At 53.5% G+C, this 57,671-nt stretch carries 50 protein-coding genes, 1 tRNA gene, 1 other RNA gene and 1 pseudogene (1 of these 53 only partly in view); 27 read left to right on the top strand and 26 right to left on the bottom strand.

Features of this window, described 5'->3' with window-relative positions:
* The first annotated feature begins 16 nt into the window (after positions 1-16).
* From potF to ACLJRS_RS00610, 9 genes are all read left to right on the top strand, one after another.
* Positions 17-1,129, top strand: coding sequence for a spermidine/putrescine ABC transporter substrate-binding protein PotF (potF, locus tag ACLJRS_RS00570; RefSeq protein WP_000125764.1), 1,113 nt, complete (start codon positions 17-19; stop codon positions 1,127-1,129).
* Between the two features lie 87 nt (positions 1,130-1,216).
* Positions 1,217-2,350, top strand: a complete 1,134-nt coding sequence (gene potG, locus ACLJRS_RS00575; protein WP_001000699.1) for a putrescine ABC transporter ATP-binding subunit PotG — start codon at positions 1,217-1,219, stop codon at positions 2,348-2,350.
* 9 nt (positions 2,351-2,359) lie between these two features.
* On the top strand, positions 2,360-3,313 hold the full coding sequence (potH, locus tag ACLJRS_RS00580) for a putrescine ABC transporter permease PotH (RefSeq protein ID WP_000105453.1): 954 nt from the start codon (positions 2,360-2,362) through the stop codon (positions 3,311-3,313).
* On the top strand, positions 3,310-4,155 hold the full coding sequence (potI, locus tag ACLJRS_RS00585; RefSeq protein ID WP_001061629.1) for a putrescine ABC transporter permease PotI: 846 nt from the start codon (positions 3,310-3,312) through the stop codon (positions 4,153-4,155). The genes potH and potI overlap by 4 nt, the downstream gene beginning before the upstream one ends.
* 73 nt (positions 4,156-4,228) lie before the next feature.
* The gene (locus ACLJRS_RS00590) at positions 4,229-4,702 is read left to right on the top strand and encodes a YbjO family protein (RefSeq protein WP_000505788.1); all 474 of its coding nucleotides are present in this window, start codon (positions 4,229-4,231) and stop codon (positions 4,700-4,702) included.
* Between the two features lie 42 nt (positions 4,703-4,744).
* Entirely contained in the window at positions 4,745-5,875 is a 1,131-nt protein-coding gene (rlmC, locus tag ACLJRS_RS00595; protein ID WP_001149788.1) for a 23S rRNA (uracil(747)-C(5))-methyltransferase RlmC, read from the top strand.
* Positions 5,876-6,157: 282 nt separating this feature from the next.
* Positions 6,158-7,501 carry a PTS sugar transporter subunit IIC gene (locus ACLJRS_RS00600; RefSeq protein WP_000399323.1) on the top strand — a complete coding sequence of 448 codons (1,344 nt, stop codon included), beginning with the start codon at positions 6,158-6,160 and terminating at the stop codon, positions 7,499-7,501.
* A 29-nt stretch (positions 7,502-7,530) separates the two neighbouring features.
* A complete protein-coding gene (locus ACLJRS_RS00605; protein WP_000655399.1) occupies positions 7,531-7,851 on the top strand; it encodes a PTS sugar transporter subunit IIB in 321 nt (106 codons plus the stop codon).
* A gap of 9 nt (positions 7,852-7,860) precedes the next feature.
* Positions 7,861-9,348, top strand: a complete 1,488-nt coding sequence (locus ACLJRS_RS00610) for a sulfatase (protein ID WP_000644030.1) — start codon at positions 7,861-7,863, stop codon at positions 9,346-9,348.
* Between the two features lie 217 nt (positions 9,349-9,565).
* Here ACLJRS_RS00610 and artJ read toward each other — a convergent pair whose 3' ends face one another.
* The 6 genes from artJ to ACLJRS_RS00640 all read right to left on the bottom strand — a co-directional run bounded on the left by artJ (position 9,566) and on the right by ACLJRS_RS00640 (position 14,147).
* Positions 9,566-10,297, bottom strand: coding sequence for an arginine ABC transporter substrate-binding protein ArtJ (artJ, locus tag ACLJRS_RS00615; RefSeq protein ID WP_000737538.1), 732 nt, complete (start codon positions 10,295-10,297; stop codon positions 9,566-9,568).
* A gap of 236 nt (positions 10,298-10,533) precedes the next feature.
* Entirely contained in the window at positions 10,534-11,202 is a 669-nt protein-coding gene (gene artM / locus ACLJRS_RS00620) for an arginine ABC transporter permease ArtM (RefSeq protein WP_000895396.1), read from the bottom strand.
* Positions 11,202-11,918 carry an arginine ABC transporter permease ArtQ gene (gene artQ / locus ACLJRS_RS00625; RefSeq protein WP_001001677.1) on the bottom strand — a complete coding sequence of 239 codons (717 nt, stop codon included), beginning with the start codon at positions 11,916-11,918 and terminating at the stop codon, positions 11,202-11,204. The genes artM and artQ overlap by 1 nt, the downstream gene beginning before the upstream one ends.
* Positions 11,919-11,924: 6 nt before the next feature.
* Positions 11,925-12,656: an arginine ABC transporter substrate-binding protein ArtI gene (artI, locus tag ACLJRS_RS00630; protein WP_000756586.1), complete on the bottom strand. Its 732-nt coding sequence runs from the start codon at positions 12,654-12,656 to the stop codon at positions 11,925-11,927.
* A 17-nt stretch (positions 12,657-12,673) separates the two neighbouring features.
* The gene (artP, locus tag ACLJRS_RS00635; protein WP_000027186.1) at positions 12,674-13,402 is read right to left on the bottom strand and encodes an arginine ABC transporter ATP-binding protein ArtP; all 729 of its coding nucleotides are present in this window, start codon (positions 13,400-13,402) and stop codon (positions 12,674-12,676) included.
* Positions 13,403-13,631: 229 nt separating this feature from the next.
* Positions 13,632-14,147: a lipoprotein gene (locus ACLJRS_RS00640; RefSeq protein ID WP_001270724.1), complete on the bottom strand. Its 516-nt coding sequence runs from the start codon at positions 14,145-14,147 to the stop codon at positions 13,632-13,634.
* Between the two features lie 127 nt (positions 14,148-14,274).
* Between ACLJRS_RS00640 and ACLJRS_RS00645 the strand changes: the two genes are divergently transcribed.
* Both ACLJRS_RS00645 and ACLJRS_RS00650 read left to right on the top strand, forming a co-directional pair.
* Complete coding sequence (locus tag ACLJRS_RS00645) at positions 14,275-14,598, top strand: heavy metal-binding domain-containing protein (RefSeq protein WP_001160725.1); 324 nt, start codon at positions 14,275-14,277, stop codon at positions 14,596-14,598.
* The gene (locus tag ACLJRS_RS00650; protein ID WP_000645850.1) at positions 14,595-15,425 is read left to right on the top strand and encodes an N-acetylmuramoyl-L-alanine amidase; all 831 of its coding nucleotides are present in this window, start codon (positions 14,595-14,597) and stop codon (positions 15,423-15,425) included. Before ACLJRS_RS00645 ends, ACLJRS_RS00650 begins: the two co-directional genes overlap by 4 nt.
* On the opposite strand, the gene ACLJRS_RS00655 is transcribed toward ACLJRS_RS00650, so the two are convergent.
* The 7 genes from ACLJRS_RS00655 to ACLJRS_RS00685 all read right to left on the bottom strand — a co-directional run bounded on the left by ACLJRS_RS00655 (position 15,422) and on the right by ACLJRS_RS00685 (position 24,566).
* The gene (locus ACLJRS_RS00655) at positions 15,422-16,435 is read right to left on the bottom strand and encodes an NAD-dependent epimerase/dehydratase family protein (RefSeq protein WP_000866904.1); all 1,014 of its coding nucleotides are present in this window, start codon (positions 16,433-16,435) and stop codon (positions 15,422-15,424) included. The two genes, ACLJRS_RS00650 and ACLJRS_RS00655, sit on opposite strands and share 4 nt — an antisense overlap.
* A gap of 95 nt (positions 16,436-16,530) precedes the next feature.
* Positions 16,531-17,964, bottom strand: coding sequence for an SDR family oxidoreductase (locus ACLJRS_RS00660; protein ID WP_000079015.1), 1,434 nt, complete (start codon positions 17,962-17,964; stop codon positions 16,531-16,533).
* A gap of 10 nt (positions 17,965-17,974) precedes the next feature.
* On the bottom strand, positions 17,975-18,976 hold the full coding sequence (gene ltaE / locus ACLJRS_RS00665; RefSeq protein ID WP_000566421.1) for a low-specificity L-threonine aldolase: 1,002 nt from the start codon (positions 18,974-18,976) through the stop codon (positions 17,975-17,977).
* Between the two features lie 38 nt (positions 18,977-19,014).
* The gene (gene poxB / locus ACLJRS_RS00670; RefSeq protein WP_000815313.1) at positions 19,015-20,733 is read right to left on the bottom strand and encodes a ubiquinone-dependent pyruvate dehydrogenase; all 1,719 of its coding nucleotides are present in this window, start codon (positions 20,731-20,733) and stop codon (positions 19,015-19,017) included.
* 157 nt (positions 20,734-20,890) lie between these two features.
* A complete protein-coding gene (gene hcr / locus ACLJRS_RS00675) occupies positions 20,891-21,859 on the bottom strand; it encodes an NADH oxidoreductase (RefSeq protein WP_001670445.1) in 969 nt (322 codons plus the stop codon).
* Positions 21,860-21,870: 11 nt separating this feature from the next.
* Entirely contained in the window at positions 21,871-23,523 is a 1,653-nt protein-coding gene (hcp, locus tag ACLJRS_RS00680; RefSeq protein ID WP_000458785.1) for a hydroxylamine reductase, read from the bottom strand.
* A 143-nt stretch (positions 23,524-23,666) separates the two neighbouring features.
* Positions 23,667-24,566 carry a lysine exporter LysO family protein gene (locus tag ACLJRS_RS00685; protein ID WP_000491119.1) on the bottom strand — a complete coding sequence of 300 codons (900 nt, stop codon included), beginning with the start codon at positions 24,564-24,566 and terminating at the stop codon, positions 23,667-23,669.
* Positions 24,567-24,767: 201 nt separating this feature from the next.
* On the opposite strand from ACLJRS_RS00685, the gene ACLJRS_RS00690 reads away from it, so the two are divergent.
* A complete protein-coding gene (locus tag ACLJRS_RS00690) occupies positions 24,768-26,426 on the top strand; it encodes an ATP-dependent endonuclease (RefSeq protein WP_000599770.1) in 1,659 nt (552 codons plus the stop codon).
* Here the strand turns inward: ACLJRS_RS00690 and ACLJRS_RS00695 are convergent.
* On the bottom strand, positions 26,423-27,373 hold the full coding sequence (locus tag ACLJRS_RS00695) for a VirK/YbjX family protein (protein WP_000192846.1): 951 nt from the start codon (positions 27,371-27,373) through the stop codon (positions 26,423-26,425). The two genes, ACLJRS_RS00690 and ACLJRS_RS00695, sit on opposite strands and share 4 nt — an antisense overlap.
* 145 nt (positions 27,374-27,518) lie before the next feature.
* On the opposite strand from ACLJRS_RS00695, the gene macA reads away from it, so the two are divergent.
* The gene (gene macA / locus ACLJRS_RS00700) at positions 27,519-28,637 is read left to right on the top strand and encodes a macrolide transporter subunit MacA (RefSeq protein ID WP_001201751.1); all 1,119 of its coding nucleotides are present in this window, start codon (positions 27,519-27,521) and stop codon (positions 28,635-28,637) included.
* Positions 28,634-30,580, top strand: a complete 1,947-nt coding sequence (macB, locus tag ACLJRS_RS00705) for a macrolide ABC transporter ATP-binding protein/permease MacB (RefSeq protein ID WP_000125893.1) — start codon at positions 28,634-28,636, stop codon at positions 30,578-30,580. Before macA ends, macB begins: the two co-directional genes overlap by 4 nt.
* Before the next feature lie 129 nt (positions 30,581-30,709).
* On the opposite strand, the gene cspD is transcribed toward macB, so the two are convergent.
* Complete coding sequence (cspD, locus tag ACLJRS_RS00710; RefSeq protein ID WP_000447499.1) at positions 30,710-30,931, bottom strand: cold shock-like protein CspD; 222 nt, start codon at positions 30,929-30,931, stop codon at positions 30,710-30,712.
* A gap of 150 nt (positions 30,932-31,081) precedes the next feature.
* On the opposite strand from cspD, the gene ACLJRS_RS00715 reads away from it, so the two are divergent.
* The 3 genes from ACLJRS_RS00715 to clpA all read left to right on the top strand — a co-directional run bounded on the left by ACLJRS_RS00715 (position 31,082) and on the right by clpA (position 33,882).
* Positions 31,082-31,159 (top strand): hypothetical protein, encoded by a 78-nt coding sequence (locus tag ACLJRS_RS00715; protein WP_212742690.1) that lies wholly within the window; start codon positions 31,082-31,084, stop codon positions 31,157-31,159.
* Positions 31,160-31,254: 95 nt separating this feature from the next.
* Positions 31,255-31,575: an ATP-dependent Clp protease adapter ClpS gene (clpS, locus tag ACLJRS_RS00720; protein ID WP_000520789.1), complete on the top strand. Its 321-nt coding sequence runs from the start codon at positions 31,255-31,257 to the stop codon at positions 31,573-31,575.
* Positions 31,576-31,605: 30 nt separating this feature from the next.
* Positions 31,606-33,882, top strand: coding sequence for an ATP-dependent Clp protease ATP-binding subunit ClpA (clpA, locus tag ACLJRS_RS00725; RefSeq protein ID WP_000934064.1), 2,277 nt, complete (start codon positions 31,606-31,608; stop codon positions 33,880-33,882).
* A 213-nt stretch (positions 33,883-34,095) separates the two neighbouring features.
* On the opposite strand, the gene ACLJRS_RS00730 is transcribed toward clpA, so the two are convergent.
* From ACLJRS_RS00730 to ACLJRS_RS00755, 6 genes and pseudogenes are all read right to left on the bottom strand, one after another.
* Entirely contained in the window at positions 34,096-34,293 is a 198-nt protein-coding gene (locus ACLJRS_RS00730; RefSeq protein WP_001117984.1) for a hypothetical protein, read from the bottom strand.
* A 161-nt stretch (positions 34,294-34,454) separates the two neighbouring features.
* A pseudogene (locus ACLJRS_RS00735) lies at positions 34,455-34,808 on the bottom strand (tyrosine-type recombinase/integrase); the annotation flags it as partial.
* Between the two features lie 195 nt (positions 34,809-35,003).
* Positions 35,004-35,138: non-coding RNA, RtT sRNA (locus ACLJRS_RS00740), on the bottom strand.
* A gap of 46 nt (positions 35,139-35,184) precedes the next feature.
* A tRNA-Ser gene (locus tag ACLJRS_RS00745) sits at positions 35,185-35,272 on the bottom strand.
* Positions 35,273-35,420: 148 nt separating this feature from the next.
* The gene (locus ACLJRS_RS00750) at positions 35,421-36,098 is read right to left on the bottom strand and encodes a hydrolase (protein ID WP_000097893.1); all 678 of its coding nucleotides are present in this window, start codon (positions 36,096-36,098) and stop codon (positions 35,421-35,423) included.
* Between the two features lie 19 nt (positions 36,099-36,117).
* Complete coding sequence (locus ACLJRS_RS00755; protein ID WP_000809969.1) at positions 36,118-36,978, bottom strand: pirin family protein; 861 nt, start codon at positions 36,976-36,978, stop codon at positions 36,118-36,120.
* Positions 36,979-37,086: 108 nt separating this feature from the next.
* Here ACLJRS_RS00755 and ACLJRS_RS00760 point away from each other — a divergent pair, with 108 nt between their 5' ends.
* Positions 37,087-37,998 carry a LysR family transcriptional regulator gene (locus ACLJRS_RS00760; protein ID WP_000597928.1) on the top strand — a complete coding sequence of 304 codons (912 nt, stop codon included), beginning with the start codon at positions 37,087-37,089 and terminating at the stop codon, positions 37,996-37,998.
* 90 nt (positions 37,999-38,088) lie between these two features.
* Here ACLJRS_RS00760 and infA read toward each other — a convergent pair whose 3' ends face one another.
* The 5 genes from infA to trxB form a co-directional block, all read right to left on the bottom strand.
* Positions 38,089-38,307: a translation initiation factor IF-1 gene (gene infA, locus ACLJRS_RS00765; protein WP_001040187.1), complete on the bottom strand. Its 219-nt coding sequence runs from the start codon at positions 38,305-38,307 to the stop codon at positions 38,089-38,091.
* 311 nt (positions 38,308-38,618) lie between these two features.
* Positions 38,619-39,323, bottom strand: coding sequence for a leucyl/phenylalanyl-tRNA--protein transferase (aat, locus tag ACLJRS_RS00770; protein ID WP_001241649.1), 705 nt, complete (start codon positions 39,321-39,323; stop codon positions 38,619-38,621).
* Positions 39,324-39,367: 44 nt separating this feature from the next.
* Positions 39,368-41,089 (bottom strand): heme ABC transporter ATP-binding protein/permease CydC, encoded by a 1,722-nt coding sequence (cydC, locus tag ACLJRS_RS00775; protein WP_001202255.1) that lies wholly within the window; start codon positions 41,087-41,089, stop codon positions 39,368-39,370.
* Entirely contained in the window at positions 41,090-42,856 is a 1,767-nt protein-coding gene (gene cydD, locus ACLJRS_RS00780) for a heme ABC transporter permease/ATP-binding protein CydD (RefSeq protein WP_001044545.1), read from the bottom strand.
* A gap of 113 nt (positions 42,857-42,969) precedes the next feature.
* Positions 42,970-43,938 carry a thioredoxin-disulfide reductase gene (gene trxB, locus ACLJRS_RS00785; protein ID WP_000537406.1) on the bottom strand — a complete coding sequence of 323 codons (969 nt, stop codon included), beginning with the start codon at positions 43,936-43,938 and terminating at the stop codon, positions 42,970-42,972.
* A 546-nt stretch (positions 43,939-44,484) separates the two neighbouring features.
* On the opposite strand from trxB, the gene lrp reads away from it, so the two are divergent.
* The 9 genes from lrp to ACLJRS_RS00830 form a co-directional block, all read left to right on the top strand.
* On the top strand, positions 44,485-44,979 hold the full coding sequence (gene lrp, locus ACLJRS_RS00790) for a leucine-responsive transcriptional regulator Lrp (RefSeq protein WP_000228469.1): 495 nt from the start codon (positions 44,485-44,487) through the stop codon (positions 44,977-44,979).
* A gap of 134 nt (positions 44,980-45,113) precedes the next feature.
* Entirely contained in the window at positions 45,114-49,157 is a 4,044-nt protein-coding gene (ftsK, locus tag ACLJRS_RS00795) for a DNA translocase FtsK (RefSeq protein ID WP_058663567.1), read from the top strand.
* Between the two features lie 142 nt (positions 49,158-49,299).
* Entirely contained in the window at positions 49,300-49,911 is a 612-nt protein-coding gene (lolA, locus tag ACLJRS_RS00800) for an outer membrane lipoprotein chaperone LolA (protein ID WP_001519746.1), read from the top strand.
* A 9-nt stretch (positions 49,912-49,920) separates the two neighbouring features.
* Positions 49,921-51,264, top strand: coding sequence for a replication-associated recombination protein RarA (gene rarA / locus ACLJRS_RS00805; RefSeq protein ID WP_000067785.1), 1,344 nt, complete (start codon positions 49,921-49,923; stop codon positions 51,262-51,264).
* 258 nt (positions 51,265-51,522) lie between these two features.
* Complete coding sequence (gene serS / locus ACLJRS_RS00810; protein WP_000886697.1) at positions 51,523-52,815, top strand: serine--tRNA ligase; 1,293 nt, start codon at positions 51,523-51,525, stop codon at positions 52,813-52,815.
* 237 nt (positions 52,816-53,052) lie between these two features.
* Entirely contained in the window at positions 53,053-55,497 is a 2,445-nt protein-coding gene (gene dmsA / locus ACLJRS_RS00815) for a dimethylsulfoxide reductase subunit A (RefSeq protein ID WP_000850265.1), read from the top strand.
* Between the two features lie 10 nt (positions 55,498-55,507).
* Positions 55,508-56,125: a dimethylsulfoxide reductase iron-sulfur subunit DmsB gene (gene dmsB, locus ACLJRS_RS00820; RefSeq protein ID WP_000213069.1), complete on the top strand. Its 618-nt coding sequence runs from the start codon at positions 55,508-55,510 to the stop codon at positions 56,123-56,125.
* A gap of 1 nt (position 56,126) precedes the next feature.
* Positions 56,127-56,990, top strand: coding sequence for a dimethyl sulfoxide reductase anchor subunit family protein (locus tag ACLJRS_RS00825; RefSeq protein WP_000534681.1), 864 nt, complete (start codon positions 56,127-56,129; stop codon positions 56,988-56,990).
* A 349-nt stretch (positions 56,991-57,339) separates the two neighbouring features.
* Positions 57,340-57,671, top strand: partial view of an MFS transporter gene (locus ACLJRS_RS00830; RefSeq protein WP_000109271.1) — the beginning only. The gene runs 817 nt beyond the window's last position; 332 of the gene's 1,149 nt are visible here — the first part of the coding sequence; its start codon is at positions 57,340-57,342; its stop codon lies beyond the right edge, outside the window.

Here is a 57,671-nt window from a genome sequence, read left to right on the forward strand (position 1 = left end):
CAGAAGGAAAGCGATGATGACCGCCTTAAAGAAAAAATGGCTATCGGGTCTGGTTGCGGGTGCTCTGATGGTCGTCTCTGTCGGCACGCTCGCTGCCGAACAAAAAACGCTGCACATTTATAACTGGTCAGATTATATCGCGCCGGACACGGTGGCGAACTTTGAAAAAGAGACCGGGATTAACGTTATCTATGATGTCTTTGACTCTAACGAAGTGCTGGAAGGCAAGTTAATGGCAGGCAGCACCGGGTTCGATCTGGTGGTGCCATCGGCCAGTTTTCTTGAGCGCCAGCTCACCGCGGGCGTTTTTCAGCCGCTGGATAAAAGCAAACTTCCCGGCTGGAAAAACCTCGATCCTGAACTGCTGAAACTGGTAGCGAAGCACGATCCTGACAACAAATACGCCATGCCCTATATGTGGGCCACGACGGGCATTGGCTATAACGTTGATAAAGTGAAAGCGGTGCTGGGGGATGATGCGCCAGTGAATAGCTGGGATTTAGTCCTCAAGCCGGAAAATCTGGAGAAGCTAAAAAGCTGCGGTGTCTCTTTCCTTGATGCGCCTGAAGAAATTTTTGCCACTGTGCTGAACTATCTGGATAAAGATCCGAATAGCAGCAAAGCGGATGACTACACCGGCCCGGCAACCGATCTGTTGTTGAAGCTACGGCCAAACATTCGCTATTTCCACTCCTCGCAATACATTAACGATCTGGCTAATGGCGATACTTGTGTAGCCATTGGCTGGGCGGGCGATGTCTGGCAGGCCGCTAACCGGGCGAAAGAGGCGAAAAATGGCGTCAATATCTCTTTCTCGATCCCCAAAGAGGGGGCAATGGCGTTTTTTGATGTGTTTGCCATGCCGGCTGACGCCAAAAATAAAGACGAGGCCTACCAGTTCCTTAATTATCTGCTGCGCCCTGATGTGATTGCCCATATTTCCGATCACGTTTTCTACGCCAATGCGAATAAAGAGGCGACGGCGCTGGTCAGCCAGCAGGTGCGCGATAACCCGGGAATTTATCCGCCGGCGGATGTGCGGGCCAAGTTGTTTACCCTGAAAGTGCAGGAGCCGAAGATCGATCGCGTCCGCACCCGCGCATGGACGAAGGTGAAAAGCGGTAAGTAATTTATTAACGGTATGGCCTGATAAGCGTGCGCTATCGGGCATTCCACCGTTTGTATCGTTTGATTGTGTTATGCCGGAGAGCGCCTTGTGAATGATGTCCCCCACCGCCCGCAGGTGAAAACCCGTAAAGCGCTGACGCCGCTTCTGGAAATTCGCAACCTGACGAAGTCATTCGACGGGCAACATGCTGTCGATGATGTCAGTCTGACTATCTATAAAGGCGAGATTTTTGCCCTGCTGGGCGCGTCAGGTTGTGGAAAATCGACTCTGCTACGGATGCTGGCAGGTTTTGAACCGCCGAGCAGCGGGCAAATTATGCTCGACGGCGTCGATCTGGCGCATGTTCCGCCGTATCAGCGTCCGATTAATATGATGTTTCAGTCCTATGCGTTGTTTCCGCATATGACGGTAGAGCAGAACATCGCTTTTGGTCTGAAGCAGGACAAACTGCCGAAGGCGGAGATTACCAGCCGCGTCAATGAGATGCTGGGTCTGGTGCACATGCAGGAGTTTGCAAAACGTAAGCCGCATCAGCTTTCCGGCGGTCAGCGCCAGCGCGTGGCCCTGGCGCGCAGCCTGGCGAAACGTCCTAAACTGCTCTTGTTGGATGAACCGATGGGCGCGCTGGATAAAAAATTACGCGACCGGATGCAGCTTGAAGTGGTGGATATCCTTGAGCGCGTCGGCGTGACCTGCGTCATGGTGACGCACGATCAGGAAGAAGCGATGACGATGGCGGGGCGCATTGCCATCATGAACCGTGGAAAATTTGTGCAAATTGGCGAACCGGAGGAGATTTACGAGCATCCGACGACCCGCTATAGCGCCGAATTTATCGGATCGGTAAATGTTTTTGAGGGCTTACTGAAAGCGCGTGAAGAGGACGGTCTGGTCATTGACGCGCCCGGTTTGGTTCATCCGTTAAAAGTCGATGCGGATGCCTCTGTCGTTGATAATGTGCCGGTATATGTGGCGCTACGTCCGGAAAAAATCATGCTGTGTGAGTCGCCGCCTGCCGATGGCTATAATTTCGCCGTCGGCGAAGTGGCGAATATTGCGTATCTCGGCGATCTGTCTATTTATCATGTGCGGCTAAAAAGCGGGCAGATGATCAGCGCTCAACTGCAGAATGCGCACCGTTACCGGAAAGGGTTACCGACCTGGGGCGATGAAGTGCGTTTGTGCTGGGAAGCGGATAGCTGCGTGGTCCTGACGGTATAAGGGGGAAACATGAGCACACTTGAACCTCCGGCACGCATCAGTAAACCTGGCGGCGCGGCGCTATGGTTGGCGCGAATGCAAATGAAACATGGGCGTAAGCTGGTTATTGCTTTGCCCTATATTTGGCTCATTCTGCTGTTTTTACTGCCGTTTCTTATCGTCTTTAAGATAAGCCTGGCGGAAATGGCGCGGGCGATCCCGCCGTATACCGATCTGCTGGAATGGGCTGACGGTCAGTTGTCGATTACGCTCAACCTCGGCAATTTTTTGCAACTGACCGACGATCCGCTCTATTTCGAAGCCTATCTGCAATCGTTACAAATTGCCGGTATTTCCACAATCTGCTGCCTGCTGTTGGGCTACCCGCTGGCGTGGGCGGTGGCGCACAGCAAGCCCTCCACGCGCAATATCCTGCTGCTGTTGGTGATCCTGCCCTCGTGGACGTCTTTTTTAATACGCGTCTATGCCTGGATGGGCATTTTGAAAAACAACGGTGTGCTGAACAATGTGTTGCTGTGGCTAGGGGTTATCGATCAGCCGCTGACGATCCTGCACACTAACCTGGCCGTCTATATCGGCATTGTTTATGCTTATCTGCCGTTTATGGTACTGCCCATTTATACCGCATTGACGCGCATTGATTATTCGCTGGTGGAAGCGTCGCTGGATCTCGGCGCCCGACCGCTGAAAACATTTTTTAGCATCATTGTCCCGCTCACCAAAGGCGGAATCATCGCCGGCTCGATGCTGGTTTTTATCCCGGCGGTGGGCGAGTTCGTGATCCCGGAACTGCTTGGCGGGCCGGACAGTATCATGATTGGTCGCGTCCTGTGGCAGGAGTTTTTCAATAACCGCGACTGGCCGGTTGCTTCTGCGGTCGCCATTATTATGTTGCTGCTGCTGATAGTACCGATCATGTGGTTCCATAAACATCAGCAAAAAAGTGTGGGGGAGCACGGATGAATAACTTACCGGTCGTTCGCTCGCCCTGGCGCATTCTGATTCTGGTGCTGGGGTTTACTTTTCTCTATGCGCCGATGTTAATGTTGGTGATTTACTCGTTTAACAGTTCGAAGCTGGTGACGGTGTGGGCGGGATGGTCGACGCGCTGGTATGGCGAGCTCTTTCGGGATACCGCCATGATGAGCGCAGTGGGACTAAGCCTGACAATTGCCGCCTGCGCGGCGACGATGGCGGTGGTGCTCGGTACTATTGCTGCGGTGGTGATGGTGCGATTTGGACGATTTCGCGGCGCAAACGGCTTTGCGTTTATGATCACCGCGCCGCTGGTGATGCCGGATGTGATTACCGGGCTGTCGCTGCTGCTGCTGTTTGTCGCGCTCGGTCATGCTATCGGCTGGCCCTCCGATCGCGGGATGCTGACCATCTGGTTGGCGCACGTCACTTTCTGTACCGCCTATGTGGCAGTGGTGATCGCTTCGCGATTACGCGAACTGGATCGTTCGATTGAAGAGGCGGCGATGGATCTTGGCGCGGCGCCGTTGAAGGTCTTTTTCGTCATTACGTTACCGATGATCATGCCAGCGGTGATCTCGGGCTGGCTGTTGGCCTTTACGCTTTCCCTTGACGATCTGGTGATTGCCAGCTTCGTTTCCGGTCCCGGTGCCACCACGCTACCGATGCTGGTTTTCTCCAGCGTGCGCATGGGCGTGAACCCGGAAATCAACGCGCTGGCGACGTTAATCCTCGGCGTGGTAGGAATCGTCGGATTTATTGCCTGGTACCTGATGGCGCGAGCGGAAAAACAGCGGATTCGCGATATCCAGCGTGCAAGACGCGGCTGAAGCCACTAAAATCTTCCACTATGGCAATGCGTTGCCGCGCGGGTCGCGGCATCATTTTCAGGGAAGACATTCATTGGGATTTATAAAGCAATCAACCTCATCACATGCCCGTTTAAATGTGCCTACGCTGGTGCAGGTTGCGGCTATGGCGATTATTTTGATTCGCGGTCTCGATGTGCTGATGATTATGAATACCCTCGGCATACGCGGGATGGGCGAGTTTATTCATCGCAGCGTGCAGACGTGGAGCTTAACCCTGGTCTTTCTGGCCAGCTTAGTGCTGGTCTTTGTTGAAATTTATTGTGCGTTTTCGCTGGTGAAAGGCCGTAGCTGGGCGCGCTGGGTGTACCTGGCGACACAAATTATTGTAAGTGGGTATCTGTGGGCGGCGTCGTTAGGCTACGGGTATCCGGAGTTGTTTAGCATCGCGGGAGAATCGAAGCGTGATATCCTGCATTCCCTGGTCATGCAAAAACTCCCCGATCTTTTAATTCTGTTTCTGCTGTTTATTCCCGCTCCCAGCCGTCGGTTCTTCCGGCTGCAATAATGTGTATAATCGTCGCCCCGGATAATATGAAGGTTTTTTGGTATGCAGTGCGCACTCTATGACGCGGGTCGCTGCCGTTCCTGTCAATGGATTACGCAGTCGGTTAACGAACAACTTTCCGCAAAAACAGCCGATTTACATCGTTTGCTGGCCGGGCTGCCTGTTGAACAGTGGTGCGCGCCGATTAGCGGCCCGGAACAGCATTTCCGCAACAAAGCGAAAATGGTCGTGAGCGGTAGTGTAGAAAAACCGCTCTTCGGGATGCTGCATCGCGACGGTACGCCGGTCGATCTTTGCGCTTGCCCGCTGTATCCCGCCTCCTTTGCCCCCGTATTCAGCACGCTAAAACCTTTTATTGCCCGTGCCGGACTCACGCCTTATAACGTGGCGCGAAAACGCGGCGAACTGAAATACCTGTTGCTGACGGAAAGTCAGTTCGATGGCGGCATGATGCTACGCTTCGTGTTGCGTTCAGAAACCAAACTTACGCAACTGCGCGCGGCGTTACCGTGGCTGCGCGCGCAACTGCCGCAGCTCAGGGTGATCACCGCAAATATTCAGCCGGTACATATGGCGATTATGGAAGGGGAGACGGAAATCTACCTGACGGATCAGCAGGCGCTGGCGGAACGTTTTAACGATGTGCCGCTGTGGATTCGTCCGCAAAGTTTCTTTCAGACCAACCCTACGGTCGCCAGCCGATTATATGCAACGGCGCGCGATTGGGTAGGGCAACTGCCGGTACGCCATATGTGGGATCTTTTTTGCGGAGTGGGCGGATTCGGCCTGCACTGCGCGACGCCGCAGATGCAATTAACCGGTATTGAGATCGCGCCGGAGGCGATTGCCTGCGCGAAGCAATCCGCTGCCGAGCTGGGATTGACCCGCCTTCATTTCCAGGCGCTGGATTCCACCCAATTCGCCATCGCACAAGGCGAAACGCCCGACCTGGTATTGGTGAATCCTCCCCGCCGCGGCATTGGCAAGCCGTTGTGCGATTACCTTGCACAAATGGCGCCGCGTTTTATCATTTATTCAAGCTGTAACGCGCAGACGATGGCGCAGGATATTCGCCATCTTCCGAACTACCGTATTCAACGTGTTCAGCTTTTCGATATGTTCCCGCATACCGCGCATTATGAGGTTTTAACGTTACTGCGCAGGTCAATATAATCTATTCACAATATTTATTTTTATCCCTTAACTATTTCATAAAAATAATAAATACAATCAATTGATTATTTAATTCAATTGGTTGTATTTATATATTACCCTATTTTTGCAAATCAAATCACAAATAATCACTTTAAATCTTTTAATGACTACTTTTGATTATTACAGTGCGTGTAAGGCAAAATTAGACAAGGTGGTTTATCGGGTAACTTTCAATAGCATCAGCGAAGCAATACGTAACGTCAGTAAAGGGGTCAATCATGACAACGAATAGGCACGCTTATGGAGGGCGTTCAGACGATGTTTGCCAAATTTATAGATGTTATTCAAACGTTTTTAACTGAACCGGCAATATTAATTGGGATATTAGTCGGTGTTGGCTATGCGCTGGATAAAAAGACGCCTATAAAAATTATCACCGGTATGATCAGCGCGATGGTTGGTTTGATGATGGTGTTATTTGGCGGCTTTCAATTTTCAGCCACTTTTAAACCGGTTGCAGAGGCAGTCAGCAAGGCTTATGGCGTGCATGGATACTTAATGGATTCATACGCCATGAAAGCCGCGACGCAAATAGCGCTGGGCGATAATTTCGGCTATGTAGGATACGTTTTTGTACTGGCGTTTTTTACTAACCTGTTATTAGTTTTATTTGGCCGTTATACCGGCGCAAAAGGTATATTTCTTACCGGTAATACCGGGGTCTCTCATTCACAGGCAGTACTGTGGTTAATCGTCTTCTGGCTGGGGTTCGGTTGGGTACAATCCATTGTAATTGCCGGGGTATTGACCGGGGTCTTTTGGGCGTTTTCAACTACGCTTATTGTTAAACCCATCGCCAAAGTGACCAATAACGCCGGTTTTACCATTGCGCATAACCAGATGCTGGGACTGTGGTTTTTCTCGAAATTCGCGCATAAATTCGGCGATCCGGAAAAGCATGACGCCGAAAACCTGAAACTTCCCGGTTGGTTAGCCATTTTTAACCACAACGTGACGGCAATCGCCATTGTGATGACGCTCTTCGTTGGCGGTTTTCTATTGGCGACAGGGATCGATAACGTACAGTTAATGGCGAAAGGCAAACCCTGGTATATCTATATCATCAATCTGGGCCTGCAATTCTCTATGTATATGGTCATCTTGCTGCAGGGCGTGCGGATGATGGTTGGTGAAATTAACGGTTCGTTTAAAGGATGGCAGGATCGCTTTATTCCTAACGCCATACCGGCTGTGGATGTTGCTGCTTTATTACCTTTTTCGCCTAACGCGGCCACGCTGGGATTCGTCTTTTGTACTTTCGGCACGATTTTTTCCATGGGCATCCTGCTGCTCATCCATAGCCCTATTATGGTATTGCCTGGTTTTGTTCCGCTCTTCTTTTCCGGCGGTCCCATCGGCGTATTAGCCAACCGAATGGGGGGATATCGTTCCGTTATTATTTGCACTTTCCTGTTAGGGATTATTCAGACTTTCGGTACGGTATGGGCCATTCCTTTAACCGGGCTGGCAAAAGAAGGTGTGGGCTGGACGGGAATATTTGACTGGGCGACTCTGTGGCCTGCAATTTGTGAATTACTGAAATTTATTGCTTCAACGTTCCATCTTGGTCCTTATTCCATTTAATTGATTCGGTTTATATAAAGGATTTTATTATGAAAGATTCTGTAAATATTTTATTCGTATGCGGTTATGGTGTAGGCAGTAGCGTAATGTTACAGACTGTTGTTAAGAAAGCGTTAGCAAAATATGACTTCTCTTTTGATATGGAGCATACGGCAGCGGGAGAGGTCGGTGGATTTACCGACTGGGCAGATATTTATGCGATTTCGAAAAAATTGCTTGATGTTGTTAGCCTCGATCCTAAACACGGACAATATCTCATTCCCATTGAAAATATCATGGATGGCGAATCAATAGGTAAACAGATTTACGATGTGGTAGAGAAAAATTTTCCGCACCTGCTCAACAAATGAGGGTGAGTCATGAAAGCGATTATTCTGCTGTTTGACAGTCTGAATAAAAACTATTTGCCGCCCTATGGTGATTTGCTAACGAAAGCGCCTAACTTTCAACGCCTGGCGGCACATGCCGCCACCTTTGACAATAGTTATGTCGGCAGTATGCCCTGTATGCCAGCCCGTCGGGAACTGCACACCGGGCGCTATAATTTCCTGCATCGTGAGTGGGGGCCGCTGGAACCCTTTGATGATTCCATGCCGGAATTATTGAAAAAAGCGGGGATCTACACCCATCTTATCAGCGATCATCTGCATTACTGGGAAGACGGCGGCGGTAACTACCATAACCGCTATAGCTCCTGGGACGTAGTACGCGGTCAGGAGGGCGATCACTGGAAGGCAAGCGTTGGCGAGCCGCCCATTCCGGAAGTACTGCGCGTTCCACAAAAACAAACCGGAGGCGGCGTTTCCGGGCTATGGCGTCATGACTGGGCGAACCGCGAATACATCCAGCAGGAAGCCGATTTTCCCCAGACGAAAGTTTTTGACGCCGGGTGCGATTTTATCCATAAAAATCATGCCGAAGATAACTGGTTATTGCAGGTTGAGACGTTCGATCCGCATGAGCCGTTTTATACCACCGAGGAATATTTATCGCTCTATGAAGATGAGTGGCAAGGTCCGCATTATGACTGGCCGCGCGGCAAAGTCAGTGAAAGTGAGGAGGCGATAGCGCATATTCGCTGTCGTTATCGGGCCCTGGTTTCCATGTGCGACCGCAATCTGGGACGTATCCTTGATCTGATGGATGAACACGATCTCTGGCGCGATACGATGCTGATTGTCGGTACCGATCACGGCTTCTTGCTGGGGGAGCACGGTTGGTGGGCTAAAAATCAAATGCCCTATTATAACGAGGTGGCGAATAACCCGCTGTTTATCTGGGACCCGCGCAGCGCGGTATGCGGAGCGCGACGGCAGTCGCTGGTGCAGATGATTGACTGGGCGCCAACGCTACTGGATTATTTTCAGCAACCTATTCCCGCAGATATGCAGGGCCAACCACTGGCGAAAGTCATTGCCAGTGATGAACCCGTCAGGGAAGGCGCGCTGTTTGGCGTGTTTAGCGGACATGTTAATGTTACCGACGGACGCTATGTTTATATGCGGGCCGCGCAGCCGGGGCGTGAGCATGACATTGCGAACTACACGTTAATGCCGATCAAGATGAATGCGCGTTATGATGTGGATGAACTGGGAAAATTATCTCTGGCACCTCCGTTTAACTTTACTAAAGGGCTTCAGGTATTACGTATTCCGGCCAGGGAAAAATATAAAGGTGTGAATAGCTTTGGTCATCTCTTGTTTGATCTCAGAGACGATCCGCAGCAGCAACATCCTATTCATGATGAGGCCATCGAAGCAAGGATGAGCAACTTACTTATCCGTTTGATGAAAGAAAATGATGCTCCGGCGGAGCAGTATCGCCGTCTGGGTCTGGATGTTATCTAAAACGTAACAATGTTGTAAGCCGGGTACGCGTCAGCGTCACCCGGCAAGTATTAGTCCGAATCGCCTGTTGATGCAGGCGTTTGAGACTGATGACAAACTGTAGAATGCTCAATGGCGCTGCGCTTATCAGGCCAGGATAGTTTCCGATGGCGGCCCGTGGGCTGAATAAGGTATTTATACTGCCATTTCGCAACACGGTGGGCTAATCACATACGTCTTACTGCGGGAACCACTGATCGCTGATTTTCTGATAAGTGCCGTCCGCTTTAATGGCGGCCAGCGCATTATTCAGTTTTTCCAGCAACGCCTTATTGTCCGGGCGCACCGCGATGCCAAGTCCGGTACCGAAGTATTGCGGATCGGTCACTTTCTCTGTTGCCGGACCCAGTTGCGGATTCGTTTTCAGCCACTCATTGACCACTGCGGTATCGCCAAAGACGCCGTCAATACGGCCATTTTTCAGGTCGATAATCGCATTCTGGTAGCTGTCGTAGGCCACGGTTTTGACCTCCGGATGTTTATCCTGGAGATATTTTTGATGCGTGGTGCCATTTTCCATACCGATACGCTTACCTTTTAGATCGGTAAAGGTTTTATAGGTGTCTTTTTTGGCAATCACCAGCGCGGAGTTCGCATAATAGGGATTGCTAAAGGCGACCTGCTTACTGCGCTCCGGGGTAATGTCCATTCCGGAAATGACGGCATCATATTTTCTGAATTTCAGCGCCGGGATAAGACTATCGAAAGCATGATTGGTAAAAGTACATTCTGCCTGCATTTGCTTGCATAATGCGGTTGCCAGATCGATATCGAAGCCCACAATTTTATTACTCGCATCCAGGGATTCAAACGGGGGATAGGTGGCGGAAACCCCGAAATTGATTTTTTCAGCGGCGATGCTGCCAGTGGCGAAAGAGGCGAGTAATGCAGCCAGAACTAACTTTTTCATGATGTCACTCCCGTAATCTTATGATTATGCGCCGTGTCTGCGGCATAGATTTACAATGCCATCAATTGAATTTGTATGCAATAAAAATGATTAAATATTTTAAGGTGGGTAAAAAAAGACGGACAGGTTAACCACTTGTCCGTCAGATTTATTCAAAATTATGCATCGTAGGCTTGATAAGCGCAGCGCCATCTGACCATTGTCGAACGGCGGCGAGAATGCCTTATCCTGCCTGGTTAATTGCGCCGCTCAAACGCCAGAGCTTTACGCTCAATCAAACGCATCATCAGCGTCAATAGACCGTTGACGACCAGGTAAATTACGCCTGCCGCGCCAAATACCACCACATCGTAGGTACGACCATAGAGCAACTGACTGTACCCCATGACTTCCATCAAGGTGATGGTATAGGCCAGCGAGGTACTTTTGAAGACCAGTACCACCTCATTAGAATAGGAGGAGAGGGCGCGTTTAAACGCATAGGGCAACAAAATCGCCAGCGTATCTTTCTTACTCATCCCCAGCGCGCCGCAGGACTGCCACTGACCTTCCGGAATCGCGCGAATCGCGCCATAAAATAGCTGCGTGGTGTAAGCGGCGCTGTTTAGCGACAACGCGATCAGTGCGCACAGCCACGGTTCAGACAGTAGATGCCAGAGTAGCGGATACTCTTGCAGTGTCGGGAATTGACCGGGTCCGTAGTAGATCAGGAAAATTTGCACCAACAACGGCGTACCGGTAAACAACGTGATATAGCCGCGCACCAGCCACACCACGAACGGCGTTTTTAGTGTCAGGATAATGGTAAAAACTAACGCCAGCACCAAAGCGACGGCAATAGAAGCCACGGTCAGCGTCAGGCTGGTGTGTAGCCCTTTTAGCAGTTCAGGTAAGTACTCAAGCATTAGTCCGGCCTCCGCTCAAAACGTGTTGCGCGCAGGTCTATGCGTTTGAGAATGTACTGACTGATCAGCGTAATGACCAGGTAAATAGCCGCCGCAATAATGTACCAGTTAAACGGTTCCTGGGTGCGTGTGGCAATACTTTTGGTCTGCAACATCAGATCGTTAACGCTGATAAGGCTGACCAGAGCCGTATCTTTTAGCAACACCAGCCACTGATTACCCAGCCCTGGCAGGGCGTGACGCCACATCTGCGGCATCACCAGACGGAAAAAAATCGCCGTCTTTGATAATCCCAGTGCCTGACCCGACTCCCACTGACCAGACGGAACGGCTTTCAGCGCGCCGCGTAGCGTCTGCGACGCATAGGCCGCATACAGCAGGGACAACGCAATCACGCCGCACAGGAACGGACTGACGTCAAAGTTCTCAATCTCCATTTGCACCGGGATCTGCGTAAAGCCGAGATGGAGGGTAAACCCGTCAGACAGCGTAAGCAGGAGTTGCGAGGAGCCGAAATAGATAAACAGCACCACCAGAATTTCCGGCAGGCCGCGCAAAATAGTGACCAGCGCGGAGCCTATCCAGGCAATCGGGCGCCATTTTACGGACTCCCAGACGGCAAAGAACATGGCTAACGCGAGGCCAATGATCAGCGCGCAGACGGCAAGGCCGACGGTCATCCCGGCGGCGCTTGCTAAAGGAAAAAATTCGTTCATCAAAGATTACTTCTGGAACCATTTGTTATAGATGGTCTCGTAAGTCCCATCTTTCTTCACTTTTTCCAGCGCAGTATTGAATTTCTGCTGCAGCTCGGTGTTGCCCTGACGTACCGCGATACCCAGGCCGGTGCCGAAATAATCTTTATCGGTGACTTTATCGCCGACCGGCGCCAGCTTAGGATTGGCTTTCAGCCATTCGGTCACGACCGCCGTGTCGCCGAAAACAGCGTCGATACGGCCATTTTGTAGATCCAGCTTCGCGTTCTGATAGCTGTCATACGGTACGGTGGTGATTTCCGGATGCTTATCCATGATGAATTTCTGGTGCGTCGTACCGTTCTGTACGCCGACTTTCTTACCTTTCAGTTGATCGACGCTGGTGTATTTGCCCTGCTGACCCACGAACAGCGCGGAGTTGTCGTAATATGGCGTGGTAAACAGCACCTGCTTTTCACGTTCCGGCGTGATATCCATTCCCGCCATTACAGCGTCGAAGCGGCGGAATTTCAGGCTGGGGATCAGGCTGTCGAACGCCTGATTGGTAAAGGTACAGGAGGCGTCGATCTCTTTACATAGCGCGTTGGCCAGGTCGACGTCAAAGCCGACAATCTTGTTATTAGCATCCATCGATTCGAACGGCGGATAGGACGCTTCGGTCGCAAAACGAATGGTCTGGGCTGCTGTAGCGGAAAGGCTAAAGCCTGCAATTAGCGCGGCAATCAGAACTTTTTTCATTGTCATTGTCCCGAATCTTAGTGAGAGAGATAGTTTTTGAACGCTTCGGTCTGAGGGTGGGCAAAGCAACCCGCATCACCGTGCTCGACGATGTGACCATTTTCCATATAAATCACACGACTGGCGGTCTTACGCGCCACTTCGACTTCATGCGTAACGATCACCTGAGTAATGTTCGTTTCCGCCAGCTCATGAATAATGCTGACGATTTGAGCGGTAATTTCCGGGTCCAGCGCGGCGGTCGGTTCATCAAACAGCAGCACCTGCGGCTCCATCATCAGCGCGCGGGCAATCGCGACGCGCTGCTGCTGACCGCCGGAAAGATGCAACGGATAACGATCGCTATAGGGCTTCAGACGTAAACGCTCCAGCAGCTTTTCTGCGCGCGCCAGCGCCTGATCTTTTGTCAGACCCAGTACGCGGCAGGGCGCTTCAATCAGATTCTGCACAACGGTGAGATGCGGCCAAAGATTATATTGCTGAAAGACCATTCCGACATTTTGACGTAGCTCACGAATCGCCTTATCGGACGGCGTTTTCGTAAAGTCAAAATGGTTCCCGGCGATAGTCAGAGTGCCGGAGCGCGGCATCTCAAGCAGATTGAGTACACGCAGCAGCGAACTTTTACCCGCCCCGCTTGGGCCAAGCAACACCAGCGTTTCGCCTTCGGGGCAATCCAGCGTGATATCGAACAGCGCCTGATGCGCGCCGTAAAAGCAATTAATGCCGTTTAATTGAATACTCATTGACACTCGTATACAGGCAGTCTGATAGCTATTGAAGCCGCAGATAGTACCTTTCGCAGAATAGTTATGCAATATTTATGCGTTAAAAGTTAAATATATCCCACATTCTTCCCTAAACATAGCACAAAATAGCAGGAGGAATAGTAGGTAAGAAGAATTGTCGGCATCCCGGGCAGAATGCCAGACAATTTACGGGGTTATGGGTGCAAAAGCGGGGGAATACTGTCTGTTAACGGTTTTCTATCGACTGGCGCAGCGTACCGGCAGGGGCATGGACATCTCCGCCCAGATAGCGAACGTCGTCAATCACCCAGCATGAGCCTTCGTGAATCATAAGCACTTCATCCTGCCAGCTTTGATCGCCCTGTTTTAACGCCACCCGCAGAGGAATGTTGCGCGCATCTCGGTTCGGAATGGTTGATGCGCTGGCGACGTTGGCGCTATCCGGCAGCGTAGCGCGGCTGGAGAACAGATCGCCGCTCATCAACTGGCGGTGCTCCGTATCGCGGCTGGCGTCGGTCAACAATTTCGCCAGGTTATCACTCAAGTAGGGGCGAAGCGCGGCGATATCATTGCTGTGGTGTTGAATACGGTAGTCGTAAAATTGTTGAGCCACGCTGTCCGGGCCGCCTTCCACACACGCGCCGATACGCGGGCCATTATCTTTGTAGGCGGGAGTGACGGTCGTACAGGCGCTAAGCAGAAGCGCGCACGGGATGAGCAAAGAGAGTTTAGAATAGCGCATGATGATTTCCTTATAGGCGATCGAGCAAAAACCGATCTACGATAATCAATTATATCCTTTCAATGATAGCGTATCAGCTTGATAATGCGTTTGAGATCGTGTGCTTAGCTAACCCGGGAGATTCACTATGCAGTTTTCAACAACCCCAACGCTGGAAGGACAAAGCATCGTGGAGTATTGCGGTGTGGTGACGGGCGAAGCCATTTTAGGCGCCAATATTTTCCGCGATTTTTTCGCCGGCATTCGGGATATCGTCGGCGGACGTTCCGGCGCGTATGAGAAAGAGCTGCGTAAAGCGCGTGAAATCGCTTTTCAGGAACTTGGCGAGCAGGCTAAAGCGTTGGGCGCCGATGCGGTGGTAGGCATCGATATTGATTACGAAACTGTCGGTAAGGATGGCAGTATGCTAATGGTCAGCGTCAGCGGAACGGCGGTGAAAACGCGCCGATGAAAGCGCTACTGTGGCTGGTGGGTCTCGCGTTGCTGTTAACAGGCTGCGCGAGCGAAAAAGGAATTATCGATAAAGAGGGATATCAGCTTGATACCCGACATCGGGCGCAGGCGGCCTATCCGCGCATTAAAGTCCTGGTGATTCACTATACGGCGGAAAACTTTGACGTTTCGCTGGCGACGTTAACGGGTCGCAACGTCAGTTCGCATTACCTGATTCCCGCAACCCCGCCATTATATGGCGGTAAACCGCGCATCTGGCAACTGGTGCCGGAACAGGATCAGGCCTGGCATGCGGGCGTCAGTTTCTGGCGAGGCGCCACGCGTCTCAATGATACGTCTATTGGCATTGAGCTGGAAAATCGCGGTTGGCGAATGTCCGGCGGGGTGAAATCTTTCGCGCCGTTTGAATCTGCGCAAATTCAGGCATTGATTCCGTTAGCGAAGGATATTATCGCGCGCTATGACATCAAACCGCAGAATGTGGTGGCCCATGCGGATATCGCGCCGCAGCGTAAAGACGATCCCGGCCCGCGCTTCCCGTGGCGCGAGCTGGCGGCGCAGGGGATTGGCGCCTGGCCTGACGCCCAGCGTGTGGCGTTTTATCTGGCTGGACGCGCGCCGTATACGCCAGTCGATACCGCAACGGTGCTTGCGTTACTCTCGCGCTATGGCTATGAAGTCAAAGCCGATATGACGGCGCGCGAGCAGCAGCGGGTGATTATGGCGTTCCAGATGCACTTCCGTCCGGCGCAATGGAACGGTATCGCAGATGCCGAAACGCAGGCGATTGCCGAAGCATTACTGGAGAAGTACGGCCAGGATTAACGCGGTAAATTTCCGTGATCGCGCAGCCAGGCGGCGGTGCGCTCAATGCCTTCGTCCAGCGTGACGATGGGCTGGTAGCCCAGCTCGTCCTGCGCGCGAGTCGTATCGAGCGTAAAATCAAAATTCAGTTTTGACACGCCGTAATGCGTTAGCGGGGGCTCTTTGGCGGATTTTTTGCCGAAGCGCTCCATACTGCGGGCGATCATATCCAGCATCGGGTAAGGCACAGAGCGAATGCGGCAGTCGATAGTCAGTTCATCAATTAACTTTTGTACGATGCTGCGTAAGGTGCGGTTTTCGCCGTTAGTGATGTTATAAGCGCGGCCAGAAGGCAGATGATCGCAGCCCGGCTGGCTGGCCAGCCACATGGCGTGGATCGCATTTTCATAGTAGGTCATATCGACCAGCGCGCTGCCCCCGTGCGGTAATAAGACGCTACCGTAATGGTGCATCATATGCGCCAGACGTGGGATAAATACTTTATCGTGCGGGCCAAACAGGCTTTGTGGACGCAATACCGTAAAACGTGTTTGCGGATTGGCCTGCGCCAACAGATTAATCACCTCTTCGCCGGCGGCTTTACTGCGGGCGAACTCATTGGCAAACCGATGCGGGCGGAAATCTTCTTTGATATCACGGTGATGGTGGTAATCAAAATAGAGCGAGGGAGAGGAGATATGAATAAAATTGCGCACGCCCCAGGCGACCGCCCATTCTCCCAGACGGCGGGTGGCGCGAACATTCGCCAGATCGAAAGCCTGTTGGGTTCCCCAGGGCGAGGTAAAGCTGGAGCAGTGCCACAACGTGTCGATCCCGGCGAGCATCACTTTAGCCTGCGAGGAGACCAGTTCGGTTAAATCCGCATGGACGAATTCCGCGCCCATTTTTTCAAGCAGCTTGCCCATCGCTTCATTGCGACCCGTCGCTCTGACGCTGATGCCTTTATTGCGCAAAAATTCAACCGCGTTTCGACCTAAGCCGCTGGTGGCGCCGGTAACCAGTACCTTCATATCAATCCACTGTGTTTAATAAACCGTCGTGCGCATTCTTCCGTGAATTACGTCGGTATGCAATGGGAAACACGAAAGAATACAGCAACTTTTTCTCATTTTTCTGTGATTTGTTCTGCAAGTCGGGCAATACGCCTTGCCATTCCCCGGAAAATAAACAGGTGCGCCGGGATCATCAGTAGCCAGTAAATCAGGCCCGGCATTCCGTGTGGATGCCACCAGGCGCGCACGTCAATTTCGCGGTAGCGGCCTTTATCGTGCAGCGTGAAGCTAAGCCGCCCCAGGCCCGGCGCTTTCATGCCAAACAAGAGTGTGAGCTGTTTTTCTGGTTCGACAATGATCACTTTCCAGCTATCTACCGTATCGCCAGGCTTGAGCAAGGTATGCGACGGGCGGCCTTTCGCCAGTTTATGCCCCACCAGACGGTCCATCGCGGCGCGCGTCTGCCACAAAATATTGCCGAAAAAATAGCCCTCTTTGCCACCCAGCCGATTTACGACCTGCCAGAGCGCCGATAGGCTGGCCGGGGTCTGCGCGGTAAAGCCCGCCTGCTTTGGAAAATAGCCGTATTCGGGACGCCAGCGGGCGAAGGCCAGCGCGTCGTAGCCCCAGTCGCTGGAGTTCACCAGTTTTTCTTCTTCTTTCAGCGTGCGGCGAACGGCGTCGTCAAAGGTGATAAGCGTTTGGGGGATCAACTTTTTTAACGCGGCGTCATCGGCCAGCAAATCGTGTCTTAACCCCTGGATTAATGCTTTTGCGGTAGTCGGCGGCACGGAGGTAATGACGTTTAAAAACCAGACCGAAATCCAGCGGGTCGGAAAAGGCACCGGGATCAGCGGACGCCGTTTACCGCTGACGGCCATAAAACGTTCAAACTGCTGCTGATAGCTTAATACCTGCGGCCCGGCGGCTTCCAGAATACGATGCTTGTGCGCAGGGTGGTCCAGCAAGCCGACCAGGTAGTAGAGTAAATTTTCCAGAGCGATGGGCGTGGTGCGCGAACGCACCCAGCGCGGCGGCGTGAGTATTGGCAGGTTGTAAACCATGTCACGCATGACTTCGAAGGCGGCGGAGCCTGCGCCGACGATGATCCCGGCGCGTAATTCCGTCACCGGCACGCCTGCGTCGCGCAGCGTATCAGCCGTAAGCTGGCGGGCGCGCAGGTGATCGGATTGCTCATGCGTCGGCGCCTGCAATGAACTGAGGAAAATAAGTTGTTTAACCGGCGTCTGGCGCAGCGCGTCGCGCACGTTGAGCGCCGCCTGACGCTCATGGGCGATAAAATCGCCGCCTTCGCCCATACCGTGTACCAGATAGTAAACGGTATCAATGTCGCGAAGCAGCGCGGGTAAATTTTCCGGCCAGTGCAGATCGACCTTATGACAACTGACGTTGGCGAGGCGCTGTTTTTCCAGACGTTCCACGCGCCGCGCCGCCGCCCGCACCTGATGCCCTTGCTGACTTAGCGCAAAGACCAGGTGCTGGCCGATATAGCCGCTGGCGCCGAGAACCAGAATGCGTTGCGCCACGTTGCTCTCCTTAGCGGGCTAAAAAGGCGCGCCAGTGGGCGACGACATCGGCAAGCTGTTCGCGAGAGACATCCAGATGCGTCACCAGACGCACAATCGGCGCGGCGTTAATCAGGATATTCCGTTCCCGCAAATAGTCGCCAAGCGCGGCGGCCTGTGCTTCGCCAACGCGAACAAACAGCATATTCGTTTCGTGGCGCATGACCTCCGCGCCCGCTTCCCGAAGCTGCTGCGCCAGCCAGGCGGCGTTATCATGATCCTCTTGCAGACGCGCCACGTTATGCTTCAGCGCATACAGTCCGGCCGCTGCCAGAATCCCGGCCTGACGCATTCCGCCGCCGACCATTTTACGCCAGCGCGTCGCGCGTTTAATGTAATCGCGGTTGCCGACCAGCAGTGAACCGACCGGCGTTCCGAGACCTTTTGACAGGCAGATGGTAAAAGAGTCGCAATACTGCGTAATCTCTTTTAACTCACAGCCGTAGGCAACCACCGCGTTAAAAATTCGGGCGCCGTCAACGTGCAGCGCCAGTCCACGTTCGCGGGTAAATGTCCAGGCGTCTTTCAGATACGCGCGCGGCAGCACTTTCCCGTTATGCGTATTTTCCAGACTGAGCAAGCGCGTGCGCGCGAAGTGGATGTCATCCGCTTTAATCTTCGCCGCCACGTTCTCCAGCGGCAGCGTACCGTCCGCGGCGGCGTCGATGGGCTGCGGCTGAATGCTGCCGAGCACCGCCGCGCCGCCAGCTTCATAGAGATAATTATGCGCGCCCTGACCGACGATATACTCTTCGCCGCGTTCACAATGGCTAAGCAGCGCGACCAGATTGGCCTGGGTGCCGGTGGGTAAAAAAAGCGCCGCTTCTTTACCGGAAAGGTCGGCGGCGTAGCGCTGAAGGGCGTTAACGGTAGGGTCATCGCCGTATACGTCGTCCCCGACCGGAGCGGTCATCATCGCCTCGAGCATGGCACGGCTCGGTCGGGTAACGGTATCACTGCGTAAATCAATCATGGCACATCCCTGGATTTTAAAAGGTGATGTGCACTGTTTTACCTTAGCCAGTTCGTTTTCGCCAGTTCGATCACTTCATCGCCGCGGCCGCTAATAATGGCGCGTAGCATGTACAGGCTAAAGCCTTTCGCTTGTTCCAGTTTGATCTGCGGCGGGATCGCCAGCTCTTCTTTTGCCACGACCACGTCAACCAGTACCGGGCCGTCAATGGAAAACGCGCGCTGTAGCGCACCGTCCACGTCTGCGGCTTTTTCCACGCGAATACCGGTAATGCCGCAGGCTTCGGCGATACGCGCGAAATTGGTGTCGTGCAGTTCGGTACCGTCGGTAAGGTAGCCGCCGGCTTTCATTTCCATCGCCACAAAGCCCAGCACGCTGTTATTAAAGACGACGATTTTTATCGGCAGCTTCATCTGTACCACCGAGAGAAAATCGCCCATCAGCATACTGAAGCCGCCATCACCGCACATCGCGATAACCTGACGACCCGGCGCGGTGGCCTGAGCGCCGAGCGCCTGCGGCATGGCGTTGGCCATTGACCCGTGGTTAAACGAGCCCAGCAGGCGGCGCTTGCCGTTCATTTTTAGATAGCGGGCCGCCCAGACGGTCGGCGTGCCGACATCGCAGGTAAAAATAGCGTCGTCAGCGGCGAAATGGCTAATTTGTTGCGCCAGATATTGTGGATGGATGGCTTTATCGCTGAGTTTGGCTAAGTCATCAAGTCCCTTACGGGCGTCCCGATAGTGCTCCAGAGCTTTATCGAGGAATTTACGATTGCTTTTTTCTTCCACCAGCGGCAGCAGGGCGCGAAGCGTGGCTTTAATATCGCCCACCAGCGCCATGTCGACTTTGCTGTGCGCGCCAATACTGCCCGGGTTGATGTCAATCTGAATGATTTTGGCATCGCTCGGATAGAAGGCGCGGTAGGGAAACTGGGTGCCGAGCAGGATCAGCGTATCGGCGTTCATCATGGTGTGGAAGCCAGAAGAGAAGCCAATCAGGCCGGTCATTCCCACATCATAAGGGTTATCGTACTCAACGTGCTCTTTGCCGCGCAGGGCATGAACGATTGGCGCTTTTAGTTTTGCCGCCAACGCGACCAACTCCTCATGCGCGCCCGCGCAGCCGCTACCGCACATCAATGCGATATTGCTGGAGTAGCGCAGCAGTTGCGCCAGTTTTTTCAGCTCTTCCTCCGCCGGCGTGACGACGGGGAGCGGGGCATGGTACCAATGGGTGACGGCGTTTTCAGGCGCGGGTTTCAGCGCCACGTCACCCGGAAGTACGACCACGGAGACGCCGCGATTTAACACCGCTTTGCGCATGGCGATGGCGAGTACCTGCGGGATCTGCTCCGGGCTGGAAACCAACTCGCAATAGTGGCTGCATTCACGGAACAACTCCTGCGGGTGGGTCTCCTGGAAATAACCGCTACCGATTTCACTGGACGGAATATGGGCGGCGATCGCCAGAACAGGGACGTGGTTACGGTGGCAATCAAACAGGCCATTGATCAGGTGCAGGTTGCCCGGTCCACATGAACCGGCGCACACTGCCAGCTCGCCGGTAAGCTGCGCTTGTGCGCCGGCGGCGAAAGCGGCGACCTCTTCGTGGCGGGTTGGCATCCATTCAATGGTTCCCATACGATTAAGACTATCGCTCAGGCCGTTCAGGGAGTCGCCAGTGACGCCCCAGATTTGTTTTACGCCAGCCTGTTCCAGCGTTTTGGCAATAAAAGCGGCAACGGTTTGTTTCATGGTTCTCCATCTCCTTAAATGTGATAACGGTTACAAGTTTAGTTGAAGATGACGATGACGTTTTTCTTTGGCGAAGAGAGGGGCGAAAGGATGAAGCGAGCGGCAAATCGCCCGGTAGCGCTGACGCTTACCGGGCCTATGATGGAACGTTTACCGATTATGCGAGAACAAGATCGCCCTGCGGATGGCAGGAGCAGGCCAGTACGTAACCTTCGGCAATCTCCGCCTCGCTCAGCGTCATGGTGCTGCTCACCGTATAGTCGCCGGAAACGACTTTGGTTTTACAGCAGCCGCAAACACCTGCCCGACAGGCAGCGGCAACCGGTACTTTATTACTCTCCAGCGCCTCCAGCAGCGTCGTACCGATCGGGGCATAAAATTCCTGCGCTGGCTGTAGCTTGGTGAATTTCAGGCCGCTGGTTGCCGTTTCCGCCACCGGCGTGAAGAACTTCTCTTTAAAGAAGCGCGTTACGCCAAGCGCTTTCACTCCCTGTTCGACGAAATCCATATAGGGCGCCGGGCCGCAGGTCATGATGGTGCGCGATGCCAAATCCGGTACGCTCTGTAACAATTCCGTGGTCAGACGGCCCGCGACAAAACCTTCCGTGGCATGATTTTCCGCCACTAGCGTGACCGGATACTGTCGCCACTCGTCGGCAAAAATCACATCATCCGGCGAACGGACGTTAAAGATGACCTGCACGTCGGCCTGCGGGCGGTATTTCGCCAGCCAGCGACGCATCGACATGATTGGCGTTACGCCACAACCGGCGGCGAGCAGCAGAAATTTATCTTCTGTTTTATCGTCACAGGTAAAATCGCCCATTGCATCAGACAGCCAGATGTAATCGCCGCGCTTGATGTCATGGGTCAACCACTGTGAACCCGTGCCATCGTCAATCCGACGAACGGTCAGCGTGATATATTCACTGACGCCCGGCGTAGACGAAAGGGTGTAGGCACGCAGCGTTTCCGCTGAATTACGCACGCTCACCAGCGCATACTGCCCGGCGCGGTAAGGGTAGTAATCATGGCATAATAGCGCAATTGTCCATACATCCGGCGTCTCCTGACGGATGTGATGCACCTGCATTCGCCAGGGACACTGTGAGGTTGGCATCGTCATCATTGACCTCCTTACGCGCTCAGTAATTGCTTCATGTCTTCTTCAACGGTGGTCACGGAGCGCAGACCGAACTTCTCGTTGAGGATAGCCAGCAGATCCGGCGTGAAGAAGCCCGGCGCGGTCGGCCCGGTGACAATATTTTTCACGCCTAATGACAGCAGCGTCAGCAGAATCACGATCGCTTTCTGCTCAAACCAGGAGAGCACCAGCGATAGCGGCAGATCGTTGACGCCGCAGCCCAGTTTTTCCGCCAGCGTCACCGCCAGGATAATCGCGGAGTAAGCATCGTTACACTGACCGGCATCGACCAGACGCGGCAGCCCTTCGATGTCGCCGAACTCCAGTTTGTTGAAACGGTATTTACCGCAGGCCAGGGTCAGGATCAGGCAGTCATCCGGTACGCTGGTGGCGAAATCGGTAAAGTAGTTACGCTCGCCGCGCGCGCCGTCACAGCCGCCGACCAGGAAGATGTGGCGCAGTTTTTCACGGCTGACCAGATCGATGAGCGTATCGGCAGCGCCGAGCAGGGTCTGACGGCCAAAACCGACGGTGATGAGATGCGGAATTTCGCTATACGGGAAGCCCGCCATTTGCTGCGCCTGGGCAATGACCGGCCCGAAGTCATCGCCTTCAAGATGGCTAACGCCCGGCCAGCCGACGATGCTACGGGTCCAGATACGGTCGTCATAGCTGCCCACGGTCGGGTCGATAATGCAGTTAGAGGTCATCACGATTGGGCCAGGGAAGCGGGCGAATTCGACCTGCTGATTCTGCCAGCCGCTGCCGTAGTTACCGACCAGATGCTTGAATTTACGCAGTTCCGGATAGCCATGTGCGGGCAGCATTTCACCGTGAGTGTAGACGTTAACGCCGGTGCCTTCGGTCTGCTCCAGCAGGTTGTAGAGATCTTTCAGATCGTGACCGGAGATCAGAATGCACTTGCCTTCAGTCGCTTTGACGTTGACCTGAGTCGGCGTTGGGTGACCGTATTTGGTGGTTTCACCGGCATCCAGAATGCTCATCACTTTGAAGTTCATCTGGCCGATTTCCATTGCGCACTCCAGCAGCGCGTTCATGTCAGCAGGCCAGGTGCCCAGCCAGGCCATGATTTTGTGGTACTGCGCGTAAATGTCGTTGTCGTATTGACCGAGAACGTGCGCGTGTTCCATATACGCCGCCGCGCCTTTCAGACCGTACAGGCACAGCAGACGCAGGCCGAGGATGTTCTCGCCAATGGCGGCTTTGTCTTTATTCGGGGTAAATTCCGCCGCCTGACGTTGCAGTTCGCCCAGATCGTCGCTGACCAGTTGCAGATCGGCCATCGGATTGTCGCAATGCGCATTAGCATCCACGCTCAGGCACTGCGCTTTCAACGCTTCACGCAAGGCAATCGCTTCACGGGCGTAGCCGACGATACGCGGAGAGTCGAAGTTAACGTTGGTCAGCGTGGAGAAAAACGCGCGCGGCGCAAAGTTATCAACGTCGTGATTAATGATGCCATATTCACGGGCCTTCACCGCCCAGGCAGACAAACCTTGTAAAGCCGCAATCAGCAGATCCTGCAGATCGGACGTTTCAGCTGTTTTACCGCACATTCCCTGCGCGTAGGAGCAGCCGTTTCCGGCTGGTGTACGGATGGTTTGTTCACATTGCACACAAAACATGGTCACACCTTTTAAAGTTATATTTAATATACATGTTTAAGGTTATGCCTGTGAACAAAGGGATAAAAGGGATTTCTGCCATAATGTGCAAGGAGATTGATTTAGCGCAATTTTGGCGGCAGATGCCTACCGCCAAAGAGGTATCAGGCCGAGAAGAACGCCATTAAGAGGGGGACCAGCAGGCTGAGGATAAAGCCATGTACGATAGCCGCCGGAACAATCTCTACGCCGCCGGAGCGCTGTAATACCGGCAACGTAAAGTCCATTGAGGTCGCTCCGCACAGGCCCAACGCCGTTGAACGGCTGCGGCGAACCAGACCGGGAATAAGCATAATGGCTAAGAGCTCGCGGGCCAGATCGTTAAAAAATGCCGCGCTGCCGATAACCGGTCCAAACGACTCCGTCAGCAAAATACCGGAAAGAGAGTACCAGCCGAAACCTGACGCCATCGCCATGGCGGTTTTTAGCGGTAAGTCCAGGATAAACGCATTAATCACGCCGCCCAGTAATGAGCTTGCCACGACAACGACCGCGACCATCATTCCCCGGCGGTTAAGCACAATTTGCTTTAAGGTCATGCCGCTATTTCGTAGCTGAATCCCCACCAGGAACAATAAAAAGATCAGGGTATATTCACTGGCTTCGGTGGCGTGCTGTAAAACAGAGAGTCCGCTCAGGCCGATGACAAACCCCAATACCACTACGCCGCACAGTTGCAGCGACTCCAGCGCCATGGCAATACGCGAAGGCAGTTTTTCCTGCTGATGATGGTGACGCCACGGGAGGATACGTTCCAGCCACAATAAGGCGGCGATATTACACAATAAAATAATCGTAATACTGACGGCGGAATAATGAAAAATCGCCACCAGATTACTGGCGAGGTTATCCAAAAACGCCAGACTTATTCCCATAAAAAAGAGAATAAGGTACACGATCCAGCTCAGTAGCCGGTTAATGAGTTGTAATGCGGCTTTATGTCGCAGTGGAATGAGATAGCCCACAATCAGTGGAACCAGAATGATTAAAAGTCCTGAAAACATGAACAGCCGGGCCCTTTTTTATTGTTTGAATAGCGTACATGACACTACCGAATTCCAGACTATCAGTAAAGCGACACCGTCAGCCGTACATTTATCAGACATTTGCCCCAGGCAAAGGGGGGGAATATCACGCCAGGCGGACGCATTTGCCGTTATACTGCGGTGAATTTTATGGAGTGATGACGTTTTTCTGGAGGAAGCATGATTCTCGAACGCGTTGAAATAGTAGGATTTCGCGGTATCAACCGACTGTCGTTGATGCTGGAGCAAAACAACGTGCTGATTGGGGAAAACGCCTGGGGAAAATCCAGCCTGCTGGATGCGCTGACTCTGTTATTGTCGCCGGAACTCGATCTCTACCATTTTGTCCGTGAGGATTTCTGGTTTCCGCCTGGCGACATAAAAGGACGCGAGCATCACCTGCATATTATTCTGACTTTTCGCGAAACGCAGCCAGGGCGGCATCGGGTACGTCGTTATCGAGCGCTGGAAGCATGCTGGTCGCCTTGCGAGGATGATTTTCACCGTATTTTTTATCGGCTAGAGGGCGAATGCGGCGCCGATGGCAGCGTGATGACGCTGCGCAGTTTTCTCAATAGCGATGGGCAGCCATTGCCGGTGGAAAATATTAACGATCAGGTGCGCCACCTGGTTCGTTTGATGCCAGTGCTACGTTTGCGCGATGCGCGCTTTATGCGACGTATTCGCAACGGTACGGTGCCCAATGTGCCGGATGTTGAAGTCACGGCCCGACAGCTGGATTTTCTGGCGCGTGAGCTGGCGACCCGGCCGCAAAATTTAACCGACGGGCAGATTCGTCAGGGACTGTCCGCGATGGTGCAACTGCTTGAACACTATTTCTCAGAGCAGGGCGCAGGACAGGCGCGTCACCGACTCATGCGCCGACGTTCGCAAAATGAGCAGCGTAGCTGGCGCTATCTGGATATTATTAATCGGATGATCGACAAACCGGGCAGCCGGTCGCATCGGGTGATCCTGCTGGGGCTTTTCTCCACGCTGTTACAGGCGAAAGGGACGCTGCGGTTACATAAAGACGCGCGACCATTACTGCTGGTGGAAGATCCGGAAACCCGTTTACATCCCATTATGCTTTCAGTCGCCTGGCAATTGCTCAATCTGTTACCGCTACAGCGGATAGCGACAACCAACTCAGGCGAACTGCTTTCGCTAACGCCGGTGGAACATGTCGTACGGCTGGTGCGCGAATCTTCCCGCGTCGCCGCCTGGCGTCTGGGCCCGGGCGGGTTAAGCGCGGAAGATGGACGGCGTATCGCCTTTCATATCCGCTTTAATCGCGCGTCGTCGCTGTTTGCGCGTTGCTGGCTACTGGTGGAAGGCGAGACGGAAACCTGGGTTATTAATGAGCTGGCGCGTCAGTGTGGACATCATTTTGATGCGGAGGGTATTAAAGTCATTGAGTTTGCTCAGTCTGGCCTGAAACCGCTGGTGAAGTTCGCCCGCCGTATGGGAATCGAGTGGCATGTCTTGGTGGATGGCGACGAAGCGGGGAAAAAATATGCCGCGACGGTCCGCAGTCTGCTTAATAACGATCGGGAAGAAGAACGCGAACATCTCACGGCGCTGCCTGCGCTGGATATGGAACATTTTATGTATCGTCAGGGCTTTGCCGATGTTTTTCACCGGGTTGCGCAGCTTCCGCCTAATGTGCCGATGAATACCCGGAAAATTATCACTAAAGCTATCCACCGCTCGTCAAAGCCGGATTTGGCGATTGAAGTCGCGATGGAAGCCGGGCGGCGGGGAATTGACGCCGTGCCGCCGCTGTTCAGAAAGATGTTCTCGCGCGTGGTTTGGCTGGCGCGGGGCCGGGCGGATTAATGTTTGAATGTGGCCGGAACCTGTTCGACGACGCTATCGAGTAATGCATAGCGGCGGCGATACTCGGCCCGTTTTTTACTGGCGATCTCCGCTTCGCTTTTTCGGGCGATCGCCAGCGGCAGCGTATAGTAATTCCCTTTAATTCTTTCACCGCCTAACGATTCCCAAAACGCGTCATAGTCGGCATGCATTTGCGTCTTTTTATCCATGTATCGCCAGCTACGGTAAACGTGCGCATCGTTACTCACAGCTATAATCTTTTCTGCCTGAAAGACTTGCGCAAACTGACAGAGAGCCTCCATCACGATGCGTTTGGGAAAAAGACCATGGCAGGCTTTGGTCGCCTGCTGGATAATTTCGTGAGGGACGTCGTTTGCCGCGCCCTGTAATCCGCCGATAAATAGTGTGCGTTGTTGGTTAAAGCGACACAGGGTAAATGTGATCTCTGCCAGAATACGTAACTGTGCGTCGCGAACAACAATAGTGCTTTCACCTTCTTTATCCAGTGAGACCAGACTGACTAAATCAAGTTGAAACAACTCGCCGGTTTTAGTTTCAAATTTAGCAAGATTCAGGCCATACTGACTTAAATAGCTAACTTGTTGTTCCCGCGATAAAAGTTGGCGCATCTGTTGATAATGAAAACACAGCGCATCTAAGGCGAAATCGCGTTTAATATTTACAGCCATATAAGGACGATGTAGCCGAATAGGCAAACGCGGCTGACGAGCAAGTAACGTATTTAACTCCGGCCATTGGGTGAGATTGGTCAGTAATTGGCTGGTCGCACGCGGCATGACTAATGAGCGGATTAAAAACTTGCGACGAAAGCTGGCTTTACGCCAGAATTTTCCTGGCTGTAATTGCCCGCGCGTCAGACGAATAAATAATTGTAAAGGAGAGATGTAATCTGAAGTGTACCAGGTATTATCTGTAAGCTGTGTCATGATCGTAATCCGCGACATAAGATTGTCGAGATTGAACCACAGGAAACATTAACCAATCGTCAATACAGCCGGCGCTATCTTTATTGCGTCAGGTTTGTTTAGATACGGTTTACTTTCTGGTTAAAATTTTGCCGTCAGGGTTTCTATGCGTGCTAAGGGAAAGAAATTTAAAAAGCGTTATCTGGTCATTATTTTAATTCTTTTAGTGGGGGGGATGGCTGGCTGGCGAATGATAAATGCCCCGCTGCCAACTTATCAGACATTAATCGTGCGGCCAGGCGATCTTGAACAGAGTGTACTGGCGACTGGAAAACTGGACGCGTTGCGTAAAGTGGATGTCGGCGCGCAGGTGAGCGGCCAGTTGAAAACGCTGCTGGTCTCCATTGGCGATAACGTTAAAAAAGATCAGCTACTCGGCGTGATTGACCCAGATCAGGCGGAGAACCAGATAAAAGAGGTCGAGGCCACCCTGATGGAGCTGAACGCGGAGCGTCAGCAGGCAGCCGCTGAGTTAAAGCTGGCGCGGGTTACGCTGGCGCGCCAGCAGCAGTTAGCTAAGACTCAGGCGGTATCGCAACAGGATCTGGATACCGCGGCGACGGAGATGGCGGTTAAACAGGCGCGTATTGGCACCATAGATGCCCAGATCAAACGTAATCGGGCCTCGTTGGACACCGCGAAAACCAACCTGGAATATACCCGTATTGTTGCCCCCATGGCGGGGGAAGTGACGCAAATCACTACCCTGCAAGGACAAACGGTGATTGCAGCTCAGCAGGCGCCCAATATTCTGACGCTGGCGGATATGAGCACCATGCTGGTAAAAGCGCAGGTCTCGGAAGCGGACGTGATCCATCTTCGGGCGGGGCAGAAAGCATGGTTCACCATTGCAGGCGATCCGCAAACGCGCTATGAAGGCGTTTTAAAAGATATTCTGCCGACGCCGGAAAAGATCAACGACGCTATTTTTTATTACGCCCGGTTTGAAGTGCCGAATCCCAAAAGAATCTTGCGTCTTGATATGACCGCACAGGTTTATATTCAACTCATGGATGTCAAAAATGTGCTGATTATTCCTCTCGCCGCGCTTGGCGAACCGGTGGGCGGCAATCGTTATAAAGTGGCGCTGTTGCGTAACGGTGAAAAACGTGAGCGCGAAGTGGTCATTGGCGAGCGTAACGATACAGACGTAGAAGTGGTTAAAGGTCTGGAAGCGGGCGATGAGGTGATCATCGGTGAGAGCAGGCCAGGAGCGACGCCATGACGGCATTGCTTGAACTGCGCAATGTGAGTCGCAGCTACCCCTCCGGAGAAGAGCAGGTGGCGGTGTTGAAAGATATCTCCCTGCAAATCCACGCCGGGGAGATGGTGGCGATCGTCGGCGTTTCCGGTTCTGGAAAATCAACGCTGATGAATATCCTCGGGTGCCTGGATAAACCGACCAGCGGCACTTATCGGGTGGCGGGGCGGGACGTCTCGACGCTGGACCCGGACGCGCTGGCGCAGCTGCGGCGTGAGCATTTTGGCTTTATCTTTCAGCGCTACCATCTGTTGTCGCATTTAACGGCAGCGCAAAATGTTGAAATCCCCGCCGTCTACGCCGGCATTGAACGCAAAAAACGCCAGGCGCGCGCCAGAGAGTTGCTTTTGCGGCTGGGATTAAGCGATCGCGTCGATTACCCACCTTCACAGCTTTCTGGCGGACAGCAGCAGCGTGTCAGTATTGCCCGCGCTCTGATGAACGGCGGACAGGTGATTCTGGCAGATGAGCCGACCGGCGCGCTGGATAGCCATTCCGGCGAAGAGGTGATGGCGATTTTGCGCCAACTGCGCGATCGCGGACATACGGTGATCATTGTGACGCACGATCCGCTGATTGCCGCCCAGGCGGAGCGGATTATTGAAATTCACGATGGCAAGATTGTCCATAATCCGCCCGCGCAGGAAAAGAAACGCGAACAGGGCGTTGACGCTGCCGTAGTTAATACGGCTCCCGGCTGGCGGCAATTTGCCAGCAGCTTTCGCGAAGCGCTGTCAATGGCGTGGTTAGCGATGGCCGCTAACAAAATGCGTACTTTACTGACCATGCTGGGAATTATTATCGGTATTGCGTCGGTGGTGTCGATTGTGGTGGTCGGCGACGCCGCAAAACAGATGGTACTGGCGGATATCCGCGCTATGGGCACTAATACGATTGATATTCATCCAGGCAAAGATTTCGGCGACGACAACCCGCAGTATCGACAGGCGCTGAAATATGACGATCTGGTCGCTATTCAGAAACAGCCGTGGGTTAACTCTGCGACGCCCAGCGTTTCAAAGAGCTTACGTCTTCGCTATGGCAATATTGATATTGCCGTAAATGCTAATGGCGTCAGTGGCGATTATTTTAACGTTTACGGCATGTCCTTTAGGGAGGGGAACACCTTCAATGCTGTACAGCAACAGGATCGCGCGCAGGTGGTGGTGCTGGATGCCAACACGCGACGCCAGCTATTTCCAAATAAAGCGAATGTCGTAGGGGAAGTGGTGCTGGTGGGTAATATGCCGGTTATTGTTATTGGCGTGGCGGAAGAGAAACCGTCCATGTACGGCAATAGCAATCTGTTGCAAATTTGGTTGCCCTATAGCACGATGTCAGATCGCATAATGGGTCAGTCATGGCTTAACTCGATCACCGTTCGTGTGAAAGATGGCGTTGATAGCGATCAGGCTGAACAGCAGCTTACCCGCCTGCTCACCTTACGCCACGGTAAAAAAGACTTCTTCACCTGGAATATGGACAGCGTCCTGAAAACGGCTGAAAAAACCACCTATACTCTTCAGTTATTTCTGACGCTGGTGGCCGTCATTTCGCTGGTTGTCGGCGGCATCGGTGTTATGAATATTATGCTGGTTTCCGTCACCGAGCGAACGCGTGAAATCGGCATCCGTATGGCGGTAGGCGCGCGCGCCAGCGATGTGCTACAGCAGTTTCTTATTGAAGCGGTGCTGGTTTGCCTGGTTGGTGGAGCGCTGGGGATTAGCTTGTCGATGTTCATCGCATTTATGCTACAGCTTTTCCTGCCCGGCTGGGAGATCGGTTTTTCACTGACTGCGCTGGCGAGCGCGTTTTTATGTTCGACGTTTACCGGGATACTGTTTGGCTGGCTACCGGCGAGAAACGCGGCGCGACTGGACCCGGTGGATGCGCTGGCAAGGGAGTAATCTTGCTGACGTCATTTGTCGGCCTGATAAGATGCAACAGTGTCGCCACCAGGCACTGGCGTTAAATAAAAATGCCAGCCGATCGGGCTGGCATTTTGCCTCCTGGATGTACACAATGAGACAGAGGAGCTATGCAACGGCCTCTGCTTCGATGGGCACGATGACGCTGGCGTGATTGCCTTTTGGCCCCTGGTGGACATCAAACCGGACAGACTGTCCGGCTTTAAGCGTTCTGTAACCATCCATTTGAATGGTGGAATAATGGGCGAAAATATCCTCGCCGCCGCCTTCAGGGCAGATGAAACCAAACCCTTTGGCATTGTTGAACCACTTTACAGTACCCGTTTCCATGCTTCGACATCCTTCGTAAATCTTATATAAGTAAGATGGAATGAACCGGTGACGGAGTGGGGGCTGTTCAAAACCTCACCAACTCTCGACATTACAATTTAGAGAAATCAGGCGAGGCGTCAAGCATCAGGCAGGGGGGATCGGGTAAAAATGAATCAAAAATTTGAAGCAGTTAACGCTATTGCCGGGAATGTGACAGATGTCGCGGATGGTACTGATAGATGTTAGTTATCTATCAATTGAGGTAGATTGATTGTGTGCATAGACTCTGGTCAGCGGCAGATTTTCCTGCCGACAACCGTAACCGATAATGACGACTGACAATGGGTAAGACGAACGATTGGCTGGATTTTGACCAGTTGGTGGAAGATAGCGTGCGCGACGCGCTAAAACCGCCATCTATGTATAAAGTGATATTAGTCAATGATGACTACACTCCGATGGAGTTTGTTATTGACGTGTTACAAAAATTCTTTTCTTATGATGTAGAACGTGCAACGCAATTGATGCTTGCAGTTCACTATCAAGGCAAAGCTATCTGCGGCGTGTTTACCGCCGAGGTGGCGGAAACTAAAGTGGCGATGGTGAACAAGTATGCAAGGGAGAACGAGCATCCGTTGCTGTGTACGCTGGAAAAAGCCTGAATGCAGGTATAAAAATTGGGGGAGGTGCCTATGCTCAATCAAGAACTGGAACTCAGTTTAAACATGGCTTTCGCCAGAGCGCGCGAGCACCGTCATGAGTTTATGACCGTCGAGCATCTGTTGCTGGCGCTGCTCAGCAACCCATCGGCTCGCGAAGCGCTGGAAGCATGCTCCGTGGATCTGGTGGCGCTCCGTCAGGAACTCGAAGCCTTCATTGAACAAACCACACCCGTACTGCCTGCCAGTGAAGAAGAGCGTGATACGCAGCCGACGTTAAGTTTCCAGCGTGTCCTGCAACGTGCCGTCTTCCATGTTCAGTCTTCCGGGCGTAGTGAAGTGACTGGCGCGAATGTGCTGGTGGCTATCTTTAGCGAACAGGAATCACAGGCGGCTTATCTGCTGCGCAAGCATGAAGTGAGCCGTCTGGATATCGTGAACTTTATTTCTCACGGGACGCGAAAAGACGAACCGAGCCAATCTTCCGATCTCGGCAATCAGCCAACTGGCGACGAACAAGCTGGCGGGGAGGAACGTATGGAAAACTTCACGACGAATCTTAACCAACTTGCTCGCGTGGGCGGCATCGATCCGCTGATTGGTCGTGAAAAAGAACTTGAACGCGCGATCCAGGTCTTGTGTCGTCGCCGTAAAAATAACCCGTTGCTGGTAGGGGAATCCGGCGTCGGCAAAACGGCGATTGCCGAAGGGCTGGCCTGGCGTATCGTGCAGGGCGATGTGCCGGAAGTGATGGCCGATTGCACCATTTACTCGCTGGATATCGGTTCGCTGCTGGCGGGCACCAAATACCGCGGCGATTTTGAAAAACGGTTTAAGGCGTTGCTGAAACAGCTTGAGCAGGATACCAACAGCATCCTGTTTATCGATGAAATCCATACCATTATCGGCGCTGGCGCGGCGTCGGGCGGACAGGTGGATGCGGCAAATCTGATTAAACCGCTGCTTTCCAGCGGCAAGATCCGGGTGATCGGCTCAACGACCTATCAGGAATTCAGCAATATTTTTGAGAAAGACCGCGCATTAGCGCGCCGTTTCCAGAAAATTGATATTACCGAGCCTTCGGTGGAAGAGACGGTGCAAATTATCAACGGCTTGAAACCTAAGTACGAAGCGCACCACGACGTGCGTTATACCGCGAAAGCGGTGCGTGCGGCGGTCGAGCTGGCGGTAAAATATATCAATGACCGCCATCTGCCGGATAAAGCCATTGACGTGATTGACGAAGCGGGCGCTCGGGCGCGTCTGATGCCGGTGAGCAAACGTAAGAAAACGGTCAACGTGGCGGATATTGAGTCCGTAGTGGCGCGAATTGCGCGAATTCCTGAAAAGAGCGTCTCGCAGAGCGATCGCGATACGCTGAAGAACCTGGGCGATCGTCTGAAAATGCTGGTCTTCGGCCAGGATAACGCGATTGAGGCGCTGACCGAAGCTATTAAGATGAGTCGTGCGGGTCTGGGCCATGAGCATAAACCTGTCGGCTCATTCTTGTTCGCCGGGCCAACTGGCGTAGGGAAAACTGAAGTTACGGTACAGCTTTCAAAAGCGCTGGGTATTGAGCTGTTGCGCTTCGATATGTCCGAATATATGGAACGTCATACGGTGAGCCGTTTGATCGGCGCGCCTCCGGGATACGTCGGTTTCGACCAGGGCGGGCTGCTGACGGATGCGGTGATTAAGCATCCTCATGCGGTGCTGCTGCTGGATGAGATCGAAAAAGCGCACCCGGATGTCTTTAACCTGCTGCTGCAGGTGATGGATAACGGTACGCTGACCGATAACAACGGCCGTAAGGCGGATTTCCGCAACGTGGTGCTGGTGATGACCACCAACGCCGGCGTGCGAGAAACCGAACGTAAATCTATTGGTCTTATTCATCAGGACAACAGTACCGATGCGATGGGCGAGATCAAGAAAGTGTTTACGCCGGAGTTCCGTAACCGTCTCGACAACATTATTTGGTTCGATCATCTGTCTGGCGAGGTGATTCATCAGGTTGTCGATAAGTTTATCGTCGAGTTGCAGGCTCAGTTGGATCAGAAAGGCGTCTCCCTGGAGGTCAGTCAGGAAGCGCGCGACTGGCTGGCGGAAAAGGGCTATGACCGGGCGATGGGCGCACGACCAATGGCGCGTGTGATTCAGGATAACCTGAAAAAACCGCTGGCCAATGAGTTGCTGTTTGGATCGCTGGTTGACGGCGGACAGGTCACCGTCGCGCTGGATAAAGAGAAAAATGCGTTGACGTATGGCTTCCAGAGTGCGCAAAAGCACAAGCCGGAAGCCGCGCATTAATCTTCGTTTCACTGCCGTACAAACCGGGCCTTAGCGCCCGGTTTTTTTATGCCGGCTAATAGTTATCCTGATGGTGTTGTGCTCGCGGTAGGCGGATAAGGCGCTTGTAAATTGCGTCATCATCCGGTAATCGACGGGGGGTAATGCGAAAAAAAAGCCCGACCCGCTGCGTGAAAAGGGATGCTGAAGCCGCTGTTACCAATGCCAAAAAAACTAATCCTCTTCTCTGAAAAGAGTAGTCTTACACTTAGCACAAAGAATTCTTCTGTGATTATCCCATACCTGTATCAAACCAACATCGCTGAATTTCTCGTGACCACAACTGTAGCAGGATATTTTGCTCATATTGTGTTTTTTAATATATTCATCTTTGGTGGGAAGTTGCTTCCAGTAGCCTATCAGTCCGGGCATAACCTCTCCTTGAGTGGGTTATGTAATTTGCAAATTATGATAATAATTATATAAGAAATAGTTCAGTATGAAATTATTACTTATCACATTTTCGAAAGCGAATGCTATTAGCATCACACTTTCTACGTTGTTATCAACGATAATGCTTTCGTACAGGTAGCTTAGCTGTTGGCAGTGTTATACCCCGTCCAATCATCCATCAACGCCACCCGTTTAGGCCATAACATCCCACGCTGATACGCTGCTTCAGCCTTATCTGCCAACTGGTGCGCCAACGCATGTTCAATAACCTCACGTTGATAGCCCGTTGTTTCACCAGCCCACTCACGGAAAGTAGAACGGAAGCCATGTTGCGTTAAGTTGGTATATCCCATTCGTTTCAATACAGCCAATAACGACATATCAGAAAGTGTTTCAGCGCGAGGGGCAGGGAATACATGATTGTTATCTTTTAATCGTGGTAAATCTTTTAACAAATCAACAGCAGCATCAGACAGAGGAACTCGGTGCTTTTTTACTACCGAGAGATACTTATGCAAACTTTTCTAAAGCGTTTCAGGTAGGGGAGTGGGGCTGTTTTACACAATCTATAGTAAGTTTGGTGTAGCAACCAAAGGTCCAAAAACAAACCTTTCATCAGGAAAATCACAGTAAAAACAAGAAGTTTAGATACAAAAGCCCGTACTTTCGTACGAGCTCTTTCTTGAATATGGCGGTGAGGGGGGGATTGACTCGCTGCGCTCGCCCTTCGGGCAGTCTCCTCGCAAGCTCGTCGTCTGTCCAACTGGCTGCGCCAGTTGTCGAACCCCGGTCGGGTGTTCTCACCCCCCCTGTAGGGTGGCTTTATGTGAAAAAAAAGCCCGTACTTTCGTACGAGCTCTTTCTTGAATATGGCGGTGAGGGGGGGATTCGAACCCCCGATACGTTGCCGTATACACACTTTCCAGGCGTGCTCCTTCAGCCACTCGGACACCTCACCATATTGTATTGCTGCCTGACCACTTGGGGGGCAACGGGGCGCTACTATAGGGAGTTGCGCTAAAACGGTCAAGCAGAATTTACATATTCACTGTCGTTTGCTCATGCAATAGACATAATCCCCGCCCAAACTGGCGCGGGGAGGCAAATTAACGCTGTGAATCCAACATTTCGTTGTTTTTCACCACATCCTGCGCTTTGCTGTAGCTTTCGATCAGCAGTTGATAGGCCGGGAATACCTGAGTATAAACGTCGGCCCACGCGGCGGCGTCTTCACGGTTCCAGGTGCCTTGCAGCTCAGAGGCGACTGCGGCAGTATCCATCGGTACGACGCCAGCCTGTACGATACGCGCCAGGGTGATCTCCTGCGCCATCTTACTGTAGGTGCCGGATGCGTCGATCACGGCAAATACCTTATAACCTTCCGCTACCGCGCTAATGGCCGGGAATGCCATACACACGCTGGTAATCGTCCCGGCAATGATCAGCGTCTTACGACCCGTCGCTTTTACCGCCTTAACGAAATCTTCGTTATCCCAGGCGTTAATTTCACCTTTGCGCGCAATGTACTGCGCATGTGGCGCATTAGCGTGGATCTCCGGGATCAGCGGGCCGTTCGGACCTTGCGGTACGGATGCCGTGGTAATGACCGGCATTTTCGCTAACGTCGCCATCTTCGCCAACGCCGCGGCGCGAGCGCGTAATTCCGGCATTGGCATATCGCCTACGGTCTGGAAAAGACCGCTTTGATGATCGATTAAAAGCATCACGGAATCGTTAACATCAATTACCGGGCGCAAACCATTAAAATTAGCAGGACTTGACATCGTGTTCTCCTTCATGTTTTCAGATTTGGCCAAAACGGCCGGAGTTGAAATCGCGGACTGCTTCTGCGATCTCTTGTTTCGTGTTCATAACAAATGGGCCGTAACCCACAATCGGTTCATTCAGCGGCTCGCCTGATAACAGCAATACGCTGGCGTCGCTGCTGGCCTCAAGGTGCAGCGTTTTCCCTTGCTGGCTCAATACCACCAGTTGCGCTTCGTTGACCGGCGTCGTGCCGTTCACCGTGATATTGCCTTTCAGTACCACCAGCGCGGTGCTCCATCCTTCCGGCTGTGCCAATGTAAGCTGGCGATTGCGTTGCAGGCGCATATCCCAGACATTGAGCGGCGAGAAAGTGTGCGCCGGGCCTTTTGTCTCTTCATAACGCCCTGCAATGACCCGCACGACTCCGGCGTCATCCGGTAACGTAACGGTCGGGATAACATCGTGGGTAATGCTTTGATAACCCGGGGTGGTCATTTTGTCCTTCATTGGAAGGTTAACCCACAACTGCACCATTTCCAGTTCGCCGCCCCGACGGGTAAACGCGTCGGAATGGAACTCTTCATGCAAAATGCCTGCGCCTGCGGTCATCCACTGAACGTCGCCCGGGCCGATAACGCCGCCGCGACCGGTAGAGTCCCGATGCTCGACTTCGCCACTATAAACAATCGTCACGGTCTCGAAACCGCGGTGTGGATGCTCCCCAACGCCGCGTTTTTCATTACCCGGCGTAAAGGTGTGCGGCCCGGCATAATCCAGCAGCAGGAAGGGACTCAACTGCTGCGCATGTGACTGATAAGAAAAGAGTGAACGAACCGGAAATCCATCGCCAACCCAGTGCGGGCGAGGTGCGGTATAGACGCCTGTAATCTGTTTCATGGTGTTCTCCTCAGTGGCGTTGTCTTGATGTGAATAAGCTTATATTCATGACAAAAGGTTCGGTAGTGGCTAAAATGGCTCATACCGTTCCATTAATAGGACAATGTAATGATAAAAACGGATCTCAATGATTTTGCGTGGTTTGTGCATGTGGTCGAAGAGGGTGGGTTTGCCGCGGCGGGGCGTGCGCTTGATGAACCAAAATCAAAACTGAGCCGGCGTATTGCGCAACTGGAGGAACGGCTGGGCGTGCGATTGATTCAGCGAACTACCCGGCAGTTTAACGTTACCGAAGTGGGGCAAACATTCTATGAGCACTGTAAAGCGATGCTGGTGGAAGCTCAGGCGGCGCAGGATGCCATTGCCGCATTGCAGGTAGAGCCTCGCGGTATCGTGAAGCTGACCTGCCCGGTGACGCTGCTGCATGTACACATCGGCCCAATGCTGGCGAAATTTATGGCGCGTTATCCTGATGTTTCGCTACAGCTTGAAGCGACCAATCGTCGGGTGGACGTCGTAGGGGAGGGGGTGGATGTGGCGATTCGCGTCAGGCCGCGCCCGTTTGAAGATAGCGACCTGGTGATGCGCGTCCTGGCTGACAGAGGGCATCGCCTGTTTGCCAGCCCGGATCTTATCGCACGGATGGGAATCCCTTCCGCGCCGGCGGAGTTGAGCCATTGGCCAGGGCTAAGTCTTGCATCCGGCAAGCATATTCACCGCTGGGAACTTTATGGCCCGCAGGGCGCACGTGCGGAAGTCCATTTTACCCCGCGTATGATTACCACCGACATGTTGGCGCTACGCGAGGCGGCGATGGCGGGCGTGGGGCTTGTGCAGCTACCTGTCTTAATGGTGAAAGAACAACTGGCCGCCGGTGAACTGGTCGCGGTGCTGGAAGAGTGGGAGCCCCGGCGGGAGGTTATTCATGCTGTGTTCCCATCCCGGCGAGGGCTATTACCTTCCGTACGTGCGTTGGTCGATTTTTTGACGGAAGAGTATGCGCGGATGGTGGAAGAGTAACCTGCTCGTCATTCATCGACTTAATGGACGCAAAAAAGGCCGGTTAAACCGACCTTTTATCCAGCCGCCCTTCAGGGCGTGAGGAGACAATTAGCGACTACGGAAGACAATGCGGCCTTTGCTCAGGTCGTACGGGGTCAGCTCAACGGTCACTTTGTCGCCCGTCAGGATGCGGATGTAGTTCTTACGCATTTTACCGGAGATGTGTGCAGTAACCACGTGACCGTTTTCTAACTCTACGCGGAACATGGTATTAGGTAACGTTTCGAGAACGGTACCTTGCATTTCAATATTGTCTTCTTTGGCCATCTAATCCTCTGGGGTATCACTACCATAATTTGAACCGGCAAGATAATGCCGAACTTCTTTTGATAAGTAAAGATTTGTGCGTTTAAAACACAGCAAACCAGGTTTAGCACATGATTCCGCGACACACGACAACGCCGCGTTATACACCTTTTCCCTGATACTACCGCCTGATGAATCGACATAAGCGCAACATATAAGGGAACGGTGAAATAAACGATGGGCGTTACCTGACAACGGGCTGCGGGATAATGAGCTAAACCAATTCTGCGGCAGCAATTATAACACCCCAATAAAAAATGTGCCGAAAACATTCACTTCCGGGGCAAAAATAATGTCCGCGGCACCCAAAAACGGGAGGCCAGCGGCTGTTGGCGTAAGGCCGCGAGGTGATCGAGGTAGTCACGACGTGGAATTTCAATGGCGCCGAGCGAGGCGGTATGACTATTAAGTACCTGACAATCAATAAGTTTACCGCCGTGACGGATAAATTCAGCGCAAAAAACCAGCAGTGCGGTTTTAGAGGCATTCTCCTGGCGGCTAAACATCGATTCGCCGCAAAACAGCGCCCCCTGCGAGACGCCATACATCCCGCCGACCAGTTCCCGATCGCGCCACACTTCAATGGAGTGCGCGTGGCCCAATTCATGTAATCGGCGATAGGCTTCCTCAATACCACGCGTTATCCAGGTGCCTTCGTCACGGTGATTGGCGCATCCATCAATGACCCGATCGAAAGCGTAATTGAGCGTCACGCGGTAAGGGGATGCGTTGTGAAAGCGCTTCATGCTGCGACTGAGGTGAAACTTTTCAGGCCACAGCACGGCGCGAGGATCGGGCGACCACCACAGAATCGGGTCGCCCGGCGAAAACCACGGAAAAATCCCGTGCTGGTAGGCCATTAACAACCGGGCAGGGCTGAGATCGCCGCCCAGCGCCAGTAAACCGTTAGGCTCGCGTAAAGCGCCTTCCGGCGAAGGGAAGGCGATAGAATGTCGGGAAAGCTGAACCAGACGCATGACGGCGAAACTCCAGTACGCAAGTCGGATCGTTCAATAATAGCTTACAGACGTTGTTTAAACTGATAATAGCGCCCTTGTCCGGCTAACAATTCTGCATGAGTGCCTCGCTCAATGATGTGCCCGTCGTCCATTACGATGATTTGATCAAAACGGGCCAGGCCGCGCAAACGGTGAGTCACCATCAGGACGGTTTTCTCGCGCATCACATCGGCAAGTAATTCCAGCATTTCGCTCTCGGTGGTCGCATCCAGCCCCTCAGTAGGCTCATCCAACAGCATCAACGGGGCATCGTGCAACAGCGCGCGGGCGATGGCCAGGCGACGAAGTTCGCCGCCGGATAGCAGACGACCGCCTTCGCCGAGCCAGCTATTAAGCCCACTATCTTCGAGCAGATTTTCGAGGCCGACGCGACGCAGCATGTCGGAAAGGGCTTCGTCGCTGGCATTGGGCGCCGCCAGTAATAAATTATCACGCAGCGTGGCGCTGAACAGGTGGACACGCTGCGGTACCACGCTGATAGTCCGGCGTAAGGCGGATTCGCTCAGCGAGGATAGCGGAAGATCGTTGAGCAGAATTTCGCCTTGTTGCGGGTCCCAGGCGCGGGTGAGTAGCTGCAACAGCGTTGATTTTCCGCAGCCGGTACGCCCCAGAATAGCGACATGCTCGCCAGGATTAGCCTGTAATGAGAGGGCATTGAGCGCATTAATCGGCTGGTCGGGATAACGAAACGAAACGTCCCGCAGGGTGAGTGTGACCTTTTCCGGCGCGGGAGTTTCTGCTTGCGGAAAGGTCACCTCCGGTTTTTGCTCCGTTAATTCAGTGATACGAAGCGCAGAGGCGATAACCTGCCCCAGATGCTGGAATGCGCCGGTAACGGGCGCAAGTGCCTCGAAAGCCGCCAGCGCGCAGAAGACAAACAGCGCGATGAGCGCGCCGGGCTGCGTATTGCCGCCAACGCCGCCGGAGGCCATCCACAACATTAACATCACCGCCAGCGCACCAATCAGCAGCATTAACGCCTGCGATAAGGCGGTGAGTTCAGACTGTCGGCGTTGGGCCTCATGCCATTGTAATTCGGTGGCTTCCATTTGCGCCCGATAGCGTTTGCTGGCGCCAAAAATGGTGAGTTCCGCCTGGCCCTGTAACCATGACGTGAGCTGTTGGCGATACTGACCGCGTAGATGCGTCAGATTTTGGCCGGTATTTTTGCCGGCGCGATAAAACACCGGCGGCATAATAAACAGCGTCAACAGCATAATGCCGCCCAGCGTGATCGCCAGCGTCACGTCGAGAACGCTAAGCCCCAGGGTGACAATCATAATCACTACAAAAGCGCCGACCAGCGGGGAGATGACGCGCAAATAGAGATGATCCAGCGTGTCGACGTCGGCAACGATGCGGTTCAGCAGTTCACCTTGCTGATAACGCGCCAGACCCGCGGGGGAGAGCGGTAAAAGTTTGCTGAAGGTATAAATACGCAGATGTTGCAGCACGCGGAACGTGGCGTCATGACTTACCAGACGTTCAAAATAACGACCGGCGGTACGGGTAATGGCCGCGCCGCGCACGCCGGCCGCCGGGAGCATATAGTTAAAACTGTAAATTCCCGCGAAGCCTGCGATAGCGGACGCGGACAGGAACCAGCCGGAAAGCGTCAGCAGCCCGATACTGGCAAGTAGGGTCAGGATTGCCAGCGCAATTCCCAGCGTTAGCATCCATTTGTGGCGTTTATAAAGCGTCAGATAAGGGAGTAGCGCGCGCATTTAAATATCCTCCTGACGGTGAGCCAATAACGTCGCAAAAGCGCCGTTGGCGGCGCTGAGTTCGGCATAGCTGCCTTGTTCGACAATCGCGCCATCTTGCATAACCCAGATAGCGTCCCAGTCGGCGAGATCTTCCAACTGATGCGTCACCATTAATGTGGTCTGGCGTTTTGACGCCGCTTTTAACGCCTGCATGACGCGTTGCTCGCTGTGAGCGTCCAGGCTTGCCGCCGGTTCATCCAGCAGTAGCAGTTGACAGGGATTAAGTAGCGCGCGGGCGACCGCTACACGCTGTGCCTGGCCGACGGAAAGTCTGCTGGCATGATTGCCGAGCGGGGTGTCTACTCCCTGCGGCAGCAGCGGTAAAAACTCGCTTACCCATGCGGCGTCAAGCGCGGCATAAAGTTCCTGCTCGCTGGCGTCCGGGCGCGCCAGTAATACATTTTCGCGTAGCGTCGCCGCAGGTAATTGCGGGTTTTGCCCAACCCAGGAGAGATGCTGGCGCCAGGATTCCGGCGAGAGATCGCGAAGCTCGACACCGTTAATACGCAAAGATCCCTGATAGGAGAGAAAACCGGATAATACATTCAACAGAGTGCTTTTACCGGAACCGCTGCGTCCTACCAGGACGGCGCGTTCTCCTGCCGCTAATGAGAAATTCAGCGGCCCGGCAAGCGTTTTGCCTTCTGGCGAGGTGATAATAAGATTGACTGCGTCAATGGTTACAGGTTCGTTTTCCGCCAGCTCAACTTCGCCGCGCGCCGGGTGGGCGAGGGGCGTTTCCAGAAACGTCTTCAGACTATCCGCCGCGCCAACCGCCTGCGCCTTAGCATGGTAAAACGTGCCGAGGTCGCGTAACGGCTGGAAAAACTCCGGCGCGAGGATCAAGGCGAGGAACCCGGCGGCGAGCGTCACACCGGTACCGTAATGACCAAAGTTCAGCTCGCCCAGGTAAGAGAAGCCAAAATAAACGGCGACCAGCGCAATAGAAAGCGAGGTGAAAAACTCCAGCACGCCGGAAGATAAAAAGGCGAGGCGCAGTACTTCCATCGTGCGCTGACGAAAATCCTGCGATGCTGCGCGAATGCTCTCGGTTTCCGCTTCTCCACGACCGAAAATTCGCAGCGTTTCCATCCCGCGCAGACGGTCAAGAAAATGGCCGCTTAGCCGGGCAAGCGCCAGGAAATTGCGGCGGTTGGCGTCAGCCGCGCCCATCCCCACCATCGCCATAAATAGGGGAATGAGCGGGGCAGTGCCCAGCAGAATCAGCGCCGCCGCCCAATTTGACGGGAAAATCGCCGCCACGATTAAGAGCGGTACGCAAACGGCAAGCGCCATTTGCGGCAGATAGCGCGCATAATAGTCATGCATATCGTCAATCTGTTCCAACACCAGCGTCGCCCAGCTACCGGCGGGCTTGCCCTGAATCCAGGCTGGGCCGGCTTGCTGCAGACGATCCAACACCTGACGGCGGATCTCAAAGCGAATATGTTGTCCGGCATGAAAACCGACGCGCTCGCGCAACCACACCACCCAGGCGCGGAGGACAAAGACCAGTATCAGCAGGATAAAAGGGAGCAACAGCGCTTCCCGTGGAATGTTCTCCATGATCATATGTTGCAGGATACGCGCCATGATCCAGGCCTGAGCGACAATTAATACGCCACTCATGAACCCCAACAGGCGGGAAATATTCAACCACCGTTGGGAGATTACGCTTTGCTGTTTTAACCAGCGGGTCAGCTCTTTTTGACGGGTTTTATTCATTGCACGCTTAGCAGGTGAGTTATTGGAATTTCAGGCAGGGCAATGTTACAACGACGCAAAAATAAAGGCGACTTATAGTCGCCTTTTTTACTTTTGTTACTGATTTGTAAAAACTATTTACTCGCGTCGGCCAGACCATCGAGATAGCGTTCAGCATCCAGCGCCGCCATACAGCCCGTACCTGCAGAGGTGATCGCCTGACGGTAAATATGATCCATAACGTCACCCGCCGCGAATACGCCAGGGATGCTGGTTTGTGTGGCGTTGCCATGGGTGCCGGACTGAACTTTGATATAACCATTTTCCAGCTCAAGCTGGCCTTCGAAGAGCGCCGTGTTTGGGCTATGACCGATGGCTACGAAAAGTCCGGCGATGTCCAGCGTCTCAATATTATCGCTTTGCTGCGTGTCGCGAAGACGCAGACCAGTAACGCCCATCTGATCGCCGGTCACTTCTTCCAGCGTCCGGTTGGTGTGCAGAATGATATTGCCATTTTCGACTTTATCCATCAGGCGCTTAATGAGGATTTTTTCAGCGCGGAAACCGTCACGGCGATGGATAAGGTGCACTTCCGAAGCGATGTTGGACAGATAAAGCGCTTCTTCAACCGCGGTGTTGCCGCCGCCGATCACCGCCACTTTCTGATTGCGGTAGAAGAAACCGTCGCAGGTTGCGCAGGCGGAAACGCCGCGCCCTTTAAAGGCTTCTTCCGATGGCAGCCCCAGATAGCGCGCGGAAGCGCCGGTCGCAATGATCAACGCATCACAAGTGTACTCTGCGCTGTCACCTGTCAGACGGAACGGACGATTTTGCAGATCCACTTTGTTGATGTGATCAAAGATTATCTCGGTTTCAAATTTTGCCGCATGTTCATGCATGCGTTCCATCAGCAGCGGGCCGGTCAAATCGTTTGGATCGCCGGGCCAGTTTTCCACTTCCGTCGTGGTAGTCAGTTGACCGCCTTTTTCCATACCGGTAATAAGTACCGGCTGTAAATTTGCGCGTGCGGCATACACCGCCGCGGTATATCCCGCCGGTCCTGAGCCCAGAATAAGCAGCTTACTGTGTTTGGTCGTGCCCATGAGATCCCCATAGTTGTTGGCAGACAATGAGCAGAATTGTAGGGAATTTACAGACGTAAAAAAAGAGCATAACGATTTTGTTAACAATATGTGTAATAGCATGAACCGATGAACGACCGCGACAGCGACGTTATCATCACAAACTTTAATTAAAATCGGTAACTTATAAGGTGACGAAATGACAGTTTACCGCCCTCTCTAATGAATAACTGGCATGTTGTACTAAAAATCGATGTTTTGCTTTGACAATCACCTGCTGTTTTGCGAAAACATTCGAGGAAGAAAAAAACTGTGTTATGTATGTGCTGCATAATCATGCATGTAAATACCATGTTTACCGGGCTAGTGAAATCTACGCATGGCGTGGACAGACGCCATTCGTGATGTCGATAGCTGCCGTGAGGCAACGGTCTTCTCACCATAGACCAGGCATTGCGCGCCGTTAATCCCTCTGGGTTTCGGTCTATTGTGATGGGCAGCGACTCTGAACAGTGATGTGAGTAGAGTCAGGCAGGAGTAGGGAAGGAATACAGAGAGACAATAATAATGGTAGATAGCAAGAAGCGCCCTGGCAAAGATCTCGACCGTATCGATCGTAACATTCTTAATGAACTGCAAAAGGATGGGCGTATTTCCAACGTCGAGCTTTCTAAACGAGTAGGACTTTCGCCGACACCTTGCCTTGAGCGTGTGCGTCGGCTGGAGCGACAGGGGTTTATCCAGGGCTATACGGCGCTGTTGAACCCGCATTATCTGGATGCGTCACTTCTGGTATTCGTTGAGATTACCTTAAATCGCGGCGCGCCGGATGTGTTTGAACAGTTTAATGCCGCCGTGCAAAAGCTTGAAGAGATTCAGGAGTGTCATTTGGTTTCCGGCGATTTCGACTACCTGTTGAAAACCCGTGTACCGGATATGTCAGCGTATCGAAAACTATTGGGAGAGACGTTGCTGCGCTTGCCTGGTGTGAACGACACCCGAACTTACGTAGTGATGGAAGAGGTAAAACAGAGTAATCGTCTGGTTATTAAGACACGCTAACACGGAACAGGTGCAAAATCGCCGTAGTTTGATTACACTCCTGTTAATCCATACAGCAACAGTGCCGGGGCAACCCGGTGCTGTTGTCCGTTTTAGCATCGGGCGGGAAAAGCCTGGAACCTGGAGAGCCTTTTTTGAGCCAGGAATATACTGAAGACAAAGACGTCACATTGACGAAGTTAAGCAGCGGGCGCCGACTTCTGGAAGCGTTGTTGATACTTATTGCCCTTTTTGCCGTCTGGTTGATGGCGGCCTTGTTGAGCTTTAACCCTTCGGACCCCAGTTGGTCGCAAACCGCCTGGCATGAACCCATCCATAATTTAGGCGGCGCGCCGGGCGCGTGGCTGGCCGATACACTGTTCTTTATTTTTGGCGTAATGGCCTACACCATCCCTGTCATTATTGTCGGCGGGTGTTGGTTTGCGTGGCGTCATCAGTCTACGGATGATTACATCGACTATTTTGCTGTATCGCTACGCCTTATCGGCGTGCTGGCGCTGATTCTCACTTCCTGCGGTCTGGCGGCCATTAATGCCGACGATATCTGGTATTTCGCCTCCGGCGGCGTAATTGGCAGCCTGTTAAGCACCACGCTGCAGCCGTTGTTGCATAGTAGCGGCGGAACGATAATGCTTCTCTGTATTTGGGCTGCCGGGCTGACGCTCTTTACCGGCTGGTCCTGGGTCAGTATCGCCGAAAAATTAGGCGGCTGGCTGCTTAATATACTGACCTTCGCCAGCAACCGTACCCGGCGTGATGATACGTGGGTTGACGACGAAGAGTATGATGACGAATACGATGAAGAAACCGACGGCGTGCAGCGTGAATCTCGCCGGGCGCGTATTTTGCGCGGCGCGTTGGCGCGTCGTAAGCGACTGGCTGAAAAATTCAGCAATCCACGGGGCCGTCAGACCGATGCCGCGCTCTTTTCCGGCAAACGGATGGATGATGACGAGGACATTCAGTATAGCGCGCGCGGCGTCGCTGCCGATCCGGACGACGTTCTGTTTTCGGGCAACCGTGCGACGCAGCCGGAATATGATGAATATGATCCGCTGTTAAACGGCCATTCTGTCACCGAACCGGTCGCCGCCGCTGCGGCTGCAACCGCCGTCACCCAGACGTGGGCAGCGTCCGCCGATCCCATAATGCAAACGCCGCCCATGCCGGGGGCTGAGCCGGTTGTCGCGCAACCGACCGTGGAGTGGCAGCCCGTACCGGGGCCGCAAACCGGCGAACCGGTTATCGCGCCTGCGCCGGAGGGGTATCAGCCGCATCCGCAATATGCTCAACCGCAAGAGGCGCAAAGTGCGCCGTGGCAGCAACCTGTGCCTGTCGCTTCCGCGCCGCAATACGCCGCGACGCCAGCGACCGCAGCAGAATATGACTCTCTTGCGCCGCAGGAAACACAGCCGCAATGGCAGGCGCCGGATGCCGAACAACACTGGCAGCCGGAGCCGACCCATCAGCCGGAGCCGGTTTATCAGCCGGAGCCGATAGCGGCTGAACCTTCCCACATGCCGCCGCCGGTTATCGAACAGCCGGTTGCCACCGAGCCTGAACCTGACACAGAAGAGACCAGACCCGCCCGTCCTCCGCTTTACTATTTTGAAGAGGTGGAAGAGAAACGCGCCCGTGAGCGCGAACAACTGGCGGCATGGTATCAACCGATTCCGGAGCCGGTAAAAGAGAACGTGCCGGTCAAACCTACGGTATCTGTCGCGCCGTCCATACCGCCAGTGGAAGCGGTAGCCGCCGCCGCGTCGCTTGACGCAGGTATTAAGAGTGGCGCCCTGGCAGCAGGCGCCGCGGCCGCTGCGCCTGCATTTAGTCTGGCTACCGGCGGCGCGCCGCGTCCGCAGGTGAAAGAGGGGATTGGTCCGCAACTGCCGCGTCCGAACCGCGTTCGCGTGCCGACCCGACGGGAACTGGCATCGTACGGTATTAAGCTGCCGTCACAGAGGATTGCAGAAGAAAAAGCCCGCGAGGCGGAGCGCAATCAGTACGAGACGGGCGTGCAGCTAACCGATGAAGAAATAGATGCAATGCATCAGGACGAGTTAGCCCGTCAGTTTGCGCAGTCGCAGCAGCATCGTTATGGTGAGACGTATCAGCACGATACTCAACAGGCAGAAGATGACGATACCGCTGCGGAAGCTGAATTAGCCCGCCAGTTTGCCGCTTCGCAACAGCAGCGCTATTCCGGCGAGCAACCCGCTGGCGCGCAGCCGTTCTCACTGGACGATCTGGATTTCTCGCCAATGAAAGTATTGGTTGATGAAGGTCCGCACGAACCGCTGTTCACGCCGGGTGTCATGCCCGAGTCAACGCCTGTTCAGCAACCGGTAGCGCCGCAGCCTCAGCCACAGTACCAGCAGCCGCAGCAGCCGGTAGCGCCGCAGCCGCAGTATCAGCAGCCGCAGCAGCCGGTAGCGCCGCAGCCGCAGTATCAGCAGCCGCAACAGCCGGTAGCGCCTCAGCCGCAGTATCAGCAGCCGCAACAGCCGGTAGCGCCGCAGCCGCAGTATCAGCAGCCGCAACAGCCGGTAGCGCCGCAGCCACAGTATCAGCAGCCGCAGCAGCCGGTAGCGCCGCAGCCACAGTATCAGCAGCCGCAACAGCCGACAGCGCCGCAAGACAGCCTGATCCACCCGCTGTTGATGCGTAACGGCGACAGTCGTCCATTACAGCGTCCGACGACGCCGCTGCCTTCGTTAGATCTTCTGACGCCGCCGCCGAGCGAAGTTGAACCGGTAGATACCTTTGCGCTGGAACAAATGGCGCGTCTGGTTGAAGCGCGTCTGGCGGATTTCCGCATTAAAGCTGATGTGGTGAACTATTCGCCAGGCCCGGTCATTACTCGCTTTGAACTCAATCTGGCCCCGGGCGTTAAAGCGGCGCGTATCTCCAACCTTTCCCGGGATCTGGCGCGCTCATTGTCAACGGTAGCCGTACGCGTTGTGGAAGTCATTCCAGGCAAACCTTACGTAGGGTTGGAATTGCCGAACAAGAAACGGCAAACCGTTTATCTGCGCGAAGTGTTGGATAACGCCAAATTCCGCGAGAATCCGTCGCCGCTTACCGTGGTGTTAGGTAAGGATATCGCGGGCGATCCGGTAGTGGCGGATCTGGCGAAAATGCCTCACCTGCTGGTGGCCGGTACGACCGGTTCCGGTAAGTCGGTCGGGGTTAACGCCATGATCCTCAGTATGCTGTATAAAGCGCAGCCGGAAGACGTTCGCTTTATCATGATCGACCCGAAAATGTTAGAACTCTCGGTCTATGAAGGTATACCGCATCTGCTGACAGAAGTTGTTACCGACATGAAAGACGCGGCTAACGCGTTACGCTGGAGCGTCAATGAGATGGAGCGTCGCTATAAGCTGATGTCCGCGCTCGGCGTGCGTAATCTGGCTGGGTATAACGAGAAAATCGCCGAAGCGGCCCGCATGGGGCGTCCGATTCCGGACCCGTACTGGAAGCCGGGCGACAGTATGGATGTTCAGCATCCGGTTCTGGAAAAACTCCCGTATATCGTGGTACTGGTTGATGAATTTGCCGACCTGATGATGACCGTCGGTAAAAAAGTTGAAGAGTTGATCGCGCGTCTGGCGCAGAAAGCGCGCGCCGCGGGGATTCACCTGGTACTGGCGACGCAGCGTCCGTCGGTCGATGTGATTACTGGTTTAATTAAAGCCAACATTCCAACCCGTATCGCTTTTACCGTATCCAGCAAGATCGACTCCCGCACCATTCTTGATCAGGGTGGCGCTGAGTCGTTATTGGGAATGGGGGACATGCTCTATTCCGGACCAAACTCCACCATGCCGGTACGTGTCCATGGGGCGTTTGTGCGTGACCAGGAAGTCCATGCGGTGGTGCAGGACTGGAAAGCGCGCGGTCGTCCGCAATATGTGGATGGCATTACCTCCGACAGCGAAAGCGAAGGTGGCGGTGGCGGTTTTGACGGCGGCGAAGAATTAGATGCGCTATTCGATCAGGCCGTTAATTTCGTCACCCAGAAGCGTAAAGCCTCCATTTCCGGCGTTCAGCGTCAGTTCCGCATCGGCTATAACCGTGCGGCGCGTATTATCGAACAGATGGAAGCGCAGGGTATTGTCAGCGCTCAGGGGCATAACGGTAATCGTGAAGTGCTGGCTCCGCCGCCTTTTGAGTAAACCTGTAAGCCGGATGGCGCTGTGCAGGCTGCCATCCGGCAACAAAATTCAGTATTTTCTTCTTTCCTCATGCTGATTTTTGGCCTGGAATAGAAAGCAAAAGGAGCTCCTGGTCGGGAGTGTCGAAACCTGAGGAATAATGATGAAAAAAATGGCAATCGCCTGTGCATTACTTTCAAGCGTTGTAGCCAGCAGCGTATGGGCTGACGCCGCCAGCTCTCTGAAAAGCCGTCTGGATAAAGTGAGCAGCTTTCATGCCACCTTTACTCAAAAAGTCACCGATGGCAGCGGTGCCGCGGTGCAGGAGGGACAGGGTGATTTATGGGTTAAGCGGCCAAATCTATTCAACTGGCATATGACGCAACCTGACGAGAGTATTCTGGTTTCTGACGGCAAAACGTTATGGTTCTATAACCCGTTTGTAGAACAGGCTACCGCCACGTGGTTGAAAGATGCCACCGGAAATACACCGTTTATGCTGATTGCCCGCAACCAGGCCAGCGACTGGCAGCAATATAATATTAAGCAGGATGGCGATAATTTTGTGCTGACGCCGAAAGCCAGCAACGGCAATCTGAAACAGTTCACCATCAATGTGGGACGCGACGGGACTATCCACCAGTTTAGCGCCGTAGAACAAGACGATCAGCGTAGCGCCTATCAGCTAAAATCCCAGCAAAACGGCGCTGTTGATCCGTCAAAATTTACGTTTACTCCGCCGCAAGGGGTAACGATAGACGACCAACGTAAGTAGAGGCGATGAGTGAGCAATCTGTCGCTCGATTTTTCTGATAATACGTTTCAACCGCTGGCCGCTCGAATGCGGCCGGAAAATTTAGCGCAGTATATCGGCCAGCAGCATTTGCTGGCCGCAGGTAAACCGTTGCCTCGCGCTATTGAGGCCGGGCATCTGCACTCCATGATTTTATGGGGGCCGCCAGGGACGGGGAAAACCACGCTCGCTGAAGTGATCGCCCGCTACGCCAGCGCCGATGTCGAGCGTATTTCCGCCGTCACTTCTGGGGTAAAAGAGATTCGCGAAGCTATTGAGCGCGCCCGCCAGAATCGTAATGCCGGACGCCGTACCATCCTGTTTGTCGATGAAGTGCATCGCTTTAACAAAAGCCAACAGGACGCCTTTTTACCGCATATCGAAGATGGCACTATCACCTTTATCGGCGCGACCACGGAAAATCCCTCTTTTGAGCTGAACTCGGCGCTGTTGTCGCGAGCGCGGGTCTATCTGCTGAAATCGTTGACCACTGACGATATTGAGCAAGTACTGGACCAGGCGATGCAGGACAAAACGCGTGGTTACGGCGATCAGGATATCGTGTTACCGGATGAGACACGGCGAGCGATTGCTGAGCTGGTCAATGGCGACGCGCGGCGCGCCTTAAATACGCTGGAAATGATGGCCGATATGGCGGAGGCGGATGACAGCGGCAAACGCGTTTTATTGCCCGCCTTGTTGACCGAGATCGCCGGCGAGCGCAGCGCGCGTTTTGATAATAAAGGCGATCGCTTCTACGATCTTATTTCCGCCTTACATAAATCAGTGCGCGGCAGCGCGCCGGATGCCGCCCTCTATTGGTATGCCCGTATCATTACCGCGGGAGGCGATCCGCTGTACGTGGCGCGTCGCTGCCTGGCGATTGCCTCGGAAGATGTGGGTAATGCCGATCCGCGCGCGATGCAGGTCGCCATTGCCGCATGGGATTGTTTCACCCGCGTCGGCCCGGCTGAAGGCGAAAGGGCGATCGCGCAGGCTATCGTTTATCTCGCCTGCGCGCCGAAGAGCAACGCCGTCTATACCGCCTTTAAGGCTGCGCTGGCCGACGCGCGCGAACGTCCTGATTATGACGTTCCTGTCCATCTGCGTAATGCGCCAACCAAACTGATGAAAGAGATGGGCTATGGCCAGGAATACCGCTATGCCCACGATGAGCCCAATGCCTATGCTGCGGGTGAAGTGTACTTCCCGCCGGAAATCGCGCAAACGCGCTATTATCATCCGACAAATCGTGGTCTGGAAGGCAAGATTGGCGAAAAGCTCGCCTGGCTGGCTGAACAGGATCAAAATAGCCCCACAAAACGCTACCGCTAGTGTAAACGTTGCGGTAAGGTTATCTCTAAATATGATGCTCCAGGTATCATGGCGTTGATGATGAATCTCGTTATGCCTGATAGCACGTTGCTTATGAGGTCCGCGGGTATAGCGCAATGGATGCGTTGTTGCTGTCGTCGGTCAGGTAAGGCGAAAACGTCGCTATTACGTAAACGCGGTTTACGTTCATCAATACAATCAGAGGCGATCATCAATTGATCGCGTTTCCTTTTATTATTCGATAAGCACAGGATAAGCATGCTCGATCCCAATCTGCTGCGTAATGAGCCAGACGCAGTCGCTGAAAAACTGGCACGCCGGGGCTTTAAGCTGGATGTAGATAAGCTGCGCGCTCTTGAAGAGCGTCGTAAAGTTTTGCAGGTCAACACGGAAAACCTGCAGGCGGAGCGTAATTCTCGATCGAAATCCATCGGCCAGGCGAAAGCGCGCGGGGAAGATATCGAGCCTTTACGCCTGGAAGTGAATAAACTGGGCGAAGAGCTGGATGCGGCGAAAGCCGAGCTGGATACCTTGCTGGCGGAGATCCGCGATATCGCGCTGACCATCCCAAACCTGCCTGCGGATGAAGTGCCGGTAGGTAAAGATGAAAACGACAACGTTGAAGTCAGCCGCTGGGGTACCCCGCGTGAATTTGATTTTGAAATCCGCGATCACGTCACCTTAGGGGAAATGCACTCCGGCCTCGACTTTGCCGCCGCGGTTAAGCTGACCGGCTCCCGTTTTGTGGTGATGAAAGGACAGATTGCGCGTATGCATCGCGCATTGTCGCAGTTCATGTTGGATCTGCATACGGAACAGCACGGCTATAGCGAAAACTACGTGCCGTATCTGGTTAACCACGACACGCTGTATGGCACCGGTCAACTGCCGAAATTCGCAGGCGACTTGTTCCATACCCGTCCGCTGGAAGAAGAAGCAGACAGCAGCAATTATGCTTTGATCCCGACGGCGGAGGTTCCGCTGACCAATCTGGTACGCGATGAAATCATCGACGAAGATCAGCTGCCGATTAAAATGACGGCGCATACGCCTTGTTTCCGTTCTGAAGCAGGTTCTTATGGTCGTGATACCCGTGGCCTGATTCGTATGCATCAGTTTGACAAAGTTGAGATGGTGCAGATCGTTCGCCCGGAAGATTCTATGGCTGCGTTGGAAGAGATGACCGGCCACGCGGAAAAAGTGCTCCAGCTACTGGGACTGCCGTACCGTAAAATCATTCTGTGCACTGGCGATATGGGCTTCGGCGCCTGCAAAACCTATGACCTCGAAGTCTGGGTTCCGGCGCAGAATACCTACCGCGAGATCTCTTCCTGCTCTAACGTCTGGGACTTCCAGGCGCGTCGTATGCAGGCACGCTGTCGCAGCAAGTCCGACAAAAAGACCCGTCTGGTCCATACCCTGAATGGTTCTGGTCTGGCGGTAGGTCGTACCCTGGTGGCCGTGATGGAAAACTATCAGCAGGCTGATGGCCGCATTGAAGTGCCGGAAGTATTACGTCCGTACATGAACGGACTGGAATATATCGGCTAATCCTCGCTTTCTCCTCTTCTAAAAAGCGCCTTCGGGCGCTTTTTTTATGCCAGTTTGATACCGGACAATAATCCCTACCCTATTAGGGGTAATACTGATTTCGAATGAAGGTCAGTTTTTAACACTATTTTTCTACTTTTTCGATATATATCAGACTTTATAGCGATGCTATCGCTATATAAAATTCTATACATCGTTTTATTGTTTTTTTTATTGTGAGCAGCAGAGTGAGCCCTTATGAAAACTAAGATCCCTGATGCCGTGCTGGCAGCCGAGGTGAGCCGTCGTGGTTTAGTCAAAACCACCGCGATAGGCGGCCTGGCGATGGCCAGTAGCGCATTTACCCTGCCATTTACCCGCATCGCTAACGCCGCAGAGGCGATAAGCCCGACGAAAACCGACGAGAAAGTCGTCTGGAGCGCCTGTACGGTAAACTGTGGCAGCCGTTGTCCGCTACGTATGCATGTTGTGGATGGCGAAATCAAATATGTAGAAACGGATAATACCGGAAACGATGATTACGATGGCTTGCATCAGGTTCGCGCCTGCCTGCGCGGTCGTTCTATGCGTCGTCGCGTCTATAACCCGGATCGGCTCAAGTATCCGATGAAGCGCGTCGGCGCGCGCGGCGAAGGTAAATTTGAGCGTATTAGCTGGGACGAAGCCTACGATATCATTGCCACCAATATGCAGCGTCTTATCAAAGAGTATGGCAACGAGTCCATTTATCTGAACTATGGCACGGGTACGCTGGGCGGCACTTTGACACGTTCATGGCCGCCAGGAAAAACGCTGGTCGCTCGTCTGATGAACTGCTGTGGCGGTTATCTGAACCACTACGGTGATTACTCTTCCGCGCAAATCGCAGCGGGTCTGAATTACACCTATGGCGGCTGGGCGGATGGCAATAGTCCATCCGACATTGAAAACAGTAAGCTGGTGGTGTTGTTTGGTAATAACCCTGGCGAAACCCGCATGAGCGGGGGCGGTGTAACCTATTATCTTGAACAGGCGCGGCAGAAATCAAACGCGCGGATGATCATTATCGACCCTCGTTACACCGACACTGGCGCTGGTCGCGAAGATGAGTGGATTCCGATTCGTCCAGGTACCGATGCGGCGCTGGTCAATGGTCTGGCATATGTCTTAATCACCGAGAACATGGTCGATCAGCCGTTCCTGGATAAATATTGCGTCGGTTATGACGAAAAAACCTTGCCTGCCAGCGCGCCGAAAAACGGTCACTACAAAGCCTATATTCTGGGCCAGGGTAAAGACGGTATCGCGAAGACGCCGGAGTGGGCGGCGCAAATTACCGGTATCCCGGCGGATCGCATTATTAAGCTGGCGCGAGAAATCGGCAGCGCTAAACCCGCCTATATTTGCCAGGGGTGGGGGCCACAACGTCATGCTAATGGAGAAATCGCCACGCGCGCCATCTCGATGCTGGCGATCCTGACGGGTAATGTTGGGATTAACGGCGGTAACAGCGGCGCGCGCGAAGGGTCTTATGCCCTGCCATTTGAACGTATGCCCACGTTAGAAAACCCGGTTGAAACCAGCATCTCCATGTTTATGTGGACCGATGCCATTGAACGCGGCCCGGAAATGACGGCGCTGCGTGATGGCGTGCGGGGTAAAGATAAGCTGGACGTGCCGATCAAAATGATCTGGAACTATGCTGGCAACTGTTTGATTAACCAGCACTCTGAGATTAACCGCACCCACGAAATCCTGCAGGATGACAAGAAATGCGAAATGATCGTCGTTATCGACTGTCATATGACCTCGTCGGCAAAATACGCCGATATTCTGTTGCCGGATTGCACTGCTTCTGAGCAGATGGACTTTGCGCTGGATGCCTCCTGCGGGAACATGTCTTACGTTATCTTCACTGACCAGGCAATTAAACCGCGCTTCGAGTGTAAGACGATTTATGAGATGACCAGCGAACTGGCGAAACGTCTTGGCGTGGAACAACAGTTTACCGAAGGACGGACGCAAGAAGAGTGGATGCGTCATCTGTACGAACAGTCGCGTAAATCCATTTCGAATCTGCCCACCTTTGAGGAGTTCCGTAAGCAAGGCATCTTCAAACAGCGCGACCCCGAAGGCCACCATGTCGCCTATAAAGACTTCCGCGAAGATCCGCAAGCGAATCCACTTACAACGCCATCGGGCAAGATTGAAATCTATTCACAGGCGTTGGCGGATATCGCCGCTACCTGGGAGCTGCCGGAAGGCGACGTGATCGATCCATTACCGATCTACACGCCAGGTTTTGAAAACTATAACGATCCGCTAACGGATAAATTCCCGCTGCAGTTGACGGGTTTCCACTATAAAGCGCGTGTGCATTCCACTTATGGCAACGTAGACGTACTGAAAGCCGCCTGTCGCCAGGAAATGTGGATTAACCCAATGGATGCGCAGAAACGCGGTATCAACAATGGCGATAAAGTCCGCATCTTCAACGATCGCGGCGAAGTACACATCGAGGCTAAAGTGACGCCGCGCATGATGCCGGGCGTGGTCGCCCTGGGAGAAGGCGCATGGTATGACCCGGATGCAAAACGCGTGGATCAGGGCGGATGTATTAACGTACTGACGACCCAACGTCCTTCTCCGCTGGCGAAGGGGAACCCGTCACATACGAACCTCGTTCAGGTTGAAAAGGCGTAAGGAGTAACCGATGACAACCCAGTATGGATTTTTTATTGATTCCAGCCGTTGCACCGGTTGCAAAACCTGCGAACTGGCCTGCAAGGACTACAAAGATTTGACCCCGGATGTCAGCTTCCGCCGCATTTATGAGTATGCGGGTGGCGACTGGCAGGAAGATAACGGCGTCTGGCACCAGAACGTCTTTGCCTACTATCTCTCCATCTCCTGTAACCACTGCGAAGACCCGGCCTGTACCAAAGTCTGCCCGAGCGGCGCGATGCACAAGCGCGATGACGGTTTTGTGGTGGTGAACGAAGAGGTCTGTATCGGCTGCCGCTACTGCCACATGGCCTGCCCGTACGGCGCGCCGCAGTACAACGCGGCCAAAGGTCATATGACCAAGTGCGACGGCTGTTATGACCGGGTGGCGGAAGGCAAGAAACCGATTTGCGTCGAATCCTGCCCGCTGCGGGCGCTGGACTTTGGTCCTATCGATGAACTGCGCAAAAAACACGGTGAGCTGGCTGCCGTCGCGCCGTTGCCGCGCGCGCATTTCACGAAGCCGAATATTGTGATTAAACCCAACGCCAACAGCCGCCCGACCGGGGACACCACCGGTTATCTGGCCAATCCGAAGGAGGTATAAGATGGGAAGTGGATGGCATGAATGGCCGTTGATGATCTTCACGGTCTTTGGTCAGTGCGTGGCCGGTGGTTTTATTGTTCTGGCTCTGGCGCTGATGAAGGGCGACCTGCGCGCGGAAACGCAGCAGCGGGTGATCGCCTGTATGTTTGGTCTGTGGGTGCTGATGGGGATTGGCTTTATCGCCTCGATGCTGCATCTGGGCTCGCCGATGCGCGCGTTTAACTCGCTTAACCGCGTAGGTGCTTCCGCACTGAGCAATGAAATTGCCAGCGGCTCGGTGTTTTTTGCGGTCGGCGGGATTGGCTGGCTGCTGGCGGTACTGAAAAAGCTGCCGCCGGCACTGCGCACACTCTGGCTGATTATCACGATGGTACTGGGCGTCGTCTTCGTCTGGATGATGGTACGCGTCTATAACAGCATCGATACAGTACCGACCTGGTATAGCGTCTGGACGCCGCTGGGCTTCTTCCTGACGCTCTTTATGGGTGGCCCGCTACTGGGTTATCTGCTGCTGCGCATCGCAGGCGTGAACGGTTGGGCGATGCGTCTGTTGCCTGCGGTTTCGGTGCTGGCGCTGGTGGTTATTGCCATTATGGTGGCCATGCAGGGCGCGGAACTGGCGACGATTCACAGTTCCATTCAGCAGGCGTCTGCTCTGGTGCCGGATTATGGTTCGCTGATGGCCTGGCGTATGGTGCTGCTTGCGGCGGCGTTGTGCTGCTGGATTGTGCCACAGTTAAAAGGGTATCAACCTGCGGTACCGTTGCTCTCTGTCGCCTTCATTCTGATGCTGGCGGGGGAATTGATTGGCCGCGGCGTATTCTATGGGCTGCATATGACCGTGGGCATGGCGGTAGCCAGTTAACGCGTTGACGCGCATTCGGCCTGCAGAACGTGCAGGCCGAATTCGCCTTTAGCCACCATCAATCTAAGGAATATAACCGGGGCGGAGAAGGCGCATATAAATCCATAGAGAAGAAAACGAAGCTAAAGGAACCATGAAATTTTTCGACTGAACAAAACGCCGATTTTGCGGGTTAGATCAATAAAAACAAGGGGATGAATTTTTAGCCTTTCAATATATTCACGTACAGAATAAGTAAATCAAATCGATAGTCTCAAAACTTGCGGATCGCCCATGCGGAGCCGATTGACAATGTTTTTGGCGATGGCATGATGCGCATGAAATTTGAACTTCCTCACGGTTTTTATTCATGTCCACCTATACCCGTCCCGTCATGCTTTTGCTGTGCGGGCTACTTTTGTTGACTCTGGCCATTGCGGTACTGAATACGCTTGTGCCGCTGTGGCTTGCTCAGGCAAACCTTCCGACCTGGCAGGTGGGGATGGTCAGCTCGTCTTATTTTACCGGCAATCTGGTCGGGACGTTATTTACCGGGTATTTAATTAAACGCATTGGGTTTAACCGTAGCTATTATCTTGCCTCGCTGATCTTCGCCGCGGGTTGTGTCGGATTGGGGGTGATGGTGGGGTTCTGGAGCTGGATGAGCTGGCGTTTTATTGCCGGTATCGGCTGCGCCATGAT

Origin of the sequence: Salmonella sp. SAL00670, assembly GCF_046552235.1 — a bacterium.
Classification (GTDB): Bacteria; Pseudomonadota; Gammaproteobacteria; order Enterobacterales; family Enterobacteriaceae; genus Salmonella; species Salmonella enterica.

Coding starts and splice junctions, on each gene's coding strand:
- potF (WP_000125764.1), top strand. CDS start 17: ATGACCGCCTTAAAGAAAAAATGGCTATCGGGTCTGGTTGCGGGTGCT.
- potH (WP_000105453.1), top strand. CDS start 2,360: ATGAGCACACTTGAACCTCCGGCACGCATCAGTAAACCTGGCGGCGCG.
- potI (WP_001061629.1), top strand. CDS start 3,310: ATGAATAACTTACCGGTCGTTCGCTCGCCCTGGCGCATTCTGATTCTG.
- rlmC (WP_001149788.1), top strand. CDS start 4,745: ATGCAGTGCGCACTCTATGACGCGGGTCGCTGCCGTTCCTGTCAATGG.
- ACLJRS_RS00600 (WP_000399323.1), top strand. CDS start 6,158: ATGGAGGGCGTTCAGACGATGTTTGCCAAATTTATAGATGTTATTCAA.
- ACLJRS_RS00605 (WP_000655399.1), top strand. CDS start 7,531: ATGAAAGATTCTGTAAATATTTTATTCGTATGCGGTTATGGTGTAGGC.
- ACLJRS_RS00610 (WP_000644030.1), top strand. CDS start 7,861: ATGAAAGCGATTATTCTGCTGTTTGACAGTCTGAATAAAAACTATTTG.
- artJ (WP_000737538.1), bottom strand. CDS start 10,297: ATGAAAAAGTTAGTTCTGGCTGCATTACTCGCCTCTTTCGCCACTGGC.
- artM (WP_000895396.1), bottom strand. CDS start 11,202: ATGCTTGAGTACTTACCTGAACTGCTAAAAGGGCTACACACCAGCCTG.
- artQ (WP_001001677.1), bottom strand. CDS start 11,918: ATGAACGAATTTTTTCCTTTAGCAAGCGCCGCCGGGATGACCGTCGGC.
- artI (WP_000756586.1), bottom strand. CDS start 12,656: ATGAAAAAAGTTCTGATTGCCGCGCTAATTGCAGGCTTTAGCCTTTCC.
- artP (WP_000027186.1), bottom strand. CDS start 13,402: ATGAGTATTCAATTAAACGGCATTAATTGCTTTTACGGCGCGCATCAG.
- ACLJRS_RS00640 (WP_001270724.1), bottom strand. CDS start 14,147: ATGCGCTATTCTAAACTCTCTTTGCTCATCCCGTGCGCGCTTCTGCTT.
- ACLJRS_RS00645 (WP_001160725.1), top strand. CDS start 14,275: ATGCAGTTTTCAACAACCCCAACGCTGGAAGGACAAAGCATCGTGGAG.
- ACLJRS_RS00650 (WP_000645850.1), top strand. CDS start 14,595: ATGAAAGCGCTACTGTGGCTGGTGGGTCTCGCGTTGCTGTTAACAGGC.
- ACLJRS_RS00655 (WP_000866904.1), bottom strand. CDS start 16,435: ATGAAGGTACTGGTTACCGGCGCCACCAGCGGCTTAGGTCGAAACGCG.
- ltaE (WP_000566421.1), bottom strand. CDS start 18,976: ATGATTGATTTACGCAGTGATACCGTTACCCGACCGAGCCGTGCCATG.
- poxB (WP_000815313.1), bottom strand. CDS start 20,733: ATGAAACAAACCGTTGCCGCTTTTATTGCCAAAACGCTGGAACAGGCT.
- hcr (WP_001670445.1), bottom strand. CDS start 21,859: ATGACGATGCCAACCTCACAGTGTCCCTGGCGAATGCAGGTGCATCAC.
- hcp (WP_000458785.1), bottom strand. CDS start 23,523: ATGTTTTGTGTGCAATGTGAACAAACCATCCGTACACCAGCCGGAAAC.
- ACLJRS_RS00685 (WP_000491119.1), bottom strand. CDS start 24,566: ATGTTTTCAGGACTTTTAATCATTCTGGTTCCACTGATTGTGGGCTAT.
- ACLJRS_RS00690 (WP_000599770.1), top strand. CDS start 24,768: ATGATTCTCGAACGCGTTGAAATAGTAGGATTTCGCGGTATCAACCGA.
- ACLJRS_RS00695 (WP_000192846.1), bottom strand. CDS start 27,373: ATGACACAGCTTACAGATAATACCTGGTACACTTCAGATTACATCTCT.
- macA (WP_001201751.1), top strand. CDS start 27,519: ATGCGTGCTAAGGGAAAGAAATTTAAAAAGCGTTATCTGGTCATTATT.
- macB (WP_000125893.1), top strand. CDS start 28,634: ATGACGGCATTGCTTGAACTGCGCAATGTGAGTCGCAGCTACCCCTCC.
- cspD (WP_000447499.1), bottom strand. CDS start 30,931: ATGGAAACGGGTACTGTAAAGTGGTTCAACAATGCCAAAGGGTTTGGT.
- ACLJRS_RS00715 (WP_212742690.1), top strand. CDS start 31,082: ATGAATCAAAAATTTGAAGCAGTTAACGCTATTGCCGGGAATGTGACA.
- clpS (WP_000520789.1), top strand. CDS start 31,255: ATGGGTAAGACGAACGATTGGCTGGATTTTGACCAGTTGGTGGAAGAT.
- clpA (WP_000934064.1), top strand. CDS start 31,606: ATGCTCAATCAAGAACTGGAACTCAGTTTAAACATGGCTTTCGCCAGA.
- ACLJRS_RS00730 (WP_001117984.1), bottom strand. CDS start 34,293: ATGCCCGGACTGATAGGCTACTGGAAGCAACTTCCCACCAAAGATGAA.
- ACLJRS_RS00750 (WP_000097893.1), bottom strand. CDS start 36,098: ATGTCAAGTCCTGCTAATTTTAATGGTTTGCGCCCGGTAATTGATGTT.
- ACLJRS_RS00755 (WP_000809969.1), bottom strand. CDS start 36,978: ATGAAACAGATTACAGGCGTCTATACCGCACCTCGCCCGCACTGGGTT.
- ACLJRS_RS00760 (WP_000597928.1), top strand. CDS start 37,087: ATGATAAAAACGGATCTCAATGATTTTGCGTGGTTTGTGCATGTGGTC.
- infA (WP_001040187.1), bottom strand. CDS start 38,307: ATGGCCAAAGAAGACAATATTGAAATGCAAGGTACCGTTCTCGAAACG.
- aat (WP_001241649.1), bottom strand. CDS start 39,323: ATGCGTCTGGTTCAGCTTTCCCGACATTCTATCGCCTTCCCTTCGCCG.
- cydC (WP_001202255.1), bottom strand. CDS start 41,089: ATGCGCGCGCTACTCCCTTATCTGACGCTTTATAAACGCCACAAATGG.
- cydD (WP_001044545.1), bottom strand. CDS start 42,856: ATGAATAAAACCCGTCAAAAAGAGCTGACCCGCTGGTTAAAACAGCAA.
- trxB (WP_000537406.1), bottom strand. CDS start 43,938: ATGGGCACGACCAAACACAGTAAGCTGCTTATTCTGGGCTCAGGACCG.
- lrp (WP_000228469.1), top strand. CDS start 44,485: ATGGTAGATAGCAAGAAGCGCCCTGGCAAAGATCTCGACCGTATCGAT.
- lolA (WP_001519746.1), top strand. CDS start 49,300: ATGAAAAAAATGGCAATCGCCTGTGCATTACTTTCAAGCGTTGTAGCC.
- serS (WP_000886697.1), top strand. CDS start 51,523: ATGCTCGATCCCAATCTGCTGCGTAATGAGCCAGACGCAGTCGCTGAA.
- dmsA (WP_000850265.1), top strand. CDS start 53,053: ATGAAAACTAAGATCCCTGATGCCGTGCTGGCAGCCGAGGTGAGCCGT.
- dmsB (WP_000213069.1), top strand. CDS start 55,508: ATGACAACCCAGTATGGATTTTTTATTGATTCCAGCCGTTGCACCGGT.
- ACLJRS_RS00825 (WP_000534681.1), top strand. CDS start 56,127: ATGGGAAGTGGATGGCATGAATGGCCGTTGATGATCTTCACGGTCTTT.